This window comes from Desulfococcus sp., from assembly GCF_050178255.1.
GTDB classification, from domain to species: Bacteria; Desulfobacterota; Desulfobacteria; order Desulfobacterales; family Desulfococcaceae; genus Desulfococcus; species Desulfococcus multivorans.
In genome coordinates, this window is the sequence record NZ_JBFXGG010000010.1 from 1 (window position 1) to 57,560 (window position 57,560).

Here is a 57,560-nt window from a genome sequence, read left to right on the forward strand (position 1 = left end):
GGCTTTTCGAGATGGCCGGGATCGACGTCAGGATCGTGAGCCCCTCCGAAACCGCCGACGCCTTGAAGCTGGCGGTCTCGGGACAGGTGGATCTGGCTGTTTCCTACCAGCCCCAGACCGTGATCGCAGCCGCCGAAGGTATGGATGTCATCGCCGTGGGGCGTCTCATCGAACATCCCCTTACGACGCTCCTTTTCCTCAAAGGAAAAGGCATCGAGGCCCCGCCTGACCTGTCCGGAAAACGCATCGGCTACACCGTTCCCGGGCTCATGGACGTGATGCTCCATGCCTTTGCATCCCTGAACGGGGTCCGGGATTACACGTCGGTGAACGTGGGGTTTGCCGTCCTGCAGTCCCTTGCGGCCGGCAGGGTCGATGCGGTCATGGGGCCTTTCAAGACCTACGAAACGGTGGAGATGGCCCACCGCGGCTATGATGTCGGCTATTTCGAGCTGGAAAAATACGGCATCCCCGACTATGATGAATTGATTTTCGTCTGCAGCCGGAATACATTGAACTTGAAGGAAAAAGCGGTGAAAGGATTCATCCGTGCGGTGGATGTGGCCATCGGTCAGGTCCGCACCGACCCGGAAAGGGCGTTTCAGGAGTATCTGAAAGCGGTACCCGAGGCGAACCCCGAGACCGAAGCCGACGCCTTCCGCCTCACCCTGCCCTATTTTGCCGCAAACCAGAACCATGATCCGCTGCGATGGCAGGCGTTTGCCGATTTCGCCCTGCAGTACAAGCTGATCGGGAAGCCGGTGAACGGCGCCTCGCTGCTCCGGAATTTCGATGAATAGCCGGCCGGTATGGCGGGACAGGCAATAGGGCCTTCCCCCGCAGGGACCGGACCGGCGTGAAAACAGCCGTCCTACAGGAATATCCGGGTCCGCGGACGCTCGTCAAAGCGTTCGGCGCGCGACCGGACCATCTTCTCCGACTTCGACATATCGGCGACAATGGCATCCTCGGGACATTCCTTCACGCAATTGAAGCAAAAGATGCATCGGTCGCTGAAGACGGGAAACGGCGAGAGTTCAACGGCCTCCGTGGGGCAAACCTCTACACAGAGGCCGCACTGGGTGCACCGGTCTTCGTGAACCGTCCGTTGGGGCATGTGTCCCCTGGCTTTTTCCAGGCTCGCCGCCGCCAGTTCCTCACGGAATTCAGCCGGTTGGTAATCGAGATCCCCAAGGGGGATGCCTTTGCCGTGATCCCCGTCGGTCATCTTCCGAATGACCGACGCTGTCAACTCCCGGATCTTCTGGTCGTCCGCCGCGTTGGGGCGTCCCTCCCCCACGGGGTTTTCCGCACGCCACATGAGCGAGTGAACCGCCATGACCTTGGCCGCACCCATCAGGCGAAGCCCCTTGGCCGAAAGAATCGATCCCATGTCGTAGAGGGCGACGCCGCTGCTGGCACCGCCCCAGGTGACAAACGGCACGGCGGCCGCACCGGTGCCTTCGGGCAGGCGCTCGAGGAATGCCGATATCGGCGGAACGGGATGGTTGGCGTAGACGGGGGAACCGACAAAAAGACAGGTGGATTTCCCCATGTCCTGAACCGCACGGGCAGCGGCTTCGCGACCGCCGGACGTGCCGACGTCCGCCGTGGTGCACGGTATATCGAGATCCTTCAGGGTCGTCTCCATGACATGGGCCACGCGGCGGGTCGACCCCGCCGGGGAGCAATAGACGATAAGAGCTTGAACCATATCACCTCCGTTGCGTGTTGACGCATTCGCCTCGCGAAAGCGTCGGGTTCTGGGTTGTCATTGCGGGCTCAGCGCCTTCTCCACGGACACGGGTCCTGGAATGAGCCCCTGGTCGAGCATGACGGCCTCGGTCTGTTGCCATGCCTCGGCGTCGATCCCGCCGACCGTGCCGTTTTCCTTGTTGACGATGAGGTCGCGGGTCAGATCCAGCTGCGCTTTCAGGATGTCCGGGGGCGTTTCCCTGTCATACCGTGCAAGCACGGTCAGCGCCCCGGCGGCGTTGTCGGGATCGAGAGCGTCCCGCCACGCCGACAGAAGCGCCCGGGTGAAGCGCCGGACCAGCTCCGGACGCTCCTTCATCATCCGCTCGGCGGTCACCACGGAGTTGGCCACGAAATGAACCCCGAACGCCGACGGGTCAAAAAACGAGATCGTCTCGCCGGCCTCCCCCAGTTTTTTCATCAGAACGGGCCCCTGGGAATTGCGATAGACCGGCCACAGATCGGCCTTTCCCGTATAGAAGGGGGTAAAATCATACCGGACGCTGAAAAAGGAGACGTCCTGCTCTGAAAGTCCCCCTTTGGCCAGGAGGGTTTTCATGATGGTTTCATCGTTGCCCCCGTATGTGATGCCGATGACGCGGCCCCTGAGGTCCGACAGGGATCGAATGGGCGGTGCCGTCTGCCGATGGATCCACTGGAGGGGATTGACCTGGAAGAGCTGGGCCAGGACCACCACCCGGGCCCCCTTGGAAAGCGCCCGGATCACCTGATCCGCCGAGGCGACCCCGAACTGGGCGTAGCCCAGCTCCAGCTCCCGGATGGCGTCGCGCTCGGGTCCGCCGGCCTTGACGGCGACATCCAGTCCCTCGCGTTCGAAATAGCCGTGGGCATCGGCGTAGATGTCCCCCACCGTGCTCGTGTTGAAAAGCCACTTGAGGCGGTAGTTGAGCGTTTCCGCCGCGAGGCTTCCCGGATTCAGGGCGACGGCCCACCAGAGCAGTCCTCCCGCCATCAATATTATCATCGCCTTTCGGGTCATGATTTCCTCCTTGTCGTCTCAGGGAACATCCATCCCGGAATTGTCGTCAGGCACTCGCCCAGCGGTTTTTCGCCCAGCGTCCCACCCATTCCAGAAGCCCCTGGTACACCGAGAGGGTGATGCCGATCAAAAAAAGGGCCACCAGGACCTTGGAGAGATCGCTCTGGTAAAGCGCGATGCGGATGCTGTAACCGATCCCGGCATTGGCCGCGATGAATTCAGCCACGATCGTCCCGGCCATGGCCAGCGTAGCGCTGCCGGAGATGACCGTTGTGAGCTTGCTGAGATTTTCGAAAGCGCGGATCTTGACCTCGAGCTGCCAGCGCATCCGTCCGGTAACCCGGTAGAAGTGCTCGATATCCTCGATGGGCTCCGACATGATGCCCACCATCGACAACAGCAGCGGAAAATAGCAGATCATGGCGGCGATGAGGAGGCGTGAGGCAAAGCCGTCCCCCATCAGGATGAAGATGATGGGCGCGATGGCCACGATGGGGTAGGCCTGTATGTTGTAGGCCGCCACCTTGACGAACGAGCCGAACCAGGTGGCCTGGCGGCCGATAATGCCCACCGCCAGTGCCATGCAGACCGATGCCACCTGACCGACGACGGCGACGCCGAGGGTGTTCAGCACGTTCAACAGAAACCGGTTGAACTCCCGGTGAAAGGTCTGCCAGATGCTCAGCGGGCCGGGGATAACGTAATCGGAAAGGTTCAGAAGAATCTTCAGGGCGAAGAGCAGCAGAATCCCGAGAAAATAGATGATAAGGAATTGATAGATCCGCCTAAACAGCATTCATGATCTCCAGAACGGTCTTCTCGAAGGCCGCCTTGTCGAGAGCCTTTCCCGCCGCCAGATCCTGACCGGTGACGACCACCGACGACGGCTGTTTGTCGAGGCCGCGGAAGACGAGAATTTCCCGGCAGAATCTGGACACCTCGACAACATTGTGGGATATATAGATAAAATACGTTTCAGGGAAATGTTCCTTGATCTTGAGGATGATCCGCTCCCGCGTCATCTCGTCGACGTTGGCGAGGCTTTCGTCGAGGATGAGCAGTTGGAAGTCCTGAAGCAGATACCGGATGAGGTTGACCCGGTTCTTCTGACCGAGGGAGAGCTGGGAAAACCGTTGATCCAGGCAGGCCTCGAGGCCGAAGACCGGGATCAGTTCATGCATCAGGGCATGTCGGTTCGCCGGAACGATCCTGTCGAGGTGCCGCCCCACCGTCGACCATCCCGGGAGGCGTTCGAGGTTGTAGGAATAGGCCAGACGCTCGATGCCTTTCATTTCGACACGACCGGTGTATCCCTGGATGTTTCCGGAGAGAATTTTGGCGAAAGAGGTCTTGCCGACCCCCGAGGGACCGAAGAATGCGTTGAAGCCGGGCGCCGGCATTTCGAAGGAGAGATCCCTGAAGATGAACCCGTTCGTGTTGGGGTAGCGGTAGCTGATGTTCCGGCACGAAATGCCCATGATCGATTCGCGTTTTTCCTTCTCTGGTTATATTGCATAATATCGCATAAAACCATTTCGAAATCCACCCAAAGTTATGGGTTGGAGGCTGAAGGCTGAAGGAGGGGGAGTGACGGGGGGTGAAAGTTGAGTATATGCGTTTCACTCATTCAGAAGTTCGGCAACCTACCGCGAAACATGATCCTTCGCGTCCACTCAAGCGATTGGTTGACCAAGGTATTCGGTCTGAAGCCCCGAATTTACAGCTGCATCGAATTGCCTTCTGTCTGATGTGACAAATAATTCCGCATTCCACTCAAGAGCACAGGCTACATGTAAGGCGTCCATAGCGCGCAATAAATTATCCTCAAGAAGCTTGAGCGCTTGTGAAATGACTGCCGGGGTCAGTTGAAGCACTGTTGCATCATGCACATCATCCATCAGGAATTTTTTTGCTTTTTGATAATCCTTACCGGTTAAAGCACCTTCTCGCAACCGCCTGTTCAGACCCGAAATGATCTCCGGCAACAAAATGACGCATAAAGCCAATTCAGAAGCATTCTGAAGAATATCATCCAGTTTTTCGCTTCCAACTTCCCGGACATATCTTTTGGCAAAAGCTGAAGAATCAACAAGCAGCTTCATGAGCCACCTTCACGTTCTTCCAGAATAGCGGAAGAAAGATCGCTTCCCTTCATTTCCAATCGGATTCCGGGTTTCTTCCATGAGGGTTTTCGGGGAACTTCATCAGGATATGGAGAAATTTCCGCCACTGGTTTCCCGTGTCGTAAAATAATAAGGGTCTCACCCTGTTCCACTTCAGTAATGAAAACAGAAGCATTTTTTCGAAAATCGGTAAACGTTACAGTTTTCATATCAAAATCTCCTTAAATGTACAGTTGAATGTACATTTAAGGAGACAGCTTGTCAACCCCTACGCTGCGGGGCCAACTGGGTATTGGACCCCGAAATCATCAGCCGCTGTCGGTCTTCTCGGTTTCTTCAAGTGTCGGAACTTCATGCAAAGGGACCGCGCCCGACGCGGTTTCGTTCAAGTGCCACTGAAGGGGCGCGGATCGTAATGATTTTATGGTGTTAGGGTTTTAGGGTTTTAGGGTTTTAGGGGACGAGGGACTTTTGCTTTAACCGCTAACCCCCTGAATCCCTAAAACCTTAAAACCTTAACACTCTTAACACCTTAACGCCCTTAACACCTTATCACATCTTTTCCTGAATAAACCCCGCCGCCGCCTCGATACTTTCGATGCTTTCCGCATTGACGAGGTAGCCGTAGTTGCCGATGGCGGTGCTGAAGATCGAATCGATGGGGCCGTGGTGAACGATCATGTATCCGTACTCCTGCATGATTTCGCGATGGGAGTGGACATAGTTCTTGTTCAGCTTCCGGCCGATGTAGGCGCAGTGATAGGGACGCGAGTAGACGAGATTCACGGATTGACCCGTCATGACGGCCGCCCAGGCGGCATAGATGTCGATGTTGTTGGCGTAGTTGAACATGTCCGTGGTGAGGCCTCCCGGGGGCCGCGCGTTCATTTCGAGGGCGACCAGTCGACCCTCGGGCGTCCGGAAGAATTCGACATGGAAAAAACGTTCGCGGATATCGAAGGCCCCGACGATGCTCCTCCCGGCAATTTCGAGGTCCTCCGGAATCTCCCGCAGGGAATAGTAGAAGATGTCCATATCCTGGTTAACCGTCTCCATGATCCCCTGACTGAAGACGTGCGCGGTATGGAAAACGATGGTGCCGTTTCGGTCGGCGAGGCCGTCGAAGGAGCAGACCGTCCCCGTGATGAACTCCTCCATGATATACCGGGCAGCAGGCCTCACCTCGAAAAACCGGTCCAGATCCCTTTCATTGTCGATGCGAAAGGTATGGGCCGCCCCTACCCCGCGATCGGGCTTGAAAACCACCGGATATCCCACCTCCTCGATAAATCGGAGGGCATCCGCCGGTCGCTTCAGGATTTTTCCCCGCGCCGCGGCAACCCCGGCGTTCCGGAACTGTTTTTTCATCTCCGACTTGAGGATCAGCCGCGAAATCTGATGGATCTTCAGGCCTTGAATATTGAAGTCGGTTCGCAGCCCCGCCTCGCTTTCGAGCCAATGTTCGTTGTTGGACGCCACCCGATCCAGTTTGCCGTAGATATGGGTGAAATAGCCGCATGCCCTGAGCAATTGATCGTAATCCGACATATCGTCCACCCGGTAATACTCGGTCAGGCCCTCCTTCAATTCCGGCCGGAGTTGATCGTAGGCGGTATCACCGATCCCGAGAACGTTGGCGCCCGCCTGTTTCAGGTGGACGCAGAAAAGATAATAATTGGGGGGAAAATGGGGTGACAGGTAAACGACGTTCATCGGCGATTCCTTTCGAAGCCGCGGGCTGAGGTTTTCCCGCCTTATTGACGACAAAAATAATGAACGTTGAAGGGGTCGTGGGACATCTCGACGACCGCGACGCTGCCGAATCCGGCCTGACCCAGAAGATCCACGGCCTGTTCCCTTCCCCACATCATGCCCAGCCCGGCCCCGTTGTTGTACAGGCTTACCGGCATGCAGTGCATGAGGCTTACGGTGTAAAGAAAAGGTCCCATGGGGTGCGCCATGTTGTCCTGGTGAGCGGTTCTCGAATCGATGTCGATCATGGAGAAGCATCCCTCCGGCGCCAGCATGCGTCGGACGCTTTCAAGAGCGGCGAGCGGGTCCCTCTGGTCGTGGATGGCGTCAAAGGCGGTGATGTAGTCGAAGGCGCTTTCAAATTCGTCTCCGTTCCCGAGGGTCGCGGCATCCCGGCAGCAAAAACGGACGTTTTCGAGCCCGGCCGTCTTTGCCGCCCTCCGGGCGACGGCGATGACCTCGGGATCCATATCGATCCCCGTGAAACGGCTTTCAGGATAGGCCCCGGCCATAAGGTTCAGCGCGACCCCCTCACCACACCCCAGATCACACACGCGGATGCCCTTTTCGAGTCGTGCGATCAGCCGACCGTCGTCCACCGCGGGGATGAAGCGGTCGATCAGCATCTGCCGGTGCTTGGCGTTCGCCAGCTCCGTCATGAACGCCTGAAACCTCGGATAGTCGGCATAGGGCACCCCCTCCCCCGTTTGAAATCCCGCAAGGACCTTTTCCGCGGCGCAGAGGGTCAACAGCGGTATTTCCTGGGCATATACCCCCAGATTGCCGTTGCCCGAACGCCGGGCCAGAACGTCGCCGTGGGATCGCGGCAGAAAGTAGCGGGCTTCGCCGTCTTCACCGTCGGCAAGGGTGACGACGCCGCCCGTGCACATGATGCCGAGCCATTCTTTCACGTACCGGCCGTTCAAGCCGGCCTGACGGGCGATGCTTTCGGCGGTCTCGGGCGTTTCCATGGCATCCATCACATCGAAGAGCTTCATGCGGTACCCGATGCCCACGGCCAGATTGAGTGCACCGTGGTTCAATATGTCGATCATCTTTTTTGAAAAATCCTCAGGAGCGGTTGCGGCCGAGTCAGACATTTTTCTCCTTTTCCGAATAATTAGTGATGGAGGCTGAAGGCTGAAGACTGAAGGCTGAAGGGGTGCGCCTGTGACGAATGGCGGATTTAGACCCCTTCAGTCTTCAGCCTTATATTCCATTTAAAACTAATTCACGCCCCGAAAGAATCAATACATATAGATGGATATTTCTCGAAGATATAACACTTCGCCCTCCAAATGCGGATGTTCTGGACTGTCGGGGCGAAAAAACCATTGCGGGACCGCCTGAATTCAGACTCGAACGACCCGCTCCGCTCGCATTCGGACTTGACACGCCGATGCGCCTCGAATAAACATCATTGCTACTGGTCTACTGGAAAATGATTTAGTTTGACGCATTGGGCTGAACAAACAAGGGAGGAAGGTAAATGGCAGACTATTGGGTGAATATTTTTCTGAATGATGAAAACCTCAAAAAGATCGAAGCCGCCGGTTTGCAGGGAAGCGTCGTCGACATCGACGGGAAAAAAGCGATTCAGGTTCCCATGACCCAGAAGGATCAGAAAAAACTGGTCAAGGGTTTTACCGACCTGGATTTTGACGGCAACAACGCCTGTGTGCTGCCGGCCGATGCCGAAGAAAAGCTCCTGAATATCGTTCTGGAGATGAAGACGCCGGACGTCATGAAATTCGCCATCATGAAAATCTACAACCCCCTGGCCGGCAAGGCCCCGCGGTCGGCCCAGCGTTAACGTCCACGCGCCGATTCGCACCCCGGTTTACGGAATAACGCAATATTGGTTGTTGGCGATGGTAGGGGCACGGCGCGCCGTGCCCCTACGCGCCGTGCCCCTGCGATCGAACAATTCGGTCGCCCCGTGCCCGGTTCCCTCCCGACGATTGTTCGATCGTTCAAATCCGCCGCCACCAAACGCATCAACGAAATGCGCAAAACCCCATCCGCGAAATTATGGCAACGCAATTATCGGGAACACATCATCCGCGATGAAATCGAATTGGACGAATGGGGGGTTATGCCCAATCCGGTTCACGGAATAACGGAATATTGGTTGTCGGCGATGGTGGGGGCACGGCGCGTGGTAGGGGCACGGCGCGCCGTGCCCCTACGCGATTTTTTTCGAACCGCCGTGTTGATTTCAGGCGTCGATAGTGATAATTATCCCGCAGTGGTTTTATTGTGTCCCCAACCACGCTTTTCCCGAAATACGCAACCATAAGGAACAGAATTGAAGACAACAGCAGACACAAAAACATTTCTCGATCTGTTTATCGAGGTCACCAAAGCGATTACCGCCAGTCTGGAGATCGACGAGGTCTTTCGGCTCATCACGGAAAAGATTCCTCAAATCATCGGTGCCGACGCCGCCACCATTCGATTGCTGGATGCCTCGGGCAAGAACCTGGTGCTGCGGGCGTCGAGCGGTCTCAGCGACGCTTATCTGAACCGGGGAACCATCGACACGGAAGAACCCATTTTCAAGGCGTTGAAAGGTGAACCCATTGTCATCGAGGATGCCCCGAACGACCCCCGGATCAATTATCCCGAGGCGACCCGAAAGGAGGGCATCCGGAATATTCTGGTCATCCCCATTCCCATCCGGGGCCGCATCAAGGGCATTCTGAGATTGCTGACCCGGAAATCCCGCAGTTACACGCCGGAGCAGATAGCCGTGGTGACGGCGCTGGGCGAGCAATGCGGCATCGCCATCGAGAACGCGCAAATCTTCGAGGAACAGCAGATCCGGTTGGAATACTTCAAGGCGATTCACGAATTCGGCAAGGCCATCAACCTGACCTATGAACTCGACAAAATCCTCGATCTCATGGTCACCCGCCTGCCGTCGGTCATGAAGCTGAAAGCCGCCACCATCAGGCTCTTCGAACCCCGGAAGGGGCAATTGGAACTGAAGGCGGCCTACGGGTTGAGCAAGGCATACCTCGAAAGAGGGCCGCTGGATGAAGAAATGGCCACCTATTACCTCAAGCAAGGGGAGCCCGTGTTCATTCCCGACGCCAGAAAAGACATCCACACCCTGTATCACAAGGCCGCCGAATCCGAGGGCATCGGCAGCATATTGGCCGTGCCCATCACCGTCCGGGACGAGATCATCGGCATTCTCCGCCTGCTCACGGCCGAAGTCCGATATTTTTCCGATACCGACATCAATTTCGCCATGGCGGTGGCCGAGCAGGGCGGCGTCGCCATCCAGCGGGCCATCGACTACACCCGCCTGAAAAACGCCTGATTCCCGAAAGTCTGGAACAAATCCGCATCAACCCAGGATTTCCTGAAAGGAGATGATCGATGGCGGTTCATGAACTTGCCGGCAAGCCCGCACCCGACGACATTCTCGTCAACGTTCCGAGACTGGTCAGCCTCTATTACACCGGCCGACCCGATGCCGCGAACCCCCTGGAGAGGGTGGCCTTCGGCACCTCGGGCCACCGAGGGACACCCTTCAGGAACAGCTTCAACGAGGCCCACATCCTCGCCGTGACTCAAGCCGTCTGCGACTATCGAAAGCAGGAGGGCATTTCCGGACCGCTGTTCCTGGGGATGGACACCCACGCCCTTTCCGAACCGAGCCACATGACCACCATCGAGGTCCTGGCGGCCAACGGGGTTTCGGTCATGATCCACCAGGGCATGGGATACACCCCCACCCCCGTCGTTTCCCACGCCATTTTGACCCACAATCGGGACCACGGCGACCGGCCCGCCGACGGTATTGTCATCACACCCTCCCACAATCCCCCGGAAGACGGCGGCTTCAAGTACAATCCGCCCCACGGCGGGCCTGCCGACACCGGCATCACCGCCTGGATCGAAAAACGCGCCAACACCCTCATGGCCGACGGAAACCGGGATGTCCTGCGGATCCCTTACGATAAGGCCGTCAAGACGGACACCACGGTTGAACGGGATTTCATCACCCCCTACGTGGACGACCTCCGGAACATCCTTCACATGGATGCCGTCCGCGATGCCGGCGTCGTCATCGGGGTGGATCCCATGGGGGGCGCGGGGGTGGGATTCTGGGCACCCATTGCCGACCGCTACCGGCTGAACCTTACCGTGGTCAACCCGAAGGTCGACCCCACCTTCGCATTCATGACCGTCGACGGCGACGGCAGGATCCGAATGGACTGCTCTTCGCCTTTTGCCATGGCAAAGCTGATCGGAATGAAAGCAGATTACGACGTGGCTTTCGGAAACGATCCGGATGCGGATCGGCACGGCATCGTCACCCGGAGCGGCGGACTCATGAATCCCAACCACTATCTGGCCGTCGCCATCGATTACCTGTTCCGGAACCGGCCGGGCTGGCGGCCGGATGCGGCCGTCGGAAAGACCCTCGTCAGCAGCGCCGTGATCGATCGGGTGGCCGGAGCCCTGAAGCGTCGCATCTCCGAGGTGCCGGTGGGGTTCAAATGGTTCGTGGACGGCCTCATCGACGGGAGCTACGGATTCGGCGGGGAGGAGAGCGCCGGTGCGTCGTTCCTGCGCATGGACGGCACCGTCTGGACCACGGACAAGGACGGCATCATCATGAACCTCCTGGCCGCCGAAATCCGGGCGAAGACCGGCCGTGATCCGGCCGAGCACTACCAGGCGCTTACGGAAAAATTTGGCGATCCGGTCTACGAACGCCTCGAGGCGCCGGCCAATGCGGAACAAAAGGCGGTCCTCAAAAAGCTCTCCCCCGATCAGATCCGGGTCGACCACCTGGCAGGGGATCCCATACGCGAGAAGTTGACCCATGCCTCGGGCAACGGCGCGGCCATCGGCGGGCTCAAGGTGGTGACGGAAAACGGGTGGTTTGCCGCCAGGCCTTCGGGCACCGAGGACATCTACAAGATTTACACCGAAAGTTTCAAGGGGCTGGAGCATCTCCGGAAAATCCAGGAGGAGGCCCGGGCCGTGGTGGCCGAAGTGCTGAAGGCTTCGGGGGTTTGATCGAGGAGGCGCCAGTGAAATACGTCATCATCGGCAATGGGGTGGCGGGGATTCACGCCGCCGAGGCCATTCGGCACCTGGACGCGGAAGGCAGGCTCACACTCATCGGGGATGAAACCTTCCCGCCTTACTGCCGTCCGATGATCAGCATGGTCCTCGAAGGCGCAACCCCACCGGAAAGACTTCCCATCCGCAGCACGGATTTTTATCGACGGCTGGGGATCACGCCCATTCTCGGCCGGCGGGTTTCGGGGATCGATGTCGAAGCCAGGGTCGTCCGCCTGCCGGGCCTGGAAGACGGCATACCCTTCGACCGGCTCCTCATCGCTTCAGGGGCCGATCCCCGGCCCATCACCGCCGACGGACTGCATCTGGCCCACATCTTCTATATGCGCACCGAACGCCATGTCCGGGAAATGCTCGACGCGATTCCCACCGTCAAAACGGCCCTGGTTCTGGGAGGCGGTCTGGTGGGGTTCAAGGCGGCTTACGGGCTCCTTCGGCGCGGCATCCGGGTCACCCAGCTGATTCGCTCGGCGTATCCCCTTTCCATGCAAGTGGACCGGACGGCCGGAGAAATGATTCTGAATGAGCTGGTGCGGAAAGGTCTCGACGTCCGGGTGGGCCTCTCGGCCGCAGCTTTTCACGGGAACGGCCGCGTAGAGGGAGCCCGCCTCTCCGACGGTTCGGAGATCGCCTGCGATATGGTGGTGATCGGCAAAGGCGTGCTGCCGGCCCTCTCCTTCGTGCCCCGCGACAGGATCGACGTGGACCTCGGGATCCTGGTCAATGCCCACATGGAAACCAGTGTTCCCGGGATTTATGCCGCGGGGGACGCCGCCGAATTCGTCGACATCGCCAGAAAAACCCGCTGGGTCAACGCCATATGGCCCGAAGCGGTGGCCCAGGGGCGGGCTGCCGGAATGAATATGGCCGGCCGCCCGGTCGCCCTCAAGGGCAGCCTGAGCCGGAACGTCATCCGGATCTTCGACATGGACGTCATGACCGGCGGATGGGTCGATCCGCCCGAGAGCGCCGGCTTCGAAATCCTGAGCCGGCACGACCGCCGCCGGAAGACCTACCGGAAACTGGTGCTGGACGGCCGACGATTGGTGGGGATGGCGATGGTGAACGATATCGCCCAGGGCGGACTGCTGATCTCCCTGATTCAGAACGAGGTCCCCCTTCGAATTTCCGGAAACGCCCTGCTCTCATCCGGATTCAATTACCGACAACTGTTGAATTGAGCGGACCGCCCCCCTCGGAAACCCGTGATGGGGCCGCGGCCCCAGGCAAAGGAGGACGTATGAAGCAAGTCGTGGTTCATCCCGAGCGTTGCGTCGGGTGCATGCAGTGCATGCTCGCCTGCGCAACGGCCCACTCGAAAACCCTGCACCTGTTCACCGCCGTGCGGGAAGACCCGCTGCCCAAACCCAGGATCCATGTGGGCGCGGGGATCCACGGCGAGGGGTTTCCCAACCGATGCCGTCATTGCGATCCCGCTCCGTGCATGCTCGCCTGCCTGCCCGGCGCCATCTCCAGAATACCGGAAACCAACACCGTCGTTATCGATCCCGACACCTGCATCAACTGCGCGTCATGCGCCATGGCCTGCCCCTTCGGGGTTATCCGATATCATGGAGATGCGGCCGCGCCCCCGGGCAAGGCCGTCGCCGTCAAATGCGACAACTGCACGGCGCGACAGAAAAAGGGAATGGTGCCTGCCTGCGTCGAGGTGTGCAAGTCCGGCGCCCTGACGTTCGAGGAGCCTGCCTCGGCCCTGGGGCGGAAAACCCGCGAGGTGGCCCGATCGGTGTCCCGGGATGCCGGAGGAGAGCCGATCGCACCGGGGTTCGCCCTGCTGAACGCCGTAAAACGGTCCCAAATCGAGATGGAAAAACGCTGAGTCCGAACATTGCGGTCAAACCGATAAAACCACTGCCATGGAAGGAAACGGATATGCTTAAGGATGCTGAAAAGAGGACCGTCACCGAAGATGGCCGCCTCATGCTGGAAAAGGCTGAGAAGGACCGGATCGAAACCGTATGGGATCGTTATGCCGCCCAGACACCCCAGTGCGGCTACTGTGAAATGGGGTTGAGCTGTCGGATCTGCAACATGGGACCCTGCCGGATCGATCCCTTTGGAGAAGGCCCCCGGCAGGGGGTATGCGGCGCCGACGCGGACATCATCGTCGCCCGGAACCTGGGCCGGATGGTGGCCGCGGGTGCCGCGGCCCACTCCGATCACGGACGGGATCTGGTGGAGGTGCTCGCGGCGGTGGCCGAAGGGAAGGCCCCGGGATACGGCATCGCGGATCCCGATAAACTCAAGCGGGTGGCGGCGGAGTACGGCATCGAAACCGAGGGGAAGCCGCCTCACGCCGTCGCCGGGGCCTTGGCAGACGCCATGATGGGCGACTTCGGCTCCCGAAGGAAAGAACTGTCCATGGTGCGTCGGGCGCCTGCCAAACGGCGGGAACTCTGGCGCAAGACGGGGATCATGCCCCGGGGCATCGACCGGGAAACCTCCGAGATGATGCACCGCACCCACATGGGCGTGGACAACGGCTGGCAGAGCCTTCTCCTTCACGCCCTGCGCAACGCCCTGTCCGACGGGTGGGGGGGATCCATGATCGCCACGGAGGTTTCCGACATCCTCTTCGGCACGCCCAAACCCTCGGCCAACACGGTCAATGTCGGCGTGCTCAAGGCCGATCAGGTCAACATCATCGTCCACGGCCACAACCCCGTCGTCTCGGAGATGCTTCTCCAGGCTTGTCAGTCACCGGATATCATCGATCTGGCGAAGGCGAAGGGGGCCGCCGGCATCAACCTCGCCGGGCTCTGCTGCACCGGCAACGAACTCCTGATGCGTCACGGCATCCCCATGGCCGGAAACCACCTCATGACCGAACTCGTCATCGCCACCGGCGCCGTCGACATGATGCTGGTGGACTATCAGTGCATCATGCCCTCTCTCGGCAAGACAGCCTCCTGCTACCACACCCTCATGATCAGCACCTCCGACAAGGCCCGCTTCCCCGGCATGACCCACCGGGAATTCCACCCCGAAAACGCCCGGGATCTGGCGCGGGATCTGGTGAAGGAGGCGGTCGAAAACTTTGGTCGACGCGGTCGGGTCTACATCCCCGTAGAGCCGGTGCCGTCCCTGGGCGGGTTTTCCGTGGAGGCGATTCTGGGGGCCCTGGGCGGAACGCCGGATCCCCTTCTCGATGCCGTCAAGGACGGCCGCATCCGCGGCGCCGCCGGGGTGGTGGGATGCAACAACCCCAAGATCAAACACGACTACGGACATATCACCCTGACCCGGCAGTTGATCGAAAACGACATCCTCGTGCTGGACACGGGGTGCGCGGCCATCGCCAACGCCAAGGCCGGATTCAAGGTCGCAGAGGCCGCTGAATACGCCGGGCCGGGCCTCAAGGCGGTCTGCAGCGCCCTGGGGATACCGCCGGTCCTCCACATGGGCAGCTGCGTCGACAACGTCCGGATCCTTCTCCTGGCCTCGGCCCTGGCCGACAGCCTGGGGTGTGACATCTCGGACCTGCCCGTGGCCGGATCGGCGCCCGAGTGGTACTCCGAAAAGGCGGTCAGCATCGGCGCCTATTTTGTCGCCTCGGGGGTCTACACCGTGCTCGGCCCCATGCCGCCCATCACCGGCAGCATGAACGTGGTGAAGCTGCTGACCGAGGGGCTGAACGACGTGGTGGGCGCCGGCTTCGCCGTGGAGCCGGACCCCGAAAAAGCGGGCATTCTCATCCGGCGACATATCGAAAGCAAGCGGAAACAGCTGGGGCTGGACGCGCGTTCCGTATAGATCTCACCGTTCGGCCGGATCGATGAAGTTCTCGCTGTTCCGATGCCGGCGGCCTTTTCCGGTCGCCGGCTTTCGCTTTTTCCAGGGAGCGTCCGAGTCCCCGGCCTCGCCGACCGTGATGTGCATCCCCTGCATTGGCTCAGGAGAGAGTCTTGATCTCGCTCTTCAGGTGTGCGACGGCATCTGCAATGCGTCGGCATGTCGCTTCAGCCTTCGTCAGCATTTCCTCGGTATCGGTGGTGTCGGCTGTTTTCTCCGCCACGTGGGATGCGATGCCGGCAAGATCCGAAACATGGGTGTCGAACCGCTCCGCCAGCGTTTCATAGATCATGTTGGAGGCGGCGTCCGCCAACTTGAGCAGGTATTGAAATTTGATATTTTCCCTGTAGTCCTTGAAGCTGAAGGCAATGGACTGTTCCGTTTCGCGCTTGAGACGCGAAACACCGTACTTCAGCGCCATGAGTCTATCCCCGGAAGATCCTTCCGGCGCCTTTTTGAAGAGCTTCCTGAAAAACCGGACGATCCGGTACATCCCGAGCCGCATGACCGCCTCGCCGCGGATGGCGGCGCTGTATTGCATGGCCGCCGTAACGGGCGGCACCTTCAGATCGACGGACCTCGCGACGGCCGACATCCCGGGAAGGCCGATCGGTTCCGACGATTCCGGCAACGGGGGCAGCCCCAGCCCGGCCATGACCTGGTTGTATTCGAAAAGAGCGTCCCGCACCATGGTGTCGTAAGGTCCTGCGACAACGGCGAAATGCGCCTGAATCTTTTCTTCCTCCTCACGAATGAACCGGATGATTTCAGGGTTGACCGACTCCGCCACGAAACCGTCAAGGGTTCGTTTGACGTCCTGAAATACCAGGTACATGGTGCTGGACAATCCGGATGTGGAGACATGGTGCTCCCAGTCGGCGGCGACCAGATGATAGCTCCGGAGAAATCGGAGGGCTTCGCCCAGAATGCCGTCGTGCTTGTCGAAAAATCGATCGACGTCGCTCTTGAGCGACTGCTTCAGCTTTTGAGCCGCACCGTCCAGGGTGCTTTTGATCATGGACTTGATCCGAATGATCTTCTTCCGGTGCGCGCCGATCTCGCGAACGATCTCCGCCGTCTCGTCGGCATTTTTTCCGAACATGTCCCGACCCACGCTGATCCAATGGATCATGCCGTCCAGCTGAAGCCCGAGTCGTTCCAGATGATTGTTCAAGAGCAGCGAATACCGTTCCCGGGTCAGTTTATGACCGATCGCCGCCTCGAACCGACGGGTTTCATCATCGGAAAACGCCGCCAGCCGGGTCTCCGTTCGCCAATGCTCGAGGCGCCGACGGTCTTTTTCCGGCAGGCCGGCTTCTCCGGCCTTGAAGAGGTTGAACAGGGCCGACAGCACATAAATCTCGGGGTCGGGCCTGAGCAGGGCGATATCCTCCCGGATTCTGTCGGTCACCCGCTTCAGGTCATCCATGGATTCGTGCTCGTCGAAGTCGAAGTTGACGAGAAAGAGGGTGTTGTCGATAATCCCCATTCGCTTGATGGTGGACAGAAACCGGATGTCCGCCTGGCGCAGCCCGGTGCGGCCGCTCACGACATAGACGATGAGATGCGTCACCCGCAGGTATTCCTGAATCATGGCCAGGTGCAACGGATTGGGGGAATCGCTTCCCTGGCAGTCGGCGATCTCGATGGTGTCGTCCATGTCTCCGGCGTCGATGGTGAGTTCGATGTCGGTGAGATAGACAGCCAGGGTGTCGTCGCCGGTAAAGGCCTTGTGCCGCTCGAAATGATCTCCGGTGAATTCCCGGGTCACCGCCGCATCCGCAACAATGTCCCGGACCTGGTCGTATCCTTCGAGATATGCGCCGATCAGGACGCTGTTCATGTTCCTTGCGTCCTGGGTAACGAGTCGGTCCTCGCTCAGTGCCGACAGCGCCCGGGCGAGGTCGGTGCGATCGGCTTCGTTCCGGATGTCGAAAGGGCCTTCGCCGGATCGCCATTCCGAAGAGGGAAAGAGCACCATGGCGTTTTCAATGTCCCGGTTGATATCCCCCCAGGCCTTGAAAAAGAGGGTCGCCTTCAGAACGCTTCCCCTGCGGATTCTCGTCACGATGGCGGTTACCACGCCGGCGCCCCGCTTCAGATAATCCCCCTTGAACAAGGCGTTTACAAAAGTACTTTTCCCGGATTTGATGGGCCCCACCACCGCCGTCCGCAGCACTTCCGCGGACACCTGTCGTTCAATCTCCCTGCAGGTTCGCTGCCAGTGGTCGATGGGCGCCTCTCCGATGCCGGATACGGCTTTGACCGCATCGCAGAGGGAAGAAATGTCCCGGGTGATCCCGATGAGTTGATCCTTGACTTGATGATACCTGTCCATCGATTGCCTCTAAGTGGTATTTTAGGAGGCTGAAGACTGAAGGCTGAAGGCTGAAGGGGTGCCCTTATGCCCGTTCAATTTTCAACCTTCAGTCTTCAGTCTTTAGCCTTCAGTCTTCAGCCTTCAGTCTTTAGTCTTCAGCCTTCAGGTAGTACAAATCCGAGGGCTTGTCAAAACGATTTGCCCGCCGGGCCGGCCGTCGCTCCGCTTGTGGGCCGGCGCATCTTGTGGTATTGAATACGTGAGAACGGTGAAAGACGGCCGGGACCACAATCCAACCGAACACCGCCGTCGGCGCTTCATCCGGCATCCCGACCGGCGACCGAACCCGCGGAGACCCTATTCATGTCCAAAAAGCATCCGGAGTGTCCTTTATACAACCCGCTGAACTGCAGAGAATATCATAATCCCAGAGTGTGTGCTTTCGTCAAGGAAGACAAGGTATGTCTCAAAAAAAGCAAGAAGCTGCTGACGCGGGAAAGCGACGGAGGGCATTGAAGCCGTCTGCGCCGGCCGGGTTCAACCCGGGCCGGAAGCTGCATTGGAAGCCCATTCAGGCATGACCGGCCGCATCCGTCAGACGCGCCGGATCGATGCCCAGTTTCCGGACGGCCGCCTCCCATCGGGATGCCACGGAGCGGTCGAAAATGATATCCGGCGACATCGGGCAGCTCAACCACGCGTTTTCCATGATCTCCGATTCCATCTGGTTCGGCCCCCAGCCGGAGCACCCAAGGGCGATCAAAAATGATTTCGGCCCTCTGCCGTCGGCGATGGCCTCCAGAATATTTCGGTTGTTGCTCATGGCGAGCGACGGCCCGACATCAACGAAGGGTCCCCAGTTAAAGGGCGGGCCGTGAAGAATGAAAAGCTCGTCCATGTGAACAGGCCCACCGAAGAATATTGGAATATCGGCTTGTTCCGGCAGATATTCGATGTTCAGCTCCTCGAAGATGTCTTTGGCCGCCAGGGACGGATACGTCCGATTGATGACCAGGCCGAGACTCCCTTCGGCATTGTGTTCGCAAATACAGACGACCGATCGGACGAAATTGGGATCCAGAAGACCGGGCATGGCAATCAGGAAATGCCCCTTGAGGGACATGTTGAATTCATCATGCATTGTTTCCTCTTGATGCCTTGGGTAAGCGTTGCCGCAAAACTACTTGCATATCTCTCGTTTGTCAAGAATGACGGTTCCACAACAGATCCGATACGGGCGTTCCCCACATCGGTCATGCCTGATCCGCCCTTCAACTCCCGCACATTCCTCGATATTCCCGAAGGTTGATTTCAGACGCCGCTTTCCCGGCCAAACCGCGAACGGGCGTGTTCTCACGCATTCAGACCGGCGGCAATGCGGCGGCACGCCGCTTCGGCCCCTCCCTTTCGGCTCGAAAAATAGTCCTCCGCCGCCTCGAGCACCCGGCTCCGGCAGGGGGGCTCATCCAGATCCCGGACCAACAGATCGGCCGCCGCACGCCAATCCGCTGCGATACGGGCCAGGCCGCGCTCAAAAATCTCCTCCCCCACCCATCTGAAATCCTCCCATGAAGGGCCGATGACGGGGATGACGCCGGAACGGATCGCTTCGATAAAATTCTGACCCCCCAGCGGAGCGAGGCTCCCTCCGACAAAGGCCGTGTGGGCGTATCCATAGGCCGCCGACAACTCTCCGATGACATCCCACAGCACGACCGTCCCCCCCGATGTCGTCTCCGGAGCGTGTCTGCCGGTATCGGAGCGGAGCACCCAGGGAACGCCCATTCGGTTCAACCGCGCCCGCCACGGCCCGACACGGTGGAGGTGTCGCGGAAACAGCCCGATGACGGGTCGGTGGGGTCCTGAAAGAATCCTGCCGATGACGGCGGCGACGGCGTCCTCTTCCTGCCTCCGCACGGATCCGAGAATCACGAAGGGCGCATCCGGCGGCGAGAACACCGGGGGGCGCTCCCTCACGGCGGCATCAGGCGCCGGCGTGTCGAGCCGATCGAACTTGATGTTGGACATCACCCCGATGTCGGCGCCGGGAAACAATTGCCGGAAACGATCGGCATCCGCTTCGGAAACCGCCATGACCTCGTCAGGCGCAACATGCCGCCACAACGCGGGCCAGAGCCGGTACCGACGAAAACCGCGGGATGACATTCTGCCGTTGACGACCATCGTTCGAGATCCGGATCGCCGGAGTTCCCGCAGCAGGCCGGGCCAGATTTCCGTCTCGAGGAACACCGTGACCTTCGGTCGAATGCGGGCGACGATCCGCCTCATGACGGCCGGTCGATCGAACGGAAAGTACCCGATCCGGACACGGTGGTTCGAGACGGCGGACGTCAGGCAACGGGTCCCCCGGTGGATCTCCAGTCCCTGACGGGTGTTGGCGGTGAGCAGAACCCTCAACGGACCGGGACCGGGGCCGGGGTCCAGGCGCTTCATGAGTTCCCGGGCGAGGTAGGCCTCCCCCACGGAGGCCGCCTGGATCCACAGGCTTGCGGGCTGGGGCATCGATGCGCCGATGCGCTCCCTGAACCCCTCCGCCACGCGGGGATGCAGCCGCATCAGCGGCGCAAGCATTCCCCAGAGGCGGTCGTATGCCCAAAACGCCGCCCGGATGCCTGAAGGTTCCCGGATCATGGCCTCACGCCACACTCATGAGGACGAAGACGGCAAGGCATAAAAACAAAAAATTGGCGGTCCAGGCCGCCACTGCCGGGGGAATCATGCCGCCGTACCCGATGGAGATGCAGAAACTGTAAAATATCCAGTAGAGGAAGGCGATGCCGATGCCGTAGGTAATACCGACAGGAAGCCCGTCCCGGACATTCCGACGGCCGGCGATGCCTGCGCTCACAAGACTCAGGATGACGCAGACAAAGGGAAAGGCCGTCTTTGCGTATAAATCGACCCGGTAGCGGGTGGCGTCATATCCTTCGGATTCAATTCGTCGGATGTATGCGCGGAGTTCCGGAAGGCTCATCTCTTCGGATTTTTTGACCACCGTCTCGAGATTTTCAGGGGTGATGCCGAGGCTGAACCCAAGGGGTCCGTCTTCGGAAGAGACCCGGTACTGCCCGGAAGCCGGATCGAGCACCTGCTCCATCAGCTCGAAAAGCTGCCAATGACCGATTCCCCGGGCATGGGAAGGTTCATAGACCGCCGTTGCGGCGTCAATGCGCCGGACCATGCGAAACGCCTCATCGAAGACGTATACGGTGATCCCGTGCGCCGTCCCTGCGTCGCGATCGTAAAACTTGATGTGGGCGATCCGTTGATCGTCCTTCAGCCAGATGTTTTTTTCCCGGGAAAGCACCGCCGACCGCTGTTTCACCTCCTCCCACCAGATGGCGTTGGACTTGGCTGCGGTCACCGGGACGAAAACCTCGGCGGTGATGAAAAGGAGAAGGCTGAAAAGAACGCCGACACCCACGAGGGGTCTGACGAGACGGTGATAACTGATGCCGCCGCTTTTAAGGGCCACCACCTCGTTGTGCTTGCCCATCAACCCGAGGGTGACCATGACGGCCAGAAGAAGCGCCACCGGCAGAATCTGGGCAATGATCGTCGGGATCTTGTACGCCAGATAAACCAGGGTCCGGGACACGGGAAGCCCGGCCTCTATGAAATTGTCGATGCGCTCGAAAAAATCCACCACAAGATAGATGCCCACGACAATGACCAGGATCACGGCCGCATATCGCAGAATCTGATGGATGACGTATCTGTAGAGAATAGGCACGGAATCTTTCCGCAAACTCAACCCGGGCCGTCGTCGACGCTTTTTTCGGCGGGTTTGAACTGCATCGTATGGAGCTTGTGATATTCGCCGCAGCAGCCCATGAGTTCGTCATGGGTCCCCTCCTCCACTATCCTTCCGCCGACCAGTACGACGATGCGGTCGGCATAACTGATGGTGGACAGGCGATGCGCGATGACGAAAGTCGTCCGTCCCCGCATGAGATTCTCGAGCGCCCTCTGGACAAGCATCTCCGATTCCGTGTCCAGGGCCGAAGTCGCTTCGTCCAGGATCAGGATCGGCGCATCCTTCAAGAGGGCCCTGGCAATGCAGAGACGTTGTTTTTCCCCCCCGGAAAGACGGTTTCCCAACTCCCCGATCCGGGTGTCGAATCTATGGGGAAAGCTTTCGATGAAATCGAAGGCGTAGGCGGCCCTGGCCGCCGCGATCACGTCCGACATGGGCGCGTCGGGTTTTCCGTAAGCGATATTGTTCCGGACCGTGTCATCAAAAAGAATAGTGTCCTGGGTCACGATGGCGATCTGTTTTCGGAGGGAGGCGACGGAGAACCGACGAATATCCGTGTCGTCGATGAGGATCCGGCCCTCCGTGACGTCATAGAACCGTGGAATCAGGTTGACGAGGGAGGTCTTCCCGCCGCCGCTCATACCGACAAGGGCAAGAATCTCGCCGGCGTTGACCCTGAGGTCGATCCCCTGAAGCGCCGCGGTTTCCCCGCCGTTGTAGGAAAGGCCGACCCCGTCGAAGACGATCTGCTGCAGGGTCGGCTTGAGCATCACCGGGTGTTCGGGCTCCCGGATCTCCGATTCCCGTTCAATGATGTCGAAGACGCGGTCGGTGGCCGCCAGCCCTTGTTGCACCTTGTTGTTGAGCTTGCTCAACTTCTTGACCGGATCATAGAGCATGAGCACCGCCGCCATGAAGGAAAAAAAGGTGCCGGGGGTCGAGGTGCCCGCCACCACCCGGGATCCGCCGTACCAGATGATAAAGGCGATGCCGATGCCGGCCAGAAACTCCATCACCGGTGAAGAGATCGCGTTGACGACAACGGCCTTCATCTCCAACCGGAACAGTTTTTGAGTTTTTTCGGCAAATCGTCGTTTTTCGTAGGATTCCATACCAAAAGCCTTGACGATCTTGTTCCCGGAAAAGGTTTCGTGCAGAAAGGCGCTCATCTCCGCCATGGCCTGCTGACAGCCCGTGCTCACCCGCCGCATGCGCCGCCCCAGCACGATGATGGGATAAAAGGCGACCGGCAGGACCAGAAAGGCAAAGACGGCCATCTTCCAGTCCCGGTAAAAGATCACCGCCGTCAGTCCGATAATGGTGAAGATGTCTCGAAGGAGACTCGTGACCGACGTGGAGACCATCTCCTTGATGATATTGACGTCGTTGGTGATGCGGGACATCAGGACGCCGGTCTTCTCCTCCTGAAAAAAAGAAAGCGGCAGATCCTGGATCCGGTTGTAAAGGGCGTTTCTGAGCCGGCGAATGACGCTTTCACCCGCATAGTTCATCAGGTAGTCCTGGCCGTAGGTGCCGACGCCCCTGAGAAAATAGATGGCCGCCACCGCCATGGGGATCAGCATCAGCATCTGCTGATCGCGGCTGAAAAAAATGTCGTCCAGCACCGGTTTGACCAGAAAGGCGGTGGCCGATGTGGTCAGGGCGATGACCAGCATGCACCCCATGGCCGCGGCAAGCTTCAGCCAATTATCCCGGATCATGCCGAGGAGTGTTTTATGCCGTTGTCTCAACTCGAATCTAATCATGGCATCCGTCCGTGACGCGGCCGAAGTATCGGTCCGCCTTCAGGGTAATCGCGCAAAGCGCGTCCTCGAGCCGGCGTCGGTAATCCGCTCTTACGTTTTCGTCGGCATCGGCGGGAACCCGGATCGGATCGCCGTATACAACGCAGCACTCGGTGAAGGGGCGGGGCAGCATAAACCGGTCCCAACTCGAGAAGATTTTTGCATGTCTGGCGCTGTAGGACATGGGATATATCGGCACGCCCGTCTTCTGGGCCAGAAGGATGATGCCGGGCTGCACCCGGCATCGGGGTCCCTGGGGGCCGTCGGGAATCATGACCGCCGATCCCCCTTCCCTGATTTTCCGGATGAGCAGGGCCAGAGCCTGTCGCCCGCCTTTGTTCGTGGAGCCTCTGACCGTCTCGAATCCCTGTCGCTGCAGGATGCGGGCGATAATTTCGCCGTCATCGGAACGGCTCACGAGGATCGAGGCCTTCCATCCTCTGTAAAGATGACTGAAGATCAGAATGCGGGAATGCCATATTGCGGCGATAAATTGCCCTCGCCTGTTCAACATCCTGAGCCGCTCCAGCGGAGGGCCCTCGCAGCGAATGCGAGCCGTCGAAAAAATAAGGCGAATGATCCAGGATCCCAACAGCCCCACCCACTGCCATTGGCGTTCTGTCATCATGCCTCGTCCCCCGGATTTCCGGCCGAAAGAAGATCGAGGGCGATTTCCGCGGTTCGACGCGAGGCACCGGAGCCCCCCAGGCGCCGTTTCAGGTCCAGAAGCGCACGCCGTGTTTCCAGAAGCCTTTCCGGATCCGAAAGCATATCGGCCACCGTATCCGCGATGCCTTCGGGCGATGCGTCGTCCTGAACGAGTTCGGGAACCAGGTCATGCCCTGCGATGAGGTTGACGAGGCTGATGTGTCTGACCCGGATCAGGGCTCTGCCGAGGCGATAGCTGAGCGGCGACACCTTGTAGATGACCGCCATGGGGATGCCGGCGATGGCCGTCTCGAGGGTGACGGTTCCGGACACGGCCACCACGAACGTCGATCGGCGGTAAAGGTCCGAAAGGCCGTCCGATACCACCTCGAGCTCCGCCGCCGGCCGCCTGGCTGACATGACGGCCGACAGCCGCCGGGGGCTGACGGATGACGATCGGGAGACCAGGAATCGAATCCCGGGCCGGCGCCGGGTCAGGATTTCGGCGGCATCCAGCATCACCGGCAGGAGGCGGTCGACCTCGCCCTCACGGGAGCCGGGCAACAGCCCGATGACCGGAGGAAGCGTCAGGAGACGGGCATATTCTTCATTGGATGACGCCTCGGGAACAGCGGCTTCTCCGTCCGGGGTTTCGTCCAGGAGCGGGTGTCCCACAAAGGTTGCAGGAATGCGGTGACGGCGATAGAAGGCTGCCTCAAAAGGGAGGATCACGGCCATGTGGTCGATCCTCCGGCCGATCTTGTGAACCCGGCCCGATCGCCATGCCCATATCTGAGGACTGACGTAATAGAGCACGGGGATGCCCCGTTTTTTGGCATAACGCGCCAGGTGAAGATTGAAATCAGGGTAATCGATCAGGATCATCAGCCCCGGATCCTGTCGCAGCAGCCGCTTGGCGGCGGACATGGCGCTCAGGATATTTCCCGCCTTCGAGAGCACTTCGGTGAGGCCCACCACCGACAGGGCCGATGCATCGACCCGGACGTCGACGCCGGCCGACGCCATCCGCTCGCCGCCGATGCCCACGAAGGATATCCAGGGGGCCTTTTCCGCCACGGCCTGAACCAGCTTGGCCCCGTGGGCGTCGCCGGAGGCTTCCCCGGCAACGATCACGACGGTATTGGGACGGTGTCCGTTCGTCATGACTACCGTTCCAGGAACCTGCGGTTGGCCGCCTGGATCTGGTCCATGACGCTCAAGGCCACCCGTAGGGCATCCCTTCCCATCTGTCCCGTGACCTCGGGGACTTCCCGGGATCGGACCGATCGGACAAAGGCCTTCAATTCATCGTCCAGGGCATCCCCCCGGGTGAAGCAGCGCTGCTCGATGGCCATGCCGGGGATAATGCCGCCTTCCTGGCTCCCGTCCTTGCGTATAATGGTGATTTCATGCCTGGCGAAATCGACGGAGATATAGGCATTTTTCTGAAAAAGGCGGATCTTGCGTTCGTTTTTAATGGATATGCGGCTCGCCGTGACGTTGGCAACGCATCCGGTCTCGAATTCGAGGCGGGCGTTGGCGATGTCCACATGGTCGGAAACCGCGGGAATGCCGGCGGCGTGAATACTTTTGACCTCGGACTTGACCAGATTGAGAATAATGTCGATGTCGTGAATCATGAGGTCCAGCACCACGCTGACATCCGTGCACCGGCTCTTGAAAATACTGAGCCGGTGGGATTCGATGAACATGGGTTTTTCGACCACGTCTTTCAGAGCCCCCACGGCGGAGTTGAACCGCTCCAGCTGGCCGACCTGAATGATGAGGTCCCCGGCTTCGGCAATCCCGATCAGGATGTCCGCCTCCTCGAGGGTCGTCGTCATGGGTTTTTCGATGAGAACGTCGACCCCCTGTTCCAGAAAATACCGGCTGATCTCGAAATGCAGGGGTGTCGGCGCCGCGATGCTGACCGCATCCACCTTCCCGCCGAGATCGCGGTAGTCGGCATAGGCATCGGTGTGAAGGGCCGCCGCAACGGTGTCCGCCCGCGATCGGTCCGGATCGACAATCCCCACCAAGGCGACATCCGCCATGTTGGCATATTTTTCAGCATGAAATTTCCCGATGTATCCGATCCCGATCACACCGACCCGAAGCTTTTCCATATTCACCCTATCACGGATTTATTGAGGAGGCTGAAGGCTCTCCCCCTCACCGCGTGATGCCGCGTGTGGAGGACTCTATGAATTCTATGAGATGCGCCACTTCCGGAGTCGGGTCGATCTCGGCTTTCACCCGCTCCATGGCTTCGTTCATCGTCAGTCCGAAGCGAAACAGAATCCTGTAGGCTTTCTTCAATGCGGAGAGGGTCTCCTCGCTCATGCCCCGCCGTTTCAGGCCCACCTTGTTGAGGCCGTGAAGCGTGGCCCGGTCGCCGGCCGCAATCACATAGGGCGGGATGTCTTTCACCACTGCCGACTTGCCGCCGACGTAGGCGTATTTTCCGATTCTCACGAACTGATGGATGGCCACCAGGCCCCCCACCGTCACAAAGTCTTCGATGGTGATGTGGCCGGCCAGTGTCGCGCTGTTGGCCAGAATGACCTGTTTTCCCGTCTTGCAATCGTGTGCGATGTGGCAATAGGCCATCAGAAAATTCTCTTCACCCACCTCGGTAACGCCGCCGCCGAATCCCGTTCCCCGGTTGATGGTGACGAACTCCCGGATAATGGTGCCTCTTCCGATCTTCACAAAGGTCTTTTCACCTTCGAACTTGATCGCCTGGGGCGTCGCGCCGATGGAGGCGAATTGAAAGATCCGGCAATCGGGGCCGATGGTCGTGTAGGGGTCGACGGCCACATGCGGGCCGATTTCCGTGCCCGAGCCGATCACGACATGCTCGCGAATGATGGAATACGGTCCGATCTTGACGTTTGAATCGATTTCGGCCCTGGGATCGATAATAGCTGTGGGATGTATCATGACTGTTCTCCAATGGTCGCCATGACCTCGGCTTCCGCGACCCGCTTTCCGTCGACGCTCGCAACACCCGCCAGTTTTGCCGCCCTGCCGCGGGATTTGATGATCTCGATGTCGAAGATCAACTGATCGCCGGGAACGACGGGCTGTCTGAAGCGGGCCTTGTCGATGCCCATGAAATAGACGAGGGATCCGTGCTTTTCCGGCGGAAGCGATTCAATGACCAGGACGCCGCCGGCCTGTGCCATCGCCTCGAGGATCAGCACCCCCGGCATGATCGGGTTCCGAGGAAAATGTCCCTGAAAAAAGGGCTCGTTGATGGTGACGTTTTTCAGGGCTTTGACGCGTTTGCCCGGTTCGAGTTCGAGAATCCTGTCCACCAGGATGAAGGGGTACCGGTGGGGGAGGAATTTCATGATGTCCGTGACGCTGTATACGCTATCCATTTTCCTCAACCTTTTTCAGCCGTTTTTCCAGTTCGGACAGCTTCTTTTTCAATTCGGGCAGTCCGGGAATGATGCGCTGGACCCTGAGCCACAGCTTGTGGGGCATTTCCGGAGACCCCGACACCACCTCGCCGTCGGGTACGGGCCTGCCGACGCCGGCCTGGGGACCCACGACGGCATTGTCTCCGATGGTGATATGTCCGGTGATGCCTGCCTGGCCGGCGAGAACGGCATGCCTGCCGATGACGGCGCTGCCGGCGATGCCCACCTGGGCCACCAGCAACGTGTCCTCCCCGACGGTGACGTTGTGGGCCACGTGCACCAGGTTGTCGGTCTTGACGCCCCGTTGAATCCACGTTCTGCCGAAAGTGGCCCGGTCGATGGCGTTCAAGGCCCCGATCTCGACGTCGTCGTCAATCTGAACGATGCCGGTGTGCGGAATTTTGTGGTAGTGTTTTCCGTCGGGCGAAAAACCGAATCCGTCGCCGCCGATGACGGTCCCCGGGTGAATGACGACCCGGTTGCCGATGCGACACCGTGAACGGATCGTGACATTCGGATAGACCTCGACGTCATCCCCCACGATGACGTCCGACTCGATGACCACCCCCGGATGAATCCGAACCCGATCGCCGATGCGAACCCGATCGCCGATCACAGCCGATGGTCCGATGGAGACCCGAAGGCCCATCCGGACGTCTTTTCCAACGTGGGCTCCTGAGCTGATATCGTCTTTGGGCCCGGGCGCGGGGAAGAGGAGCGCGATGGCTTTGGCGAAGGCCACCGCTGGGTTGGCCGCCGCCAGCACCGTGCGCGAGCTGTCCTGAAAATCGAGGGGAACGATGACGGCGCCGGCCCGGGTTTCGCCGATGCGTTTCAGAAATTTCGGGCGCGCAGCCAACGTGATGTCTGTCTCCGCAGCCTGATCGAACGGCGCCGCACCGGTGATTTCCAGCTCCGGGTTCCCTCGAACCTCTCCGCCGACATGCCGGGCAATCTGCGCAAGGGTCTGTTTCATATGGGCTCGCCCCGCTATTTTTTGTCGTACATCTTGATCAACTGATCGGTGATGTCGATGCTGTTCGGGTGATAAAGCGCCGCGCCTTTTTCAAGGATCAGGGTGTAATTCCCCTTCTTCCCGATGTTTTCCACCAAACCGAATACCTCTTTCTGCACCCGGCGGATCACATCGACCTCATACTGTTTGAAGTCATCGGCGGATTTTTTCTGGAGGGCCTGAAAATCCATGACCTTGATCTTGAAATCCCGGGCCTTGTTTTCCCGGGCTTCGGGTTTCATCACCATGGCCTCGGCTTCCAGCTTTTCCTTTTCCGCCTCCAGTTCCTTGCCCTTTTTCATCAGGGACGATTCCAGGGATTTTCCTCTTCTCTCAATCTCCGCTTTTGCGGCTTTACCGCCGTTCGACTCCCTGAGAACCCGTTGAAAATCGATGACGCCGATCTTGAGATCGGCGGCGATTGCCCCGGTTGCCAGCAATGCGGTGATGAGTACCATCACACCTGCGATTCGATAGACTTTCAAAACAACCTCCCACGCTCTTCAGCCGCCACCGAAGGGTGACGTCTCCATGTTGTTATTGTTGTTGCACGTCATCCCGTGACGCACATCCGTTCCGATTTTCAGACAAGGCTAAAACGCGCTTCCCATGGCGAATTCCCATTTTCCGCCTTTGCTGTCGCCTTCAATGGGATCGAGCCGGTAGCCGTATTCGATTCGAATGGGTCCCATGGGTGAATACCAGCGGATCCCGCCGCCGACGCTCTGGCGCAGATCCCCGAAATCGACGGTGTCCGAGTGCGCGTATACGTTGCCGGCGTCGTAGAACACCACCCCGACCATGCCGGCCTTTTCGATCAACGGAAAAATGTATTCGGCGTTGAACTGAACGAATTTCTCGCCGCCGATCTCCGCGCCGTCCTCGTCAAACAGAGCGATATCCCGCCATCCATAACCGCGAATGGTATCGATGCCCCCCAGATAGAATTTCTCGTAGTCGGGCAGAAGCATGCCCGACGACTTGGTCACATATCCGCCGCGTCCCCGCAGGCGGCCGACGGTGTCCCAGAACAGGGGAAAGTATTGCCCCACCTCTCCGATGACCTTGGTAAAGCCGATATCGCCGCCCAGTCCGGCGTATTCGAGGCTGATCTCATGAAGACCGCCGCGGGTCGGATTGAACACCCGGTCCCTGGAGTCGTAGCGGAGGGTCGCCAGGACCGAGCTGGTGGTGTTTTCACCCTTGAGCTCCTTCACGTCCCGGGATGCATCCTCGGTGATATCCTCGATCTCGCTGACGTCGAACCGATAGCTCAGGTAGGCCCGCGTGTAGTCGAAGACGGGATAGCCGAAGCGAACGGCCCCGCCGACCGATTCCCTGTCATAGGTATCATAGTCCCGGTCCCAGTTGTAGAGATCGAAACCCGCGGACAGCGGAATATCAAACAGCCAGGGCTCCGTGAAGCTCAGGGTATATCGAGTCGTCTGGGACCCCAGCTCCCCCCTCAGCATGAGCGTCTGGCCGCGACCGAACAGATTTCGCTGCGCAATGGAACCCATGATAAAAACGTTTTCCGTGCTGCTGTACCCGCCGCCGAAGCTGAAGGTGCCGGTCGGTTTTTCGGTGACCTCGAGATCCAGGATCATCTTGTCCTCGCCGGAGCCCTTGAGGGTGTTGACCTTGACGTCCTCGAAGTAATCCAGCCGATGCAGATTGGTGATACTCCGTTTAAGCTTTCGACCGCTGTAGAGGCCGTCCTCGTTGACCGTCAGTTGGCGTCGGATGACCTTGTCCCGCGTCTTGGTGTTGCCGCTGATGTTGATCCTCTCGAACCGCACCTGCTCACCCTGGTTGATCTCGTAGATAATGTTCACCAGAAGCGACTGATCGTCTTTCTGGATCAAGGGTGCGATATCGGCATAGGCATAACCCTCGTCGGAATAAATATCCGTCAGTCGCAGGACATCCCCCCGAACCACTTCGCGGCTGTAATAGGTCTCCTTTCGGATGTTGAGGGACGCCATCAGGTCTTCTTCCGGCAAAATGAGATCCCCCCGTGCCGAGACGTCTCCAACCTTGTAACGGGAGCCTTCATCGATCTTTATCGTAATGTAGATCCAGTCGCCCTCATAGACGATCTCCGGGCTTCCGACCTTGGCGTCCACATATCCGCTGTTGTGATAAAACGACGTCAGCAGGGAAGCGTCCTGTTTGAGGTTTTCACTGCTCAATTCTCCGGACGAGGTGATCCAGGACCAAAACCCTTTTTCCGATGTCTTCATCACCTTTTTGAGGTCCGATTCGGAATAGGCCTGATTACCGATGAACTTGATTTCCTTGATGCGGACCTTCCCGCCTTCCTCCACAACGAATTCCAGATCGGCCTGGTTCTTTTCCAGAGACAGCACGTTATAATCGACCTTGACATTGTGGTAGTTCTTCTCCTTGTACATGGATTCGATCCGCTTGATGTTACTCTTGACCATGTACATGTTAAGGATCGATCCCCGCTTGATGCTGAGCGCCTCCGAGACGTCCGTGTCGTCGAAAATCCGGTTCCCCGTAATCCTCACCCGCCTGATGGTCGGTTTTTCCTTGACCTCGAAAATAATCGCCTTGCCCTGGGGCTCATCCTCGGATTTGATCTTGATATCATCGAAATACCCCATGTTGTAAACCCGTTTCAAATCCTCCGACAGGGTGCCGGGAACGAGCGCCTCCCCTTCGCGGGTGCGGATGTTTCTCTTGATGGCGTCCTCTTCGATACGCTCGTTTCCGACAACCTCGATCCGAGCCACCGTCTCCCGCTTGAAGAGTCTCAGGCTGATGTCACCGACAAGTTTTTTCACCATGACGGAAAGGTTCTCCACCCCCCGCCCTTCAGTGAAAAACAGCATCGGCTCGGTATCCTCCACCGCCGACACCATTTTGGCATCGATGCTGATGCGCTCTCCGACACGGGTCAGGCTGCCCCAGATGACCTGCTCGGCATTCCTTTCCCGGCCGAAACGCCGAATCCCCGGGATGTCGGTGACAAGCGTCTGCCGAGCCGTATCCGTCTTTTCGCCGACGGCCACAATCTCGGCCCCTTCCTGTTTGAGATAGGACGCAATGACCTCGGGAAGATTTTCTTGCAGATATTCCCGGCCCTCCCGGGCATTGATCTCGAACGGCAGCACCACGACGCGGACGGTTTCCAGTGCCCAGGCCATGCCGGGGAAAAGCAACAATATCAACAACAGCGACAGCTTCAACGGTTTCACCATGTCACGTCCCTTTCAACCTGCCAGACGTTAATCATTCCTGTTTGCCCTCTTCCATCAGACGCCCTTCCGAAAGCGTCACTCGCCGCCGCATATAGGCCGCAAGCGCGGTGCTGTGGGTGACGACGACCAGCGTCATGCCCAACTCCCGATTCAGTTCATAGAGCAGTTCATGGACGTGTTCGCTGTTTTTTTTGTCCAGGTTCCCGGTGGGTTCATCCGCCAGGAGCAGCGCGGGGGACAACACCAGTGCCCTTGCCAGAGCCACCCGCTGCTGCTCTCCTCCGGACAGCTGGTTGACCCGGTGGGTCAGGCGATTGTCCAGTCCGACCCTCACCAGCAGTTTTCTTGCCGTCTCCTCCGCCTCGCCCCTGGGTCGACCGTTGATGAGAAGCGGCATCATGGCATTCTCGAGAGCGCTGAATTCAGCGAGAAGGTGATGAAACTGGAACACGAAACCGATGGATGCGTTTCGAAAGGCGGCCAGTCGATCCGAATTGAAACGGAAAACGTTCTCGCCGTTAAAGAGCAGCGTGCCGTGATCGGGACGGTCCAGGGTCCCCAGGATGTGCAGCAGCGTTGACTTCCCTATCCCCGAAGGACCGGTGACGGCCACGGTCTCTCCCTGTTGGAGAATGAAATTCAACCCCGTCAGCACTTCAATCCGTCGGTTGTCCGTATTGAAGCCTTTGTGGATGTTGCAGCCTTGTACCAACGGTGTTCCGTGGATGAACGGGTGTCTTTTGGCGTTTTCGTCAACCATGGCGCAGCGCCTCCGATGGGTTCAGCCCGGCTGCCCGACCCGCCGGATACAAGGTCGCCAGGAGGCAGATGGCCAAAGTCGACAAACCGATCAGGACGACCATGGACCACTCCAGCTGAACCGGCAGGGTGGTGATGTAATAGACGTCCGACGGCAGTTTGACGAATTCGTACCGTTTGAGCAGAAGGCATAAGAGGGTTCCCAGCCCCCCGCCGAGAAGGGTCCCGAAAATCCCGACGGCGACGCCTTTGAATACGAATATGCGTCGAATGGCGTCGTTTGTGGCGCCCATGGCCTTTAAGATAGCGATATCCCGTGTTTTTTCCATAACCATCATGATCAGGGAGCTTGAAATATTGAAGGCCGCCACCAGGACGATCAGCGTCAGGAGGATGAACATCATGGTCTTTTCCAGCTTGAGGGCGGAGAAAAAATTCCGGTTCATCTCCATCCAGTCCCTGGCGGTGTAGGGCGCGCCCAGCTCCTTCAGAATCGATTTCACGATCTTTCCCGCATCGTAGATATCGTCGACACGCATCTCGATACCGGTGACGGTCCGGCCCATGCGAAGCATCTGCTGGGCGTCTTCCAGACGAATGAACGCCAGGGAGCCGTCATATTCGTACATGCCGGTTTCGAAGATGCCGACAACCCGAAACCGCTTCATGGCGGGCATGTGCCCCACGGGCGACACCATGCCCCGAGGAGAGATCAGGTAAAGCTGGTCTTGTTCGATCACCCCCAGGGATCGGGCGAGCTCATGACCCAGAACGATGCCCGGCAAGGCCGGATCAGAACCGGCATCATCGCGCTCGAGGTCCCTCAACGCGGTCAGACCGAGGTTTTCCATCCCCTGAATCACGACATCCACGGCATTGGGATCGATCCCCCGGACAACGGACCCGGCAATGCCGACACCCGACCGCAACAGGGTCTGGGTGGTAATGAACGGCGCTGCCGATGTAACACCGTCAAACGCCTTCATACGTTCGCAGAGCCGCTGATAGTCCGTCAGCTGCCCGTCGGATCGCTCCAGCACGATATGGGGGTCGATCCCGAGAATTCTTTTTTTCAGGTCGGACTCAAAACCGGCCATCACCGCGATCACCACGATCAGGGCCATGACCCCCACCGTTACGCCCGCAACGGAAAGGAAGGTGATCAGGGAGATGAAACGATATTTCCGCCGGGCCCTGAGATAGCGTCCGGCGATGAACAGCTCAAATCCCATGACCGGACCCCGTCCGGGCCGATCCGTCCTGAAAATTCCGCCGAAGGTCAAATCGCCCTATTTCGTTTTCATGTGGGGGAAAAGAATCACCTCCCGGATGGATGCCGCATCGGTCAACAGCATAGCCAGTCGGTCGATCCCGATGCCTTCTCCGGCGGTGGGCGGCATTCCGTATTCCAGGGCTTCAATATAATCTTCATCCATGAAGTGGGCCTCCTTGTCGCCGGCATCACGATCCGCCACCTGCTGCAGAAATCGCTCTTTCTGATCTTCGGGGTCATTGAGCTCCGAAAAGCCGTTGGCGATTTCCCTCCCGGCGATAAAGAGTTCGAATCGCTCGGTCAACTCCGGCGAGGTATCACTCCGTCGTGAAAGGGGCGACACCTCCACCGGGTAGCCGGTGATGAAGGTGGGCTGGATCAGCTCGGGCTCCACGAGGGCGTCGAAAAGCTTGGTGATGACCTTTCCGAGACGGCCGGTTTTGGTCATTTTGATCCCTTTGTCCGCGGCAAGGGCGAGAAGTTTTTCCTTGTCGTTCAGGATGTCGGGAGCCACGCCGCCGATTTTTTCAAGGGATTCCGCAAGCGTCATTCGACGCCACCCTTTTGCGAAATCGATCTCGCTCCCCTGGTAGGTGATCCGGGTCGAGCCCGTCACCGTTTCCGCCACATCGGCGAACATCTCCTCGGTCAACGCCATCAGGTCCGTGAAGGTCGCGTAAGCCTGATAGAATTCGACCATGGTGAATTCGGGATTGTGCTGGGTCGATACGCCCTCGTTCCGGAAATTGCGATTGATTTCAAATACCCGCTCGAAACCGCCCACCACCAGGCGTTTGAGGTAGAGTTCCGGCGCAATGCGAAGATAGAGATCCATGCCGAGGGCATTGTGATGGGTAACGAACGGTTCGGCTTCCGCACCGCCGGGAATCGGCTGCATCATGGGGGTCTCGACCTCCAGATAGTTCCGGTCCAGAAGGAAGGTGCGCACGGCCTGGATGATCCGACTTCGTTTGACGAAAATATCCCGAACCTCGGGATTCATGATCAGATCGACATATCGTCTTCGATACCGCTTTTCCGGATCTTTCAGGCCGTGGAATTTTTCGGGCAGCGGGCGAACCGCCTTGCTGAGGAGGCGCACCTGGGAGGCCAGAAGGGTCCATTCACCGGTCTTGGTCTGAAACAGGGTACCGACCAGCCCGACAAAATCACCGACGTCCATCTGTTTGAACAGCGTATAGCCATCGGTCCCCACCTTGTCCTGCCGGACATAGGCCTGAAGCTGTCCACTCTGGTCCTTGAACCGGATAAAGGCGGATTTTCCGAAGCGGTTGACGGCCATGATGCGCCCGGCCACTGAAAAAACCGTGGTTTCCCGGGCCGCAATCCCGGGTTGGGTCTCCGAAAGCCGTCGTATGTCCAGGACTTCATGGGACACCTTGAAATCATTGGGATAGAGATTGACCCCCATTTCCTTCAGTTCCGAAATCTTCTGTTTCCGCTTCAGTAACACATCACTTTTTTCCATATCGTCGATTTACCTGTCGTCTATAGATAATTGAATCCCATGTGGGGAAAAATACGCTGGAATACAAGCGGCGAATGCTATGTCATTTAGAATGAGGTGTCAACCTTAACTTGCGGTGTCGACCGGGGTTCCGGCCGGTGGGCGATGCCATCATCCCGGTTGAGACTCGGGTCTCCGGGATGATGGGTCGATCCCCGTGAGGTCCGCCTATCGCATCCAATCCGGTATGCCGTCGTCCTTGTTGGATTCCGGCGGTTTCGGGGAGGCATCCGTTTCGGCGGCCGAGCCCTGAAGACGCGGCGGCGCGGATGGGGGTTCCGGCATGGGGGCCTGGGCCCGGCGAGGCGTATCAGATGCCTTGAAGGGTAGATATCCCGTCAGCTCCGGCTCCACGGCGGTATATCCCGCGAAGCCCAGAAACCCGGCCACATCCACAATCGCCTGACGCTCCGCCGGATCCGAAAAACCGTCCGCGGCGCTGACGTCGTACATGAAACGGATCAACAGGCGGATATCCGCCTCTTTTTTCAACTGTGCGACGGCGGCAACGCAATAGCCGTACCCGGCCAGGAAGCCGCCGGTCTCGTAAACGGAGAGGTATTTGGACAGCGTCTGGGTGATCTCCTCCTGGGTAAAAAAATTGGTGATCCCCTTTTCCGCCAGGCTGATGAGCAGCTTGTGTTCCTCGTTTGCACGATCCTTTGCATCTTTTTCGACCGTGCCGGTGTTCATGATGAGCACGGAGCCCGCAATCACCGCCTCGAAAAGATCCTGGTTCAAGCGCCGATCGATCTTGTTCTTGGTTTCGGTCGCCTTGCGTCTGGCGACCTCCGTTGCCGTTGACAATCCCTCTTTAAGCCGGGTCACGATATCTCTCATTGTCTTACCTCGCTCACTTGCCCTTCCAGACGGGCTTCCGCTTTTCAAGAAAAGCGCTGATCCCCTCCCGGGCATCCTCGGTGGTGCAGAGCCGGGCAAACAGCTCGGCATTATAGGTAAACCGCCGTGAAAACGGCATTTCCTGCATCTTGTAATAAAATTCCTTCCCCATGCGGACGGCCGTCGGGCTTTTGTCGGCCAGCTTGCGCGCCAGCGCCAGGGTCTCCTCCTCGAGCTTGTCGGCCGGGACGACCTTGTTGACCAGGCCCAGGGCTTCAGCCTCCCGCGCGTTGATCATGTCCCCCGAGAGGAGCATCTCCATGGTCTTTTTCTTCCCCAGCCGGTCTGCGATGGGAATGATGGGGCCCGTGCAGAGAAGGCCGACGTTGATGGCGGTGGTGCCGATCTGGGTATCATCTGAAATGACGGCGAAATCGGCGGCGAACACCAGGCCGGCCCCGTTGGCCACCGCGTACTTGTGGGCCATGGCAATGACCGGCTTTTTCATACCGGCGATGACGGCGTGCATCTTCTCCATCAGGGAGATCCATTCGTGGTATTCCGTTGCGGTTTTACCGGGATATTCCGTGATGTCGATGCCGGTGGAAAAGACCTTTCCGGCCCCTTTCACGATGACGACCCGAATGCTCTCGTCCGCGTCCAGTTCCGCCAGCGCCGCGTTCATTTCCCGTGCCATTTGAGAGGAGAATGTATTGAACTGTTCCGGTCGATTGAGGGTAATCATGCCGATATCGCCGTCTCTGTTCAAGATAACCGTTTCAAACGCCATTTGTGCCTCCTTCAAGTTTGATGTCTTCGTAAATCGCGGACATTCACGCCCATGGGTTTCAGCGTGTCGACCATGGGCCGTCCAAACAGAAAATCCGTCATCCGGGTGCCGGTAAGCCCCTTTTCCACCACCAATTGTCTCAGGCTGCCGTCGTAGCGCACCATGGTGCGAAGCCTTTCCAGGGATGCAGCCTCCCCCTGCCGAATCCCGGCGACAAGGGATCCGATCTCTTCGTAACCGCAGCGGGCCTGGTGGTCAAGCACCAGATCCCAGAGTCCCGGCACGCCGCCGATCAGATCTTTCCGGGTCAGCCGATCCGATCGGTACATCGCCTCGATTGCCGTTGTATCCCAACACTTCAGTATTCGGCATTCCACGGGCCTGTCGCCGTATATCCGGCACCCCTTAAGGACATCGTCGTAATACAGACACGCCCAGGTGTCCCCGGCGCCTTTGATCTTGATCAGATCGTCGGAAACCGGAAAGACGGCCCCTGCGATATTGTCGTAGGCCGGCTCCCCCCTGCGGATCGTGTAAAGGTGGTTCAGCGGAATAATCCCTTCATCCACGAGACGTCGATCCGCTCTGTGGAGCGTCGGCCCGCCCTTTTTGCAGCAAACCCCGCACCGTCGGCATTCCCTGACGATTCGATCACCCATGGCGCGTCACACGTCCCCTTTCCCGAGGCCCCGTCTCTTGAGGCCGGCCGTCAAGCCGCATCAGCAAATCCTTGAAATTCTCCTGCCGACACCAACGGGTTTATATAGCACAAGAGAACAGGGATTCAATGAATAAATGAGGGTTTTGGGAAATAGGCTGAAGGCTGAAGACTGAAGACTGAAGGGGTGCGTCTGCGGCGAAAGAGGCTTTGCACCCCTTCCGGCTTCGGTTTTCCGCCCTCCGCCCTCCGTCCTCCGCTCTCTGTCTTCAACCTTTAGCCTTCTGTCTTCAGCCTTCAGCCGCCCTTAAGCCTCTAAAATTCCCCCGCTGCGCATAGAGGCATTGACATTTCGATGGGTTTGGTCTACGGTCTATCCGTCGATGTATCATCATATTTATAGACCACAATCTGTTTGTCAAATATCGAGGCCGGCTATCAAGATCATATCCTTCCCCAGAGACATGCAGGCCTTTGCCGACCAGGCAAGGCGCCAGGGCGGAACCATCGCCTTCATCCCCACCATGGGATTCCTTCACGAGGGACACCTCTCTCTCATTCGGGAAGGGTGCCGACACGGAGACGAGGTGGTGGTCAGCATCTTCGTCAACCCAACGCAGTTCGGTCCCGGTGAGGATCTCGACACCTATCCGAGGGCGTTTGAACGCGACTGTGAATTGGCCGAAAAGGCCGGTGCGACACTGATTTTTCATCCGAACCGCGAGGATCTGTACGGCGAAAACTACCAGACCTATGTAACCCTCGAAAAACTCCCGTTTCATCTCTGCGGGTTGTCCCGGCCGGTGTTCTTCAGAGGGGTGGCGACGGTGGTCACCAAGTTGTTCAATATCGTCAAGCCCCACGTCGCCGTTTTCGGTGAAAAGGACTATCAGCAGCTGATGGTCATCCGCCGCATGGTCCGCGACCTCAACTTCGACATCCGGATCATTGGCGGGCCCATCGTACGGGAACATGACGGGTTGGCCATGAGTTCCCGGAACAGCTACCTTTCGCCCGAAGAGCGGAAACGCGCCCTGTGTCTGTCCCAGGCCCTCAATCAGGCCGGAAAGATGGTGCAGGCGGGTGTCCGAAACGTTTCCGAGCTCATCGCCGCCGCGCGAAAAATCATCGAGGTCCATCCCGATGCCGTCATCGATTATATCGAAATCTTCGATCCGGAGACCATCGAATCCCTCACCGTCGTTGACAGTCCGGCCCGCATGGCTCTGGCCGTCAAGATTGGGAAAACCCGCCTCATTGACAATACCCTTTTAACACCATAATATCGCCGTCTCCGGCCTCCCGCCCTGAAAAACGACCGGCGGCATGAGCGTCCGGTGAAAACGAGCGGTACCCAGATCGAGAGAAGAAGGAGAGTTACGCATGCCCGATAGCTACTATTTTACCTCTGAATCGGTAACCGAAGGTCATCCCGACAAGGTTGCCGACGCCATATCCGATGCCATTCTGGATGCCATCATGGCACAGGACAAACGCTGCCGCGTGGCTTGTGAGACCCTGGTCACCACCGGTATGGCCGTCATTGCCGGAGAGATCACCACCGACTGCTACGTCGATATGCCTCAGGTGGTGCGGGAAACCATCCGGGACATCGGATATCACTCCTCCCAGATGGGGTTTGACTGGCAAACCTGCGCCGTTCTGACCAGCATCGACCATCAGTCTCCGGACATCGCCCAGGGGGTGAATCAAGGCGAGGGCCTCTTCAAGGACCAGGGCGCGGGGGATCAGGGGCTGATGTTCGGCTTCGCATCCGACGAAACCGAAGAACTCATGCCCATGCCCATCACCTATGCCCACAAGTTGACCCGCCGCCTGGCAAAGGTCCGAAAGAACGGCGCCCTCGACTTTCTGAGACCCGACGGCAAGGCCCAGGTCACCATCGAGTACGAAAACGGCACCCCGAAACGGGTCGACACCATTGTCATCGCGGCCCAGCACAAGCCCGACGTCACCTACGATCAGCTCCGGGAAGCCGTCATCGAAGAGGTCATCAAAAAGGTCATCCCCAAAAGCATGATCGACGGGGACACACGATATTTCATCAACTCCACCGGCAAATTCGTCATCGGCGGCCCCATGGGCGACTGCGGCCTCACCGGACGCAAGATCATCGTGGACACTTACGGCGGCCAGGGCAGCCACGGCGGCGGGTGCTTTTCGGGAAAAGACCCCTCCAAGGTGGACCGGAGCGCATCCTACATGGCACGCCACGTAGCCAAGAACATTGTGGCGGCGGGCCTCGCGAAAAAATGCGAAGTTCAGATGGCCTATGCCATCGGCGTGGCGGAACCGGTTTCCATTCTGGTGGACATGATGGGAACTGGCAAGATTCCCACGAAGGTTGCCCGCGACATCATCCTGGACACCTTTGATCTCCGACCGGCCGCCATCATCGAGTATCTGGACCTCCTGAAGCCCATTTTCCACAATACCGCCGCTTACGGTCATTTCGGCCGGAACGAGCCCGGATTTACCTGGGAAGAGACCCACATGGCGGAAACGCTCCGGAACAAAGCCGGCGTGTAGCGCAGAAAGGAAAAGCTTATGACAGCGACCCACATCAAAACGGAATCAACCCGCTGCATGCCCCTGGACCTCTCCCTGCCATACAAGGTCGCCGACATGGGCCTGGCGGCCTACGGCAACAAGGAGATGCAGCTTGCGGAGAATGAAATGCCCGGCCTCATGGCCGTACGCGAGAAGTACGGCGCTGAAAAGCCCCTGTCGGGCCTCAAGGTCACCGGCAGCCTCCACATGACCATCCAGACGGCCATGCTCATCGAGACCCTGAAGATCCTGGGCGCCGATATTCGGTGGGCAAGCTGCAATATCTTCTCCACCCAGGATCATGCGGCGGCGGCCATCGCCAAAAACGGATCGGCCGCGGTATTCGCCTGGAAAGGAGAGAATCTCGCAGAATATTGGTGGTGCACGGAGCAGGCCCTCACCTGGCCCGACGGTTCCGGACCGGACCTTATCGTGGATGACGGCGGAGACGCCACCATGTTCGTTCACCAGGGCGTGGCCGTGGAAAAAGACCCGTCTCTTCCGGATCGGCAATACGACAGCAAGGACATGATCTGCCTCATGGACCGTATGCGACTGAGCCTTGAAAGGGATCCCGGCCGTTGGACGCGGGCGGTTCGAAACATCCGCGGCGTTTCCGAGGAGACCACCACCGGCGTTCATCGCCTTTATCAGCTCTCCGAGAAAAAAGAACTGCTGTTTCCGGCGTTCAACGTCAATGACTCCGTCACCAAGTCCAAGTTCGACAACCTTTACGGATGCCGCGAGTCTCTGGCCGACGGCATTAAACGGGCCACCGACGTGATGCTCGCCGGAAAGGTGGTGGTGGTGTGCGGCTACGGCGACGTGGGGAAAGGATGCGCGCATTCCATGCGGGGATACGGCGCCCGGGTGCTCATCACTGAAATCGATCCCATCTGCGCCCTTCAGGCCGCCATGGAAGGATTTGAAGTAGTGACGATGACGGATGCCGCCCCCGTCGGAGATATCTTCGTCACGGCCACGGGATGCTACCATGTCGTGACCGGCGAGCACATGGAGCAGATGAAAAACGAGGCCATCCTCTGCAATATCGGCCATTTCGACAATGAGATCGACATGAACTACCTGGAGGACACCCCGGAGTGCACCTGTGAGAACATCAAGCCCCAGGTGGACAAATGGACCCTCAGGTCCGGTCGGACGATTCTCGTGCTGGCGGAAGGCCGGCTGGTGAATCTCGGCTGTGCCACGGGCCATCCGAGCTTCGTCATGAGCAACAGCTTCACCAACCAGTGCCTGGCCCAGATCGAACTGGCCACCCGGAAATATGACATCGGCGTCTACACCCTTCCCAAAAAACTGGACGAGGAGGTGGCCCGCCTTCATCTGGCAAAACTGGGGGTTCGCCTGACCCGCCTCAACGCCTTCCAGGCCGAATATCTCGGGGTTCCGGTGGACGGCCCGTTCAAGCCGGACCACTACCGGTATTAGACGCGTCGTATCGGAACACACTGCACACCCGGAGGCCCCGGACGATGTTCGTCCGGGGCCTTTTTCAGATGCTGTTGTACATATCGTTTTCCATCGCTTCCAACGGACAACCTGGAGGTCCGCAGCTTCATTAACCCGCAGCATCGAGTGCAATGAAAAAAGAATATCTGCTCGGCCTGTTGACTGTCCTCCTCTGGTCAACCTCCGCCACCGCCTTCAAGCTGACCCTCGGGTACATGGATCCCGTTCAATTGCTTTTCTACGCGACATTGGCCTCCACAGTGGTGGTGTGGGCGATTCTGGCCGTCCAGGGAAAAACCATGCTGATCTTTTCCCTCAAGCCCCGGGAGTACCGGATTTTTCTGGGGCTGGGATTTCTGAATCCCTTTGTTTATTATCTCATGCTGTTCAAAGCATACGCGCGCCTTCCCGCCCAGGTTGCCCAGCCCATCAATTACACCTGGCCCGTCATGCTTTCCCTGTTGTCGGTTCCCCTCCTCGGGCAGCGGCTGACCCGCATCGATCTGACGGCGACCCTCGTCTGCTATTCGGGCGTGGTGCTCGTATCGACAAAGGGGAGCCTGGCAGGGTTCAGATCCCTCGATCCGATCGGTATAATTCTGGCGGTTTCATGCACCGTCATATGGGCGCTCTACTGGATCTGCAGCATCCGCATTAAGGCGGAGCCGATCGTCGGGCTGTTTCTCTGCTTCGTTTTCAGCCTTCCCTTTACGGCTGCGAGCTGCATCCTCTTCTCGCAGCTATGGGTGCCGGATGTCATGGGGCTTCCGGGTGCCGCCTGGGTGGGATGTTTTGAAATGGGCATTACCTTCGTGACCTGGCTCACGGCCCTTAAATTGAGCGACAACGCCGGCAGGGTCGCCAATCTCATTTTCCTCACGCCGTTCGTATCCCTCGTGTTTATCCATTTTCTGCTGGGAGAGACGATTTATGTCACCACATTTGCCGGCCTGGTGCTGATCGTTTCCGGCCTGCTGATGCAGAAGATCATGGCCGCCGGCCCATGATCGCCGAAAGTTGAGGAACTCAATTTTCGACTTTCATAGGCCTGTACCCGGTCACCATCATAACAGTCGAAAGTTGAGGAGAAAGAAAAAAAGCCGCTTTTGACTTAAATCAACGCGGAATTATCCTTTGTGCAGTATACAGCTTCACATCATCTGAAGATCTGGGACTGAAGGAAGTCGGACGGCCCGCCGGCCGGAGGCGCCCCTCTTCAGTCTTCAGCCCAACCCCCTGATAAAGGAGAATCCATGAAAACCGTAAGAAAAATACTTGAAATAGACGAAGAGAAGTGCGACGGCTGCGGGCAATGTGTTCCGGGATGCGCCGAAGGGGCGCTCAGGATAATTGACGGCAAGGCCCGCATCGTGGAGGATCGGTTGTGCGACGGGCTTGGCGCCTGTATCGGTGAGTGCCCCCAGGGAGCGCTTCACATCATCGAGCGGGAGGCCGATGAATTCGACGAGGAGGCGGTACAGGCCTATCTGGAGGATGTGGCGAAAGCGGCTGAACAAGCCCCTGCTTCGGGCTGCGGCTGCCCATCGGCCCAGGTTCAGGTCCTGGCCCCCTTTTCCGCCTCAAAGGCCGCACCGTCGCCGGCATCGACGGCCGGTGAAATTCCCTCCGCGCTGACCCACTGGCCGATCCAGATCCGTTTGATTCCCCCGAACGCGCCGTTTCTCAGGAACGCAGACCTTCTGATACTGGCCGATTGCTCGGCCGTCGCCTTTCCCATGGTTCACCAGAAACTCCTGAAGGGGAAGGTCGTGATGATGGGATGCCCGAAGTTTGATGACGCCCAAGACTACACGGAACGTTTCAAAGCCATCTTTGAACAGGCGGAGATCAACAGCGTCACGGTGGTATTCATGGAGGTCCCCTGCTGTTCGGCCCTCCCCTCGATCGTCCGAAAAGGGATGGATAAAGCCGGCAGGAAGATTCCGTACCTGGAGATGGTCGTCGGCCGGAAAGGCGAGATCATCGGCTGAAACGAAACGTTCGGCCTTCGTTCCGCAGGCACAGGACGAAGGCCGACGATCAGGTCTGCCGTTGCTTGTGTTTGGCCGACAGGATCGGGGTGTTGACCACCAGCGCGGAGAGATCGTCCGATCGTCGGATGTCGAGCTTGAAAGCCTCCTGATCGATCTCGAAGTAGCGGGATATCACCTCGACCATATCCTTGTGGAGGTTTTTGATGATCTCATCGGAAACCTCCAGTTTATCATATATCAGTGCGAATTTAAGGCGTTTTTTGGCGACATCCTTACTGGTGTCGTCTTTTTTGCCGATCATCTTTCGAAAAAAGCCGTTTAGCATAAGGCCCCCCTATCTCCCAAGACCGAGTTTGTTGCGAATTCTTTTGAAAAACCCTCCCTGGGCCTCTGGGACCTGTATCGGAAGATCTTCATGCCCGTTCAGGCGCATGGCAATACGGCGAAACGCTTCCCCTGCCTTGGACCCCTTCTGCAATGCCAACGGAATACCGGTATTGGTGGCCACCACCACCTGATCGTCCATCTCCACCAGCCCGATGAGCTCGATCGAGAGGACATCCACCATATCGAGATGACTCAGCATATCCCCCCTCGCGACCATTTCGGGAACGATTCGATTGACCACGAGCTTGGGGGTGATGGAGCGGGCGTAGAGAAGACCGATCACGCGATCCGCATCCCGGACCGCGGATACCTCGGGAGTGCAGATCACCAGCGCTTCGTCGGCGGCGGCCACGGAGTTCTCGAACCCCCTCTCGATCCCCGCGGGACAGTCCATGAGAATAAAGTCGAACTCTTTTCTGAGCTGTTCGCTGAAGATGATCATGTCGTCGGGCGTCAGAGCATCCTTGTTGTCGCTCTGAGATGCGGGAATCAGAAAAAGATTCTCCACCCGCCTGTCTCGAATGGCCGCCTGTTTCAGCTGACACTTGGACTTGACCGCATCAACGACGTTAAACACGATCCGATTTTCCAAGCCCATCACGACGTCCAGGTTCCGGAGCCCGATGTCCATATCGACGACGGCAACCCGTTTTCCTTCCAGTGCCAGTGCGGCGCCGATGGAAGCGGTGGCCGTGGTTTTACCCACACCCCCCTTGCCAGAAGTGACAACAATGATTTTCCCGTCCAATGTTTGACCTCATATACTGTATGAATTGATCTTCGTAATACGGTGCATCTCATCGCACCTGCGGCCACGGCAACCGTCCGAACGGATTGACTTCCAGGTAGTTATCCACCACAATGGTTCCGTTTTCAACGTGGGCGAACTCAGCGATTTTTTCAGGGGAAGAAGGAAGCCCCGCCGCGACAAAACTGCCGATCTGTATCTGCGTCGGTCGGAAGTCCAGCGCAAACACGATGTTTTTTTCATTTTCGGGTTGGCCCGCGATGGCGGTTCCCATCAGACTCCCCAGAATAACCACGTCTCCCCCGGCGATCACCTCGGCGCCGGGGTTGACATCCCCCATGATGATCAGATGCCTTTCAGCGACGACCCGCTGGCCCGATCTCACCCGGCCGGCCAACATGAGCACATCCGTGCTGTGATGATGCCAGGATTGCTCCATGTCCCGAATTCGCATGCGCTCTTCCGGAAGAATCGACCGTTTGACAATCCTGTTTTTTTTCTCAGCGCGTATAATCGAACTCACGCCGTAAGTGTCTTTTATATAGGTTCCGAGTGTGTCAAACAACTCATCATGCCCTTCGCCGACATCGATGGTGACGGCGCCGTCAATCACCTGCTCTTTCAACTCACTGAGAAGTCTGGTGATCTCTTGAATAAGATCTTCATTGCTTTCCGTGGGATCGACGATGATACAGAGGTTTTTTCCGACACCCTTGAGCCTGATCGGTGTTTTCTCCTGATCCATGTTTTTCATCCACCTTCACCGTAAACGCTTGCCGCCGGCACATTCCCGCCAGTTGAGCGGGCATCCTGCTGAAATAACTCTTCCGGACTATAAAGAAGATCGGATATCCTGTCAATAATTGCATTTGCATCAACCGCACTGAAAGTTCCCGCTGTGTTTTTCCCGGACACCTGCCGGATCCGCGCAAATATGACTTTATCCTTGACGAAACCTCGATGACGGCGATTGGATAGCGGTGCCGGCCTGTGAAAGTCGAAAGTTGAGTTTCAACTTTGATGACGATGACCGCTCACTCCCATGAAAGGCTGAAGGCTGCAGGCTATAGGGGTGCGCCGATGACGAACGGACCGCTGATCCCCTTTCAGCCTTCAGCCTTCAGCCTTCAGTCTTCAGCCTACATGCGTCATCTTGCCGGCTGCAGGATCGGTCGCAGATAGGCCCCCCAATACCCCAGCCCGACAAAAACAACGCCGCCCACGGTATTGCCGATGGTTACCGGGACGAGATTGTCCACCAGGAACGCCGTCCACGTCAGCGTGCCCACGTCCACGCCGGCGGGCACGATCCCCGCCCAATGGCTCAGAAAGATGCCGGTGGGAATGAAATACATGTTGGCCACGCAATGCTCGAAGCCGATGGCCACGAACCCCATGATCGGGAAAAAAACGGCGAAGATCTTGCTGATGACCTGACGGGACGCCAGTGCCATCCAAACCGCCAGACAAACCATCCAGTTACAGCCCACCGCCCGGACAAAGGCCTCCGTAAAGCCGAGGTGGACCTTGGCGTGAGCGACCTTGACGGCGGTTTCACCCAGAAGTCCGCCGCCGGTTTTCCACAATCCGGAAAGATAAAAGAGAAGCGCCAGCAGTATCGAACCGACAAAATTGGCGACGTAGACCACGCTCCACTTGGCGAGGACCCGCTGCCAGGTGACCTCGCCGATCATGACGCTGGACACCATGAGGCTGTTGCCGGTATACAGCTCGGCACCCGCGATGACCACCAGCATCAGACCGATGCTGAACGCCGCTCCCCCGATGAGCTTCTTGATCCCCAGACCCAGCTCAGGGGGAAGATCGAAGGTGACGGACGCCGAGAAAAGGCCGCCGAAACCAATATAGGCCCCTGCCAGCGTGCCTAAAACAAAGAGAGAGATCCACGGCGAGTTGGCCTTGGCCACACCGACGGTCTGGGCCACCGTTTCCGCGATAATCCTGGGCCCCTTGTCGTCGACGCCGGGGACAGGGAATTTCTGCCACATGTTTTCCAGACGATGAAACACCTTTTTTTCCTGCTTGAATTTCCGTTGAACCGCCTTCTGAACCACATCGGTGATCTCATCCGGCGTAAAAGGCTTTGCCAGAAAATCCATGGCACCTCGTTTCATGGCTTCCGTGGCCCGATCCACCGATGGATACCCGCTGAACATGACCACCGCCGAATCGGGCGCCCGCTCCTCCAGCTCGGCGATCACGTCGAGCCCGTCGAATCCGGGCATCTTCCAATCGCACAGGATTACTCCGTAATGGTTTTGGCTGCTGAGCTCAAGGCCTTCGGCGGGATTCTGGGTGGTTTCCACCGCAAACCCATCGCTTCCGAAGATGGCTTCACAGGAACGCAGCACAGCCGGGTCATCGTCTATCACCAACATCCGTTCTTTCATGTTTCCTCCTTGCCTTCAAAGATTTCGGGGTTTCAGGTGCATGTGTCCCTTGGGTACGGGGGCAACCGGGGGCGAACACCCTGGTTCACCCCTACATTTTTATTTCCGGTCTCGGACAGGTGCGACCGAGAACGTTTTCCGGACCGAAGCCGTCAATTCATCGGGGGTAAACGGTTTGGCGATAACGCCGTCCGCACCGAATTCGGTTCCCCTCCGGATGGTTTCCGGTATCAGATAGCCGGTCATCATCAGGATCGCCGTTCCCGGAAATTTTTCCTTGATCACCCGAATCAGCTCAAACCCGTCTCTTCCGGGCATCTTGATGTCGGTCAACACCAGATCAAAGTCCCCTTCACCTCTCAGGACGGCAATAGCCTTGTCGGCGTCTTCCGCCCAATGGACGGTCGCACCCTCCGCCTTCAGGATTCTCCGGCAGCTTTCCACCACCATCGCATCATCGTCAACCACCAGTATTTTCATGGTCGTTCATCCTCGTTTCGCTATTGGGGTCACGATTGCGCGCAGCCGCTCCGACGCAAGGGAGCCATATGGTGAATCGGCTGCCCTTCCCGAGTTGGCTCTCCACCCGGATCCGGCCGCCGTGACGTTCGATGATACCTGCGGTCACCGCAAGCCCGAGTCCGGTTCCCTTCCCCACTTCCTTTGTCGTAAAAAACGGATCAAAAAGCTTGTCAAGGTGCTCGGGGGCGATGCCCGTCCCCGTGTCCCGTACGGAAATTTCGACCCCTTTTTCACCGTCGTTTTCACGCACGGCCGCCCGGATGTCGATCTCTCCGCCGGGGGCCAGCGCATCCAGTGCGTTCATCATGAGGTTGATCATGACGCTCTGAATCTGATTTCGGTCGAGTTGCAGCACCGGCAGTTCACCATCGGCGGCGTAGCGGAGGACGGCCCCCTGAATCAGCGCCTGATTTTCCATGAGTTCGACACAGTCCTCCAGCAGACGGCCGATATTCAGAGGCTCCGTATCCAGGCGGCTCTGGCGTGAAAAGTCCAGCAAACCTTTCACGATCCTGCGGACCCTTTCCGTTTGCAGGGCGATGGTTTGCAGGTCCTCCCTGAGCTCCTCCGGAAGATCCTTTCGACGAAGCATCAGATGGGTAAAGGTGAGCACCGCCGTCAGCGGGTTGTTGATTTCATGGGCCACGCCGGCGGCAAGTTTTCCGATGCTCGCCTGCTTCTCCGACTGTATCAGTCGCTTTTCGCTTTCCGCCTGATGCTCCTGATCCCGCTTTACCAGGGAGTCGGTCATTCTGCCGAACTCCTGCTGAAGCAGCCCGATGTCACTTTTGGAGATGGGGCCGATATCCGGAGAAAAATTCCCCCTGGAGATTTCCATACTGGCCCGGATCAACTGATTTACCGGCCGCATGATGCGATCGGCCGTAAGCCATCCCAGGGTGATGGCCAACAGAACGCCGGCAAGGGTGATCAGTGCGAAGACCCAGAGGGCTTTCTGCCGAACGTCCCGATATTTCGCTTCCAGAACCCCGACATAGAGCATCCCCACCCGACGCTTCTCGATATCCAGAATGGGTTCATAGGCGGTGATGTACCAATCGTTCACCACATAGGCACGATCCGTCCATTTACGGCCCTCGATGAGGACACGCCGGGTCACCTCCCGGGAAGCAAAGGTTCCGATGGCACGCTCGCCGTCTTTTTCCAGAACATTGGTGGAAATTCTCAGGTTTCTGAAGAAAATGGTTGCCGTGCCGACGTTGTGCCCGCGGTAAACCTCGTTGCGAAAAACCGTGCCGCCGATCTTGTCCACGATGGATTGATCGCGATTGAGAAGCATCCCACCGTATACGGCACCGATGATTTTTCCCTTCCGCAGGACGGGAACGGCGGATGCGACGGCGAGGCCCCCAGTCTCCTCCACCATGGGCATCAACCCGTCCATCATCTCCGACCCGGCATCGACGAGGCGGGTCCGTATGCGGGATTGTCTCGCCAGGTCGGGATGTTCGGCCGCAAGGGTCCCCCGATCGAGTACCACCGTCCCCGAGACCGTATGCTGCCTTTCGAGGGCTGCAGTCGCGATGGGCATCCGTCCCGCGGCAGCGTTCGTGACACCGTCGCCGATACGGCAGAGCCATGTGCCGTCGGCTGAGACGATACCGGCGAAATCAAGGCCCAATCGCCTCGCGATCCGCTCCATCCGCGATTTCAGGATTGCCTGTTCGCCCATGACCACGGCATCGCTGAAATCAGCGGCAAGACAGGTGGTTTCCAGCGACAACCGGATGGCCGCCACCCGGTCGTCGTAAATCACCCGCGCGACATTCAGATCCTGTTGGACGCGGTTCCTGGCTTCGTTCAACACGGAATCGTACAAAAGCTGCCAGCCGACAATCAGGCATACGGTCCCGACCAGCAGCGACACACCGAGAAAGCTGAAGATGAGTTTGGATCGGGTCGAGTAAAGCATGATACCTCCCGGCAAAGACGCAATTGGATTGGCGGTAAACTGGGGTGCCGATGGGTAATCTGGGACAAAGCAATTTAAATGCCAATGTCATTATCGTTGCCGATGGACGAACCGACTTGCCCGATCCGGGGCCGGCGTCGTCGTAAATAAAGACGGGCGTCGGACCTGCTGCGAAGGTTGCGGACCTCTTTTTTTCCGCACGCGAACCTGAATTCGCTCGTCGATCCCGGTCTCCGAATGCGGGCGCGATCGGCAGAGCGGCTTGTCAGTAATTTTATCAGCCTGTAAACATCGAAAAACAGGCATCGACGCCATGTCCCGACATTCCGCGCATCGAATTTGACAGTTTCCGGGGATGTCCCTATTTTCAATATTCGAAGAAACCGATCGCCATTGCACTCTCGTTTGCCTGTGCAGGCGGAACATGACATGTCCCGGGTAGATATCCAAACAGAAAGGGAGGAACCCGATGCGTTTTCATCACCGCAAGGCATGGATGGCGGGTTGCCTGTGGGTCGCCGCTGTTTTTCTCGGATCCGTATTACCGGCGCCCGCGGAGACCACGGATCAACTGGTGATCTTCGTCCGGCCGGAAGCCTCGGCGGTCGCGCGGGCATTTCATCGGGATGCCCTGCCTGAAATCGAACGACTGGCAAAGGCCATGTCGGTTCGGGTTTCCCGGATCGACGTCCGCAAGGGCGCACCCGAAGCGGTCGCCATCACGCCGCTCATCGTCTATCAGAACTTTCGGGGTCGGTCCGTCTATCAGGGGCGGTACACGACCCTCGATCGGATCCGCAATTTCATCCGGACATCCCGGTACGTCCCCCAGGAACCAGGCGGCCTCGTTCTCAGGGACATCCCTGTCCGGCAAACCGGTCGAGCGACGATCTGGGCGCCGGTCAAGATCGCTCGCGTGACCGGCTCTCCGCCTCCCGCCTATGACCACGATGCCTTTGTCAGGGAAGCCAGGACCGCCATGGACGAGGGCTTTACCCGATTCAAAACCGTTCAGGAGGTGCGTTTGAGCCGGGCGGATCGCGGATTTTACATGGACCTGTACCCATGGCTCGCAAACGACGGGACGCTGTTCCTTTCCCTTGCCGTATATTCGCAGTTTCATTGCAAGGCACCGGTGTTCGAGCGGAAAAAGGATCCCCTGACCGGTCCCTGGTCGGAGCGGCGACGGCTGTTTCGCGAAGCGGCGCGGATTCTGGAAAAGGCTGTTGACGATCAGATCGCCGATACCCGGAGCGGAGACGGGTTTGATCCGGTCGAGACATCCGTCAGGCTTGCGACCTGGGACGAGATCGGGCTCCCCCTTCCCGAGCCGCCCACCCGATCGACGGCGGTTCAGCCGACTGCCGCCGGAATACCGCGATCCTGGCGGCTCAGCCGACCGGGGCCTGAAGATCCGCCGCTCATTCAGTTTCACTTTCAGACCCCCCTGGATCATTATCGGGGAGAGGTCATGCGCTGCGATGGGAGAATCGATCTTGTCGAAAATCGGCTTCTGGAAGGCGCGACGGGATGGGTAACGGCCGACCCGGGGTCCGTCACCATGGGCGACGGCGGCCTGGACGACGTTCTCGGAGGCCGTGCCTTTCTGGATGTGCAGCGCTATCCGGAATCCGCCTTCACCATCAACACCATTCGGAGCCACGGGAATCCCCTGGCCTACGGGCGGATGTCCCCGGCGTCGGTTGAAGGCATCTTCACCCTGAAAGGGCGGAAAACCCCGCTTTCCGTGACCATGGAGATGGAGCCGGTTTTCGGCCCCGACAACCGGCCGCTGCTGCTGGCCCGGGGCGTGTTCGATATCGATCTGGACATGTTCGGCATCGAAGGGGCCGACGGCCCGTCGCCGGCAAACCGGACGCTCGTCTTCGATCTCTTTCTGCAGTTCAGGCCGGAGGCGGAATGACGCCGCTTCTCACATGGCCTTCGCAATTTCTTCACCCAGAATCCTCACGGCAGACCGGATCTCCGCCTCACCGGCCATGGTGTAATTGAGCCGCATGGTCGCCTCCCCCTCTCCTTTGTCGACGTAAAAATATTTGCCCGGGACGAAGGCCGTGTTCCGTCCCACAGCCCCTTTGTAAACCTTTTCCATGTCAAGATCTTCGGGGCCCTCCGCCCAGATGAACATCCCGCCCTCGGGGCGGCTCCATCGCATGCCCCTGGGGAAATAGTCCGCCAGCGCGGCGGTCATGGCCTCCTGGCGGGGCCGGTATATCGAGAGAATTTCGGGGAGATGGCGCTCCAGGTATCCCCCGGAGAGGTATTCCGCGGCCAGGGCCTGGCTGAAGGTGCCGGTATGGAGATCGGTGCCCTGCTTAACTCGAACGAGCCATTCCCGGATCACCCGAGGAGCCGCCGCAAAACCGATTCGAAGGCCCGGAGCCAGGACCTTGGAGAGGGTGCCGACATACATCACGTGCTCCGGAGCGAAACTTTTGATGGGGGGAAGGGGCTCGCCCCGGTACCGCAGATCGCTGTAAGGATCGTCCTCCACCAGAAGGGCGTCGTGCCTCTGGATGATCCCGGCGATCTCCCGCCGTCGCGCCAGGGGGATGGTCCGTCCGGTGGGATTCTGAAAGGTCGGCACCAGATAGACGAATTTGACGCCGCCGCATGCCAGAACCCGCTCGAGATCGGCCGGAACCACGCCATCCTCGTCGGTGTCGAGGCGGACGTATTCCGGCTCGTAGGGCGTGAACGCCGAAAGCGCCCCCAGATAGGTGGGGGCTTCCACCGCCACCCGATCGCCAGGGGTAATCAGCACCTTGCCGACGGCATCCAGAAATCCCTGAGAACCGCTGGCGATAATGATCTCCTCCGGGGATGCCGGAATGCCCTTTTTCGCCAGGTGCCCCGAAAGCGCCTCCCTGAGGGGCATGAACCCCTCCGTCAAATCGTACTGGAAGGCGCCCGAGCCGTATTTTCGGATGACGCGGGCGGAGAGTTCATCCATGATGCCCATGGGGAAACTCTCGGGCGCCGGGATGCCCCCGGCCAGGGAAATCATCCCCGGCCGGGAGACGACCTTCAGGATTTCACGGATGGCGTTGTCGTGCATCTTCAGGGTTCTGGCGGCCAACAAATTTTCAAATCGCATGGCTTCTCCTTTTTCCTCCGTTTTGGGGTTGAAGCCATTTTAAAGCATGTGGTAGATAAAAACAGATACACATTCTCAAAAAAAACAGCATAACAGATTCAAGAGCCCGGGCCGCTGATCCGCCGCTGCGCTCAAGCGGCAATAAAACGCACCGCTGAAGGGGCGTTGCCGTACCACCCGGCACCGCTTCCCGGTCACCATCATGAAAGTCGAAAGTTGAGATCCAGGTCTGTTTTCCGATATCGAGCCCTCGCAGAGGAAATCGAAGCCAAAATTCACGACGGCACCTATGCCCCGGGGGAAAAGCTGCCGTCCATCCGGCAGCTGCATCGTCGGCTGAATTTGAGCATCAGCACGATTCACCAGGCCTATATCGCCCTCGAGACGATCGGGCTCGTGGAGGCCCGGCCGAAATCCGGCTATTTCGTGAGTCCGGTCTCCTTAAAAAACCTCGAGACGCCGGTATTGCCCGCACCGGCAGCCAAACCCCTCAGGGTCGAAACCACCGGAATGGTCAACTCGGTGTTGAAGGCGATCTCGGATCCCCGAATGCTCCCCCTGGGGTCGTCCACCACGGCGACGGATCTTCTGCCGCACCGGCAGTTTGCCAGGATTTTCAAAACACTCTCCGAAAGGGACATCCGGAAAATCCTTTCCTACTCCCTGACCGAAGGCCACCCCGGTTTGCGCCGTCAACTGGCGCTGCGCATGATAGGGTTCCTCAAAGGCGTCTCCCCGGAGGACATCGTTATCACCACCGGCTGCATGGAAGCGGTAACGCTGTGCCTGCAGGCCATTCTGAAGCCCGGAGACACCCTGGCCATCGAAACGCCGACCCATTTCGGATTTCTGCAGCTTTTCAAGGAGATGGGAATCATGGTTGTGGAGGTTCCCACCCACCCCAGAGCCGGGGTGGACATCGACGCCCTGGCGCGCATCCTCGAAAGCACCCCGATCCGCGCCTGTCTTTTCATGCCCAATATTCACAATCCCCTCGGCACCCTGCTCTCGGACGAGGGCAAGGAGCGGTTGGTCAACCTCTTGAATCGTCACGACGTTCCCGTGATCGAAGACGATATCTGCGGCGAGCTCTATTTTGAAGGGCAGCGGCGGCCGTCCCTGTTGAAGACCTGGGACCGCAAAAACCTGGTGCTCACCTGCTCCTCCTTCTCCAAAACCCTGGCGCCGGGATTTCGCATCGGCTGGGTCCTGCCGGGTCCGCGGTTCAAGGATAAAATCCTGCGCCTCAAAGCCGGATCCACTGTCTGCACCGCGACGCCGGACCAGGAGATCATGGCCCGCTTTCTCGAAGGCGGGGCCTACGAGCGGCATCTGAGAATCCTCAGGGGCGCCGTCAGGAACCAGACCCTTAAAACGGCCATGGCGGTGAAAAAACATTTCCCTCAGGACACGCGGTTGTCGTTTCCCGCCGGGGGCTCGCTCCTGTGGATCGAACTCAACCGACGGATCGACGGCATGACGCTCTACCAACAGGCCCTCGAGAACCGGATCGCCATCCTGCCGGGGGCGGTCTGTTCGGTTTCGGGAATGTTCAGAAATTTCATCCGGATCGGCTGTGGCGCGCCGTTTACAAACGAGACGGAACGCGGGATTGAAACCCTCGGGCGGTTGGCCCGTCAGTGCCTCCGTGAGTGAATCCGTCGATGGACACCCTGGGAAATGCGGGACAGGGAGCGTGTCAATCGAAAGCGTCGACGAGTGTGTGAAAGGACGCCGGAACCGGTGCCTCGAAATGCAGATGCCGGCCGGATCGGGGGTGACGAAACGCGATTTCGGCGGCATGGAGCGCCTGCCGGTCAAGACGAAGACGGATCCGATCCGATTCCGTCAGCCGGTCCTCGATGAACCGGAGAAAAACGGTTTCGTCCGTGCCGTAAATCTTGTCGCCCACCACGGGATAGCCGAGAGCCAGAAGAGTGGCGCGGATCTGGTGCCGTCTGCCCGTTGCGGGGATCACGGAAACCAGACTCATCAGGGAACCTCGGCGAACGAGGTCGAACCGGGTACGGCAGTGCCTGCCCTCGCTCAATGGTTCTGAAACGGCACCCGGCGGTATGAACCGCAACTTTTTCCGTACAACGCTCGTCGGGTCGGGGACAAGCCGGCCGTCGGCCGTCACGGGTCCTTCGGGGAATCGCCCCTCGACCACGGTCGCATAGCGTTTTCGGACCTGTCCCGAGGCCATTTGCCGGCCCAGCACCGAAGCATCGCGGGAATTCCTGGCCATGACCACGATGCCCGACGTCTCCCGGTCGATGCGGTGCACAAAAAAAGGACCGTCCGACAAGGATCGGGAACGGATCATCGCCCAGAGGGTATGGTGAAAGTACCGCCCCCCCGGGTGACAGGGAAGGTTGGCAGGTTTATCGACCACGAGAAGGGCCTCATCCTCGAAGAGGATCTCGTAGGCGTCGTTCACCCGGGGCTCCGGCACATCCTTCGGCAGGTATTCCAAAAGGTCCCGGGGCTGCAGCACAGCATCGACGGAAATCGGCCGGCCGTTCACAAGCACCCGTGCCTGAGCGATTTCTGCCATCCAGGCCCCACGATCCAGGTAGGAAAATCGTCCGACCAGAAAGTCCGTCACCCGGACCCCCGCCTCACGGGGGGATATCGTCACCCGGGAGCGCCGCTTCATCGTCAGGGTTCGCTGTTCACCATGTCGATCAACCGTCGCAGCCGTCCGAAACTTTTTCGGTTGAAATCGATGACGAGCCTTGGAAGATGGGAAATCTCCTTCTCATCGATCTCTTCGGGAAGACATTTGGAGAGCGCGATGGTGCCGCCCGGCACCAGGATATCCTCGAAATCGTCCTGCAGTCTTTCTATGACGGATTGATCGAGCGCGTGATGGATTCGGATCACCAGTTTGTCCGCCACATATCTGATGCTGTGGAATTGCCGGTAAAAATGATCGATCCGCGCCACCGCCGCCTCGGTCGATTCCACCCGGTCAAACAGGCTGAGGTCCTCGGGGCTGATATAGCCGTGGGCCATCAACTCCGTTTTAAGGAATCCAAGCCAGTGGGACCAATAGGTGCTGCCGGGGGGATCGATGAGGACCAGCGGGATAAGGTCCCGCTTTCCGGTCTGAACCAGGGTCAGGGTTTCCATCGCCTCGTCGAGGGTGCCGAAGCCCCCCGGAAAGAGTGCGACGGCGTGGGCTTCCTTCAGGAAGGCCACCTTGCGATTGAAAAAGTATTTATAGGTGATGCTCCTGGGGTTCCCGTGGATGACCGGATTCGATTTCTGCTCGAACGGCAGTCGGATATTGACGCCGAAGGAATGCTCGGCGCCGGCGCCTTCGTTGACGGCCTGCATGATGCCCGGACCGCCGCCGGTGATGACCATGTACCCGGCATCCCGCAGCTCTTCTCCGAGTTGAACGGCCATGCGATAGGCGGGCGCGTCCGGCTTCGTCCGCGCGGAACCGAAGACCGTCACCTTTTTGACATGTCCGTAGGGCCCGAAAATCTTGGATGTAAAGCGCATTTCCTTGAGCGTGGTGTTCATGAGCTTGAGGTCCGCCTTGTCGTCGTCCTCCTGACCCGCCTTGAGGGCGGCGATGATCATCTCACGGATCAGCTCCGGACTCTTGATGCCGCCGACCATCCCGATCAAGGCTTCGATGGTTTCGTCCGCAGGGCCGTTTGAGGCGTGAAAACGCAGTTTCATTGTATTATCCCCGAGTGCCGGGCGCGATGTCGGAACAGCTTCCGATGAATATTTCATGGGTGGAGGGTCTCCTTGTTTTCTATGCGTTACCGGTGGTCGATGAAGTCGCGGGGCGCCCGGTCCGGTCAATCAATCCCGGACGATCCGTTTGATATCCGGCAGGGTTTCCGGACGGCCCCTGACCATATAGCGGCTCTCGCCGTCCCGGCGGGTCACGTTCTCATAGACCCCGTCATCCCGACGGACCAGCTTGGTGAACCCCAGGTCCTTCAGCTGGGCATTCCCCTTCGGCATGCTGACGGCAACCCGCGATATGAGTCTTTTGACGGGTCCCCCGCACATGGGGCATACCGTCAAAGGGTCGTCCGCCATGGACTGCCGGATCTCGAAAACCGCTCCTATCCCGCAAGGGCCGCCCGTGTGCTCATACTCATAAACGGGCATCGCCTCTCCTCCTGTAACTTCGCCTGTGGGTGGGGTATTCAGGCCGACGGGCGCCTTCCTTCGGCTTCAGACGCATCCCGACCGCTTGCCGCTGATGTCAAGGATGCATACTCTGAACACCGAAACGCGACGCATCTCTGCATCCGTATAGGAAAAGCGCTTCTCATCCGAATAGTGGGTCATGATAATGTCGAGAGCGCGGCGTTGGGACGCCGGCTCGAGGATGAAGTCCACATCGCCGATGCCGATGACGCTTTGATAGGTCATGCCCCATTTGCAGGGCGCCTCGCCGGGGACCACCGAGACGTCCGCGTCGAACTCGAAGCAGACGCGTCCGTTCTTTCGAAGCAGATCCAGTTTTTTACCCTCCCGGGCGGAATGAAAATAGAGCGCTTCGCCGTCGTATCCAAAGCTCATGGGAACGATATAGGGTCGGTCGTCGTCCATCATGGCCAACCGACAGACCCGAGCCTTCTCGATGACGGCATCCATCTCGGATCGCAGCGTCATCGCCTTGTCCTTCCGTCTCATGCTCACCTTCCTGTAAAGATAGACTGAAGACTGAAGGCTGTAGGCTGAAGGGGAGCAAGAGTCCCGTTCATCGTAGATGCACCCCTTCAGTCTTCAGTCTTCAGCCTTCAGCCT

Annotated in this window: 52 protein-coding genes; 14 read left to right on the forward strand and 38 right to left on the reverse strand. The window is 58.7% G+C overall.

What is annotated here, in order from left to right; translation table 11 throughout:
• The coding region (locus AB7S84_RS03540; protein ID WP_428152950.1) for an ABC transporter substrate-binding protein at positions 1-800 on the forward strand (800 nt) is incomplete at its 5' end.
• Between the two features lie 71 nt (positions 801-871).
• Here the strand turns inward: AB7S84_RS03540 and AB7S84_RS03545 are convergent.
• The 8 genes from AB7S84_RS03545 to AB7S84_RS03580 all read right to left on the reverse strand — a co-directional run bounded on the left by AB7S84_RS03545 (position 872) and on the right by AB7S84_RS03580 (position 7,730).
• Positions 872-1,714: an EFR1 family ferrodoxin gene (locus AB7S84_RS03545; RefSeq protein ID WP_428152952.1), complete on the reverse strand. Its 843-nt coding sequence runs from the start codon at positions 1,712-1,714 to the stop codon at positions 872-874.
• A 57-nt stretch (positions 1,715-1,771) separates the two neighbouring features.
• Positions 1,772-2,755, reverse strand: a complete 984-nt coding sequence (locus AB7S84_RS03550; protein WP_020877176.1) for an ABC transporter substrate-binding protein — start codon at positions 2,753-2,755, stop codon at positions 1,772-1,774.
• Between the two features lie 46 nt (positions 2,756-2,801).
• A complete protein-coding gene (locus AB7S84_RS03555; protein ID WP_020877175.1) occupies positions 2,802-3,551 on the reverse strand; it encodes an ABC transporter permease in 750 nt (249 codons plus the stop codon).
• A complete protein-coding gene (locus tag AB7S84_RS03560) occupies positions 3,541-4,233 on the reverse strand; it encodes an ATP-binding cassette domain-containing protein (RefSeq protein WP_020877174.1) in 693 nt (230 codons plus the stop codon). The genes AB7S84_RS03555 and AB7S84_RS03560 overlap by 11 nt, the downstream gene beginning before the upstream one ends.
• A 195-nt stretch (positions 4,234-4,428) precedes the next feature.
• Positions 4,429-4,857, reverse strand: a complete 429-nt coding sequence (locus tag AB7S84_RS03565; RefSeq protein ID WP_020877173.1) for a type II toxin-antitoxin system VapC family toxin — start codon at positions 4,855-4,857, stop codon at positions 4,429-4,431.
• Complete coding sequence (locus tag AB7S84_RS03570; RefSeq protein WP_020877172.1) at positions 4,854-5,087, reverse strand: type II toxin-antitoxin system Phd/YefM family antitoxin; 234 nt, start codon at positions 5,085-5,087, stop codon at positions 4,854-4,856. The genes AB7S84_RS03565 and AB7S84_RS03570 overlap by 4 nt, the downstream gene beginning before the upstream one ends.
• Before the next feature lie 343 nt (positions 5,088-5,430).
• A complete protein-coding gene (locus AB7S84_RS03575) occupies positions 5,431-6,591 on the reverse strand; it encodes an ATP-grasp domain-containing protein (protein WP_020877171.1) in 1,161 nt (386 codons plus the stop codon).
• A gap of 41 nt (positions 6,592-6,632) precedes the next feature.
• Positions 6,633-7,730: a class I SAM-dependent methyltransferase gene (locus AB7S84_RS03580; RefSeq protein WP_428152957.1), complete on the reverse strand. Its 1,098-nt coding sequence runs from the start codon at positions 7,728-7,730 to the stop codon at positions 6,633-6,635.
• A 389-nt stretch (positions 7,731-8,119) separates the two neighbouring features.
• On the opposite strand from AB7S84_RS03580, the gene AB7S84_RS03585 reads away from it, so the two are divergent.
• The 6 genes from AB7S84_RS03585 (at position 8,120) to cooS (ending at position 15,510) form a co-directional block, all read left to right on the forward strand.
• Positions 8,120-8,443, forward strand: a complete 324-nt coding sequence (locus AB7S84_RS03585) for a DUF6955 family protein (protein ID WP_020877169.1) — start codon at positions 8,120-8,122, stop codon at positions 8,441-8,443.
• 495 nt (positions 8,444-8,938) lie between these two features.
• Positions 8,939-9,958: a GAF domain-containing protein gene (locus AB7S84_RS03590; RefSeq protein WP_020878246.1), complete on the forward strand. Its 1,020-nt coding sequence runs from the start codon at positions 8,939-8,941 to the stop codon at positions 9,956-9,958.
• Positions 9,959-10,017: 59 nt separating this feature from the next.
• Positions 10,018-11,670 (forward strand): phosphoglucomutase (alpha-D-glucose-1,6-bisphosphate-dependent), encoded by a 1,653-nt coding sequence (gene pgm, locus AB7S84_RS03595; RefSeq protein ID WP_428152960.1) that lies wholly within the window; start codon positions 10,018-10,020, stop codon positions 11,668-11,670.
• A gap of 14 nt (positions 11,671-11,684) precedes the next feature.
• Positions 11,685-12,917, forward strand: a complete 1,233-nt coding sequence (locus AB7S84_RS03600; RefSeq protein ID WP_428152963.1) for an NAD(P)/FAD-dependent oxidoreductase — start codon at positions 11,685-11,687, stop codon at positions 12,915-12,917.
• Positions 12,918-12,976: 59 nt separating this feature from the next.
• Positions 12,977-13,576 carry a 4Fe-4S dicluster domain-containing protein gene (locus AB7S84_RS03605; protein WP_020878243.1) on the forward strand — a complete coding sequence of 200 codons (600 nt, stop codon included), beginning with the start codon at positions 12,977-12,979 and terminating at the stop codon, positions 13,574-13,576.
• A gap of 53 nt (positions 13,577-13,629) precedes the next feature.
• Positions 13,630-15,510, forward strand: coding sequence for an anaerobic carbon-monoxide dehydrogenase catalytic subunit (cooS, locus tag AB7S84_RS03610; RefSeq protein WP_020878242.1), 1,881 nt, complete (start codon positions 13,630-13,632; stop codon positions 15,508-15,510).
• 139 nt (positions 15,511-15,649) lie between these two features.
• Here the strand turns inward: cooS and AB7S84_RS03615 are convergent, their stop codons facing one another.
• The 19 genes from AB7S84_RS03615 to AB7S84_RS03705 form a co-directional block, all read right to left on the reverse strand.
• Complete coding sequence (locus AB7S84_RS03615) at positions 15,650-17,887, reverse strand: dynamin family protein (protein ID WP_020878241.1); 2,238 nt, start codon at positions 17,885-17,887, stop codon at positions 15,650-15,652.
• A gap of 553 nt (positions 17,888-18,440) precedes the next feature.
• Positions 18,441-19,010 (reverse strand): YqgE/AlgH family protein, encoded by a 570-nt coding sequence (locus AB7S84_RS03620; protein WP_020878239.1) that lies wholly within the window; start codon positions 19,008-19,010, stop codon positions 18,441-18,443.
• 212 nt (positions 19,011-19,222) lie between these two features.
• Complete coding sequence (locus AB7S84_RS03625; protein WP_428152967.1) at positions 19,223-20,521, reverse strand: 3-deoxy-D-manno-octulosonic acid transferase; 1,299 nt, start codon at positions 20,519-20,521, stop codon at positions 19,223-19,225.
• Positions 20,522-20,525: 4 nt separating this feature from the next.
• Complete coding sequence (lptG, locus tag AB7S84_RS03630; RefSeq protein ID WP_428152969.1) at positions 20,526-21,623, reverse strand: LPS export ABC transporter permease LptG; 1,098 nt, start codon at positions 21,621-21,623, stop codon at positions 20,526-20,528.
• Positions 21,624-21,640: 17 nt separating this feature from the next.
• Positions 21,641-23,413: an ABC transporter ATP-binding protein gene (locus AB7S84_RS03635; RefSeq protein WP_020878236.1), complete on the reverse strand. Its 1,773-nt coding sequence runs from the start codon at positions 23,411-23,413 to the stop codon at positions 21,641-21,643.
• Positions 23,406-24,080, reverse strand: coding sequence for a lysophospholipid acyltransferase family protein (locus AB7S84_RS03640; RefSeq protein ID WP_020878235.1), 675 nt, complete (start codon positions 24,078-24,080; stop codon positions 23,406-23,408). Before AB7S84_RS03640 ends, AB7S84_RS03635 begins: the two co-directional genes overlap by 8 nt.
• The gene (lpxB, locus tag AB7S84_RS03645) at positions 24,077-25,264 is read right to left on the reverse strand and encodes a lipid-A-disaccharide synthase (RefSeq protein ID WP_020878234.1); all 1,188 of its coding nucleotides are present in this window, start codon (positions 25,262-25,264) and stop codon (positions 24,077-24,079) included. Before lpxB ends, AB7S84_RS03640 begins: the two co-directional genes overlap by 4 nt.
• A gap of 2 nt (positions 25,265-25,266) precedes the next feature.
• A complete protein-coding gene (locus AB7S84_RS03650; RefSeq protein ID WP_020878233.1) occupies positions 25,267-26,226 on the reverse strand; it encodes a Gfo/Idh/MocA family protein in 960 nt (319 codons plus the stop codon).
• Between the two features lie 46 nt (positions 26,227-26,272).
• Positions 26,273-27,043: an acyl-ACP--UDP-N-acetylglucosamine O-acyltransferase gene (gene lpxA, locus AB7S84_RS03655; protein WP_020878232.1), complete on the reverse strand. Its 771-nt coding sequence runs from the start codon at positions 27,041-27,043 to the stop codon at positions 26,273-26,275.
• Positions 27,040-27,486, reverse strand: coding sequence for a 3-hydroxyacyl-ACP dehydratase FabZ (fabZ, locus tag AB7S84_RS03660; protein WP_020878231.1), 447 nt, complete (start codon positions 27,484-27,486; stop codon positions 27,040-27,042). The genes lpxA and fabZ overlap by 4 nt, the downstream gene beginning before the upstream one ends.
• Positions 27,479-28,504, reverse strand: coding sequence for a UDP-3-O-(3-hydroxymyristoyl)glucosamine N-acyltransferase (gene lpxD, locus AB7S84_RS03665; protein ID WP_020878230.1), 1,026 nt, complete (start codon positions 28,502-28,504; stop codon positions 27,479-27,481). Before lpxD ends, fabZ begins: the two co-directional genes overlap by 8 nt.
• A 14-nt stretch (positions 28,505-28,518) precedes the next feature.
• The gene (locus AB7S84_RS03670; RefSeq protein WP_020878229.1) at positions 28,519-29,028 is read right to left on the reverse strand and encodes an OmpH family outer membrane protein; all 510 of its coding nucleotides are present in this window, start codon (positions 29,026-29,028) and stop codon (positions 28,519-28,521) included.
• A gap of 108 nt (positions 29,029-29,136) precedes the next feature.
• Positions 29,137-31,770: an outer membrane protein assembly factor BamA gene (bamA, locus tag AB7S84_RS03675; RefSeq protein WP_020878228.1), complete on the reverse strand. Its 2,634-nt coding sequence runs from the start codon at positions 31,768-31,770 to the stop codon at positions 29,137-29,139.
• Positions 31,771-31,801: 31 nt separating this feature from the next.
• Positions 31,802-32,530, reverse strand: coding sequence for an ABC transporter ATP-binding protein (locus AB7S84_RS03680; protein ID WP_428152975.1), 729 nt, complete (start codon positions 32,528-32,530; stop codon positions 31,802-31,804).
• A complete protein-coding gene (locus AB7S84_RS03685; RefSeq protein ID WP_428152977.1) occupies positions 32,523-33,761 on the reverse strand; it encodes a lipoprotein-releasing ABC transporter permease subunit in 1,239 nt (412 codons plus the stop codon). The genes AB7S84_RS03680 and AB7S84_RS03685 overlap by 8 nt, the downstream gene beginning before the upstream one ends.
• Before the next feature lie 57 nt (positions 33,762-33,818).
• Positions 33,819-35,291, reverse strand: a complete 1,473-nt coding sequence (lysS, locus tag AB7S84_RS03690; RefSeq protein WP_020878225.1) for a lysine--tRNA ligase — start codon at positions 35,289-35,291, stop codon at positions 33,819-33,821.
• Positions 35,292-35,498: 207 nt separating this feature from the next.
• Positions 35,499-36,170: a tellurite resistance TerB family protein gene (locus AB7S84_RS03695; protein ID WP_020878224.1), complete on the reverse strand. Its 672-nt coding sequence runs from the start codon at positions 36,168-36,170 to the stop codon at positions 35,499-35,501.
• A gap of 13 nt (positions 36,171-36,183) precedes the next feature.
• Positions 36,184-36,960 (reverse strand): enoyl-CoA hydratase/isomerase family protein, encoded by a 777-nt coding sequence (locus tag AB7S84_RS03700; RefSeq protein WP_020878223.1) that lies wholly within the window; start codon positions 36,958-36,960, stop codon positions 36,184-36,186.
• Positions 36,961-36,971: 11 nt separating this feature from the next.
• On the reverse strand, positions 36,972-37,619 hold the full coding sequence (locus AB7S84_RS03705) for a YkgJ family cysteine cluster protein (RefSeq protein ID WP_040416374.1): 648 nt from the start codon (positions 37,617-37,619) through the stop codon (positions 36,972-36,974).
• 436 nt (positions 37,620-38,055) lie between these two features.
• Here AB7S84_RS03705 and panC point away from each other — a divergent pair, with 436 nt between their 5' ends.
• The 5 genes from panC (at position 38,056) to AB7S84_RS03730 (ending at position 43,653) form a co-directional block, all read left to right on the forward strand.
• A complete protein-coding gene (gene panC / locus AB7S84_RS03710) occupies positions 38,056-38,901 on the forward strand; it encodes a pantoate--beta-alanine ligase (RefSeq protein ID WP_040416394.1) in 846 nt (281 codons plus the stop codon).
• 100 nt (positions 38,902-39,001) lie between these two features.
• The gene (gene metK / locus AB7S84_RS03715) at positions 39,002-40,168 is read left to right on the forward strand and encodes a methionine adenosyltransferase (RefSeq protein WP_020878220.1); all 1,167 of its coding nucleotides are present in this window, start codon (positions 39,002-39,004) and stop codon (positions 40,166-40,168) included.
• An 18-nt stretch (positions 40,169-40,186) separates the two neighbouring features.
• Positions 40,187-41,641 carry an adenosylhomocysteinase gene (ahcY, locus tag AB7S84_RS03720; protein ID WP_428152981.1) on the forward strand — a complete coding sequence of 485 codons (1,455 nt, stop codon included), beginning with the start codon at positions 40,187-40,189 and terminating at the stop codon, positions 41,639-41,641.
• A gap of 152 nt (positions 41,642-41,793) precedes the next feature.
• Positions 41,794-42,669, forward strand: a complete 876-nt coding sequence (locus AB7S84_RS03725) for a DMT family transporter (protein WP_428152983.1) — start codon at positions 41,794-41,796, stop codon at positions 42,667-42,669.
• 246 nt (positions 42,670-42,915) lie between these two features.
• Positions 42,916-43,653: an ATP-binding protein gene (locus tag AB7S84_RS03730; RefSeq protein ID WP_020878217.1), complete on the forward strand. Its 738-nt coding sequence runs from the start codon at positions 42,916-42,918 to the stop codon at positions 43,651-43,653.
• A gap of 49 nt (positions 43,654-43,702) precedes the next feature.
• Here the strand turns inward: AB7S84_RS03730 and minE are convergent, their stop codons facing one another.
• The 6 genes from minE to AB7S84_RS03760 all read right to left on the reverse strand — a co-directional run bounded on the left by minE (position 43,703) and on the right by AB7S84_RS03760 (position 49,657).
• Positions 43,703-43,981, reverse strand: coding sequence for a cell division topological specificity factor MinE (gene minE, locus AB7S84_RS03735; protein ID WP_020878216.1), 279 nt, complete (start codon positions 43,979-43,981; stop codon positions 43,703-43,705).
• Positions 43,982-43,990: 9 nt separating this feature from the next.
• A complete protein-coding gene (minD, locus tag AB7S84_RS03740) occupies positions 43,991-44,791 on the reverse strand; it encodes a septum site-determining protein MinD (protein ID WP_020878215.1) in 801 nt (266 codons plus the stop codon).
• A gap of 49 nt (positions 44,792-44,840) precedes the next feature.
• Positions 44,841-45,545, reverse strand: coding sequence for a septum site-determining protein MinC (locus AB7S84_RS03745; RefSeq protein ID WP_040416373.1), 705 nt, complete (start codon positions 45,543-45,545; stop codon positions 44,841-44,843).
• 394 nt (positions 45,546-45,939) lie between these two features.
• The gene (locus AB7S84_RS03750; protein ID WP_020878213.1) at positions 45,940-47,202 is read right to left on the reverse strand and encodes a formate/nitrite family transporter; all 1,263 of its coding nucleotides are present in this window, start codon (positions 47,200-47,202) and stop codon (positions 45,940-45,942) included.
• 99 nt (positions 47,203-47,301) lie between these two features.
• Positions 47,302-47,682, reverse strand: coding sequence for a response regulator (locus AB7S84_RS03755; RefSeq protein ID WP_428152989.1), 381 nt, complete (start codon positions 47,680-47,682; stop codon positions 47,302-47,304).
• Positions 47,663-49,657, reverse strand: coding sequence for a sensor histidine kinase (locus AB7S84_RS03760; RefSeq protein ID WP_020878211.1), 1,995 nt, complete (start codon positions 49,655-49,657; stop codon positions 47,663-47,665). The genes AB7S84_RS03755 and AB7S84_RS03760 overlap by 20 nt, the downstream gene beginning before the upstream one ends.
• A 469-nt stretch (positions 49,658-50,126) precedes the next feature.
• On the opposite strand from AB7S84_RS03760, the gene AB7S84_RS03765 reads away from it, so the two are divergent.
• On the forward strand, positions 50,127-51,581 hold the full coding sequence (locus AB7S84_RS03765) for a YceI family protein (RefSeq protein WP_020878210.1): 1,455 nt from the start codon (positions 50,127-50,129) through the stop codon (positions 51,579-51,581).
• Between the two features lie 9 nt (positions 51,582-51,590).
• Here AB7S84_RS03765 and AB7S84_RS03770 read toward each other — a convergent pair whose 3' ends face one another.
• Positions 51,591-52,775, reverse strand: a complete 1,185-nt coding sequence (locus AB7S84_RS03770; RefSeq protein WP_020878209.1) for a PLP-dependent aminotransferase family protein — start codon at positions 52,773-52,775, stop codon at positions 51,591-51,593.
• Between the two features lie 216 nt (positions 52,776-52,991).
• On the opposite strand from AB7S84_RS03770, the gene AB7S84_RS03775 reads away from it, so the two are divergent.
• Positions 52,992-54,431 (forward strand): PLP-dependent aminotransferase family protein, encoded by a 1,440-nt coding sequence (locus AB7S84_RS03775; protein WP_040416371.1) that lies wholly within the window; start codon positions 52,992-52,994, stop codon positions 54,429-54,431.
• Between the two features lie 43 nt (positions 54,432-54,474).
• Here AB7S84_RS03775 and AB7S84_RS03780 read toward each other — a convergent pair whose 3' ends face one another.
• The 4 genes from AB7S84_RS03780 to AB7S84_RS03795 all read right to left on the reverse strand — a co-directional run bounded on the left by AB7S84_RS03780 (position 54,475) and on the right by AB7S84_RS03795 (position 57,446).
• A complete protein-coding gene (locus AB7S84_RS03780; RefSeq protein WP_020878207.1) occupies positions 54,475-55,434 on the reverse strand; it encodes an RluA family pseudouridine synthase in 960 nt (319 codons plus the stop codon).
• Positions 55,435-55,436: 2 nt separating this feature from the next.
• Positions 55,437-56,471, reverse strand: coding sequence for a TIGR00730 family Rossman fold protein (locus AB7S84_RS03785; protein ID WP_040416380.1), 1,035 nt, complete (start codon positions 56,469-56,471; stop codon positions 55,437-55,439).
• A 129-nt stretch (positions 56,472-56,600) separates the two neighbouring features.
• Positions 56,601-56,915: an FmdB family zinc ribbon protein gene (locus AB7S84_RS03790; protein ID WP_020878205.1), complete on the reverse strand. Its 315-nt coding sequence runs from the start codon at positions 56,913-56,915 to the stop codon at positions 56,601-56,603.
• A gap of 66 nt (positions 56,916-56,981) precedes the next feature.
• On the reverse strand, positions 56,982-57,446 hold the full coding sequence (locus AB7S84_RS03795; protein ID WP_020878204.1) for a pyridoxamine 5'-phosphate oxidase family protein: 465 nt from the start codon (positions 57,444-57,446) through the stop codon (positions 56,982-56,984).
• Positions 57,447-57,560 lie beyond the last annotated feature (114 nt).

Excerpts from the sequence above, each read along its gene's own strand:
- AB7S84_RS03730 (WP_020878217.1), top strand. The coding sequence starts at position 42,916 with ATGAAAACCGTAAGAAAAATACTTGAAATAGACGAAGAGAAGTGCGAC.
- ahcY (WP_428152981.1), top strand. The coding sequence starts at position 40,187 with ATGACAGCGACCCACATCAAAACGGAATCAACCCGCTGCATGCCCCTG.
- AB7S84_RS03545 (WP_428152952.1), bottom strand. The coding sequence starts at position 1,714 with ATGGTTCAAGCTCTTATCGTCTATTGCTCCCCGGCGGGGTCGACCCGC.
- AB7S84_RS03695 (WP_020878224.1), bottom strand. The coding sequence starts at position 36,170 with ATGAGAGATATCGTGACCCGGCTTAAAGAGGGATTGTCAACGGCAACG.
- AB7S84_RS03550 (WP_020877176.1), bottom strand. The coding sequence starts at position 2,755 with ATGACCCGAAAGGCGATGATAATATTGATGGCGGGAGGACTGCTCTGG.
- AB7S84_RS03785 (WP_040416380.1), bottom strand. The coding sequence starts at position 56,471 with ATGAAACTGCGTTTTCACGCCTCAAACGGCCCTGCGGACGAAACCATC.
- AB7S84_RS03575 (WP_020877171.1), bottom strand. The coding sequence starts at position 6,591 with ATGAACGTCGTTTACCTGTCACCCCATTTTCCCCCCAATTATTATCTT.
- lysS (WP_020878225.1), bottom strand. The coding sequence starts at position 35,291 with ATGGAAAAAAGTGATGTGTTACTGAAGCGGAAACAGAAGATTTCGGAA.
- lpxA (WP_020878232.1), bottom strand. The coding sequence starts at position 27,043 with ATGATACATCCCACAGCTATTATCGATCCCAGGGCCGAAATCGATTCA.
- AB7S84_RS03685 (WP_428152977.1), bottom strand. The coding sequence starts at position 33,761 with ATGGGATTTGAGCTGTTCATCGCCGGACGCTATCTCAGGGCCCGGCGG.
- AB7S84_RS03795 (WP_020878204.1), bottom strand. The coding sequence starts at position 57,446 with ATGAGACGGAAGGACAAGGCGATGACGCTGCGATCCGAGATGGATGCC.
- lpxB (WP_020878234.1), bottom strand. The coding sequence starts at position 25,264 with ATGACGAACGGACACCGTCCCAATACCGTCGTGATCGTTGCCGGGGAA.
- bamA (WP_020878228.1), bottom strand. The coding sequence starts at position 31,770 with ATGGTGAAACCGTTGAAGCTGTCGCTGTTGTTGATATTGTTGCTTTTC.
- cooS (WP_020878242.1), top strand. The coding sequence starts at position 13,630 with ATGCTTAAGGATGCTGAAAAGAGGACCGTCACCGAAGATGGCCGCCTC.
- AB7S84_RS03760 (WP_020878211.1), bottom strand. The coding sequence starts at position 49,657 with ATGCTTTACTCGACCCGATCCAAACTCATCTTCAGCTTTCTCGGTGTG.
- AB7S84_RS03700 (WP_020878223.1), bottom strand. The coding sequence starts at position 36,960 with ATGGCGTTTGAAACGGTTATCTTGAACAGAGACGGCGATATCGGCATG.
- minE (WP_020878216.1), bottom strand. The coding sequence starts at position 43,981 with ATGCTAAACGGCTTTTTTCGAAAGATGATCGGCAAAAAAGACGACACC.
- AB7S84_RS03555 (WP_020877175.1), bottom strand. The coding sequence starts at position 3,551 with ATGCTGTTTAGGCGGATCTATCAATTCCTTATCATCTATTTTCTCGGG.
- AB7S84_RS03615 (WP_020878241.1), bottom strand. The coding sequence starts at position 17,887 with ATGGACAGGTATCATCAAGTCAAGGATCAACTCATCGGGATCACCCGG.
- AB7S84_RS03625 (WP_428152967.1), bottom strand. The coding sequence starts at position 20,521 with ATGATCCGGGAACCTTCAGGCATCCGGGCGGCGTTTTGGGCATACGAC.
- AB7S84_RS03725 (WP_428152983.1), top strand. The coding sequence starts at position 41,794 with ATGAAAAAAGAATATCTGCTCGGCCTGTTGACTGTCCTCCTCTGGTCA.
- AB7S84_RS03620 (WP_020878239.1), bottom strand. The coding sequence starts at position 19,010 with ATGCATGATGAATTCAACATGTCCCTCAAGGGGCATTTCCTGATTGCC.
- AB7S84_RS03605 (WP_020878243.1), top strand. The coding sequence starts at position 12,977 with ATGAAGCAAGTCGTGGTTCATCCCGAGCGTTGCGTCGGGTGCATGCAG.
- AB7S84_RS03585 (WP_020877169.1), top strand. The coding sequence starts at position 8,120 with ATGGCAGACTATTGGGTGAATATTTTTCTGAATGATGAAAACCTCAAA.
- AB7S84_RS03765 (WP_020878210.1), top strand. The coding sequence starts at position 50,127 with ATGCGTTTTCATCACCGCAAGGCATGGATGGCGGGTTGCCTGTGGGTC.
- AB7S84_RS03750 (WP_020878213.1), bottom strand. The coding sequence starts at position 47,202 with ATGAAAGAACGGATGTTGGTGATAGACGATGACCCGGCTGTGCTGCGT.
- pgm (WP_428152960.1), top strand. The coding sequence starts at position 10,018 with ATGGCGGTTCATGAACTTGCCGGCAAGCCCGCACCCGACGACATTCTC.
- AB7S84_RS03790 (WP_020878205.1), bottom strand. The coding sequence starts at position 56,915 with ATGCCCGTTTATGAGTATGAGCACACGGGCGGCCCTTGCGGGATAGGA.
- AB7S84_RS03570 (WP_020877172.1), bottom strand. The coding sequence starts at position 5,087 with ATGAAAACTGTAACGTTTACCGATTTTCGAAAAAATGCTTCTGTTTTC.
- fabZ (WP_020878231.1), bottom strand. The coding sequence starts at position 27,486 with ATGGATAGCGTATACAGCGTCACGGACATCATGAAATTCCTCCCCCAC.
- AB7S84_RS03745 (WP_040416373.1), bottom strand. The coding sequence starts at position 45,545 with ATGAAAAACATGGATCAGGAGAAAACACCGATCAGGCTCAAGGGTGTC.
- AB7S84_RS03580 (WP_428152957.1), bottom strand. The coding sequence starts at position 7,730 with ATGTCTGACTCGGCCGCAACCGCTCCTGAGGATTTTTCAAAAAAGATG.
- AB7S84_RS03780 (WP_020878207.1), bottom strand. The coding sequence starts at position 55,434 with ATGAAGCGGCGCTCCCGGGTGACGATATCCCCCCGTGAGGCGGGGGTC.
- AB7S84_RS03680 (WP_428152975.1), bottom strand. The coding sequence starts at position 32,530 with ATGGTTGACGAAAACGCCAAAAGACACCCGTTCATCCACGGAACACCG.
- AB7S84_RS03650 (WP_020878233.1), bottom strand. The coding sequence starts at position 26,226 with ATGGAAAAGCTTCGGGTCGGTGTGATCGGGATCGGATACATCGGGAAA.
- AB7S84_RS03635 (WP_020878236.1), bottom strand. The coding sequence starts at position 23,413 with ATGATTAGATTCGAGTTGAGACAACGGCATAAAACACTCCTCGGCATG.
- AB7S84_RS03705 (WP_040416374.1), bottom strand. The coding sequence starts at position 37,619 with ATGGGTGATCGAATCGTCAGGGAATGCCGACGGTGCGGGGTTTGCTGC.
- metK (WP_020878220.1), top strand. The coding sequence starts at position 39,002 with ATGCCCGATAGCTACTATTTTACCTCTGAATCGGTAACCGAAGGTCAT.
- AB7S84_RS03560 (WP_020877174.1), bottom strand. The coding sequence starts at position 4,233 with ATGGGCATTTCGTGCCGGAACATCAGCTACCGCTACCCCAACACGAAC.
- lpxD (WP_020878230.1), bottom strand. The coding sequence starts at position 28,504 with ATGAAACAGACCCTTGCGCAGATTGCCCGGCATGTCGGCGGAGAGGTT.
- AB7S84_RS03755 (WP_428152989.1), bottom strand. The coding sequence starts at position 47,682 with ATGAAAATACTGGTGGTTGACGATGATGCGATGGTGGTGGAAAGCTGC.
- AB7S84_RS03770 (WP_020878209.1), bottom strand. The coding sequence starts at position 52,775 with ATGCGATTTGAAAATTTGTTGGCCGCCAGAACCCTGAAGATGCACGAC.
- AB7S84_RS03565 (WP_020877173.1), bottom strand. The coding sequence starts at position 4,857 with ATGAAGCTGCTTGTTGATTCTTCAGCTTTTGCCAAAAGATATGTCCGG.
- AB7S84_RS03640 (WP_020878235.1), bottom strand. The coding sequence starts at position 24,080 with ATGATGACAGAACGCCAATGGCAGTGGGTGGGGCTGTTGGGATCCTGG.